Origin of the sequence: Microbacterium suaedae, assembly GCF_003254645.1 — a bacterium.
Classification (GTDB): Bacteria; Actinomycetota; Actinomycetes; order Actinomycetales; family Microbacteriaceae; genus Microbacterium; species Microbacterium suaedae.
Genome location: NZ_PNFD01000001.1, coordinates 113,797 through 171,467, shown reverse-complemented (window position 1 = coordinate 171,467; position 57,671 = coordinate 113,797). Strand labels below are relative to the sequence as shown.

At 68.6% G+C, this 57,671-nt stretch carries 49 protein-coding genes, 1 tRNA gene and 1 riboswitch (2 of these 51 only partly in view); of the genes, 32 read left to right on the top strand and 18 right to left on the bottom strand.

Translation table 11 applies throughout. The annotated features are described in order from the left end of the window. The 4 genes from thiD to gcvP all read left to right on the top strand — a co-directional run. Positions 1–384, top strand: partial view of a bifunctional hydroxymethylpyrimidine kinase/phosphomethylpyrimidine kinase gene (gene thiD, locus C0012_RS00795; RefSeq protein ID WP_232527723.1) — the final stretch only. The gene continues 1,077 nt to the left of window position 1, outside the view; 384 of the gene's 1,461 nt are visible here — the last part of the coding sequence; the start codon falls outside the window, past its left edge; its stop codon occupies positions 382–384. A gap of 77 nt (positions 385–461) precedes the next feature. Then, a riboswitch (glycine riboswitch) is annotated at positions 462–553 on the top strand. A 145-nt stretch (positions 554–698) separates the two neighbouring features. Next, positions 699–1,817, top strand: a complete 1,119-nt coding sequence (gene gcvT / locus C0012_RS00790; RefSeq protein ID WP_110588840.1) for a glycine cleavage system aminomethyltransferase GcvT — start codon at positions 699–701, stop codon at positions 1,815–1,817. Next, on the top strand, positions 1,814–2,194 hold the full coding sequence (gene gcvH / locus C0012_RS00785) for a glycine cleavage system protein GcvH (RefSeq protein WP_110588648.1): 381 nt from the start codon (positions 1,814–1,816) through the stop codon (positions 2,192–2,194). Before gcvT ends, gcvH begins: the two co-directional genes overlap by 4 nt. Beyond that, the gene (gene gcvP / locus C0012_RS00780) at positions 2,191–5,076 is read left to right on the top strand and encodes an aminomethyl-transferring glycine dehydrogenase (protein ID WP_110588649.1); all 2,886 of its coding nucleotides are present in this window, start codon (positions 2,191–2,193) and stop codon (positions 5,074–5,076) included. Before gcvH ends, gcvP begins: the two co-directional genes overlap by 4 nt. Positions 5,077–5,156: 80 nt before the next feature. Here the strand turns inward: gcvP and C0012_RS00775 are convergent, their stop codons facing one another. Both C0012_RS00775 and C0012_RS15615 read right to left on the bottom strand, forming a co-directional pair. After that, positions 5,157–5,582, bottom strand: a complete 426-nt coding sequence (locus C0012_RS00775; RefSeq protein WP_232527722.1) for a GNAT family acetyltransferase — start codon at positions 5,580–5,582, stop codon at positions 5,157–5,159. After that, entirely contained in the window at positions 5,579–6,163 is a 585-nt protein-coding gene (locus C0012_RS15615) for a GNAT family N-acetyltransferase (RefSeq protein WP_110588651.1), read from the bottom strand. The genes C0012_RS00775 and C0012_RS15615 overlap by 4 nt, the downstream gene beginning before the upstream one ends. Before the next feature lie 57 nt (positions 6,164–6,220). On the opposite strand from C0012_RS15615, the gene C0012_RS00765 reads away from it, so the two are divergent. Both C0012_RS00765 and C0012_RS00760 read left to right on the top strand, forming a co-directional pair. Next, a complete protein-coding gene (locus C0012_RS00765) occupies positions 6,221–6,694 on the top strand; it encodes an NUDIX hydrolase (protein WP_110588652.1) in 474 nt (157 codons plus the stop codon). Continuing rightward, on the top strand, positions 6,691–7,110 hold the full coding sequence (locus tag C0012_RS00760) for an NUDIX hydrolase (protein WP_162621816.1): 420 nt from the start codon (positions 6,691–6,693) through the stop codon (positions 7,108–7,110). Before C0012_RS00765 ends, C0012_RS00760 begins: the two co-directional genes overlap by 4 nt. A 97-nt stretch (positions 7,111–7,207) precedes the next feature. On the opposite strand, the gene C0012_RS00755 is transcribed toward C0012_RS00760, so the two are convergent. Together C0012_RS00755 and C0012_RS00750 are read right to left on the bottom strand one after the other, a co-directional pair. Further along, complete coding sequence (locus C0012_RS00755; RefSeq protein ID WP_110588653.1) at positions 7,208–8,173, bottom strand: hypothetical protein; 966 nt, start codon at positions 8,171–8,173, stop codon at positions 7,208–7,210. A 198-nt stretch (positions 8,174–8,371) separates the two neighbouring features. After that, positions 8,372–9,166, bottom strand: coding sequence for a CPBP family intramembrane glutamic endopeptidase (locus C0012_RS00750; protein WP_232527721.1), 795 nt, complete (start codon positions 9,164–9,166; stop codon positions 8,372–8,374). 219 nt (positions 9,167–9,385) lie between these two features. Here C0012_RS00750 and C0012_RS00745 point away from each other — a divergent pair, with 219 nt between their 5' ends. From C0012_RS00745 to C0012_RS00700, 10 genes are all read left to right on the top strand, one after another. Further along, the gene (locus C0012_RS00745; protein WP_232527720.1) at positions 9,386–11,017 is read left to right on the top strand and encodes an ABC transporter substrate-binding protein; all 1,632 of its coding nucleotides are present in this window, start codon (positions 9,386–9,388) and stop codon (positions 11,015–11,017) included. Positions 11,018–11,113: 96 nt separating this feature from the next. Next, positions 11,114–12,043 (top strand): ABC transporter permease, encoded by a 930-nt coding sequence (locus C0012_RS00740; RefSeq protein WP_110588654.1) that lies wholly within the window; start codon positions 11,114–11,116, stop codon positions 12,041–12,043. Further along, the gene (locus C0012_RS00735; protein ID WP_110588655.1) at positions 12,033–12,974 is read left to right on the top strand and encodes an ABC transporter permease; all 942 of its coding nucleotides are present in this window, start codon (positions 12,033–12,035) and stop codon (positions 12,972–12,974) included. Before C0012_RS00740 ends, C0012_RS00735 begins: the two co-directional genes overlap by 11 nt. Continuing rightward, complete coding sequence (locus tag C0012_RS00730; protein ID WP_110588656.1) at positions 12,971–14,629, top strand: ABC transporter ATP-binding protein; 1,659 nt, start codon at positions 12,971–12,973, stop codon at positions 14,627–14,629. Before C0012_RS00735 ends, C0012_RS00730 begins: the two co-directional genes overlap by 4 nt. A gap of 71 nt (positions 14,630–14,700) precedes the next feature. Then, complete coding sequence (locus tag C0012_RS00725; protein WP_110588657.1) at positions 14,701–15,252, top strand: PH domain-containing protein; 552 nt, start codon at positions 14,701–14,703, stop codon at positions 15,250–15,252. A gap of 84 nt (positions 15,253–15,336) precedes the next feature. After that, the gene (gene typA / locus C0012_RS00720) at positions 15,337–17,241 is read left to right on the top strand and encodes a translational GTPase TypA (RefSeq protein ID WP_110588658.1); all 1,905 of its coding nucleotides are present in this window, start codon (positions 15,337–15,339) and stop codon (positions 17,239–17,241) included. Between the two features lie 8 nt (positions 17,242–17,249). Next, positions 17,250–17,639, top strand: a complete 390-nt coding sequence (locus C0012_RS15325) for a histidinol dehydrogenase (protein ID WP_162621817.1) — start codon at positions 17,250–17,252, stop codon at positions 17,637–17,639. A 48-nt stretch (positions 17,640–17,687) separates the two neighbouring features. Beyond that, positions 17,688–18,008 (top strand): ferredoxin, encoded by a 321-nt coding sequence (gene fdxA / locus C0012_RS00710; RefSeq protein WP_110588660.1) that lies wholly within the window; start codon positions 17,688–17,690, stop codon positions 18,006–18,008. 4 nt (positions 18,009–18,012) lie between these two features. Next, positions 18,013–19,125 (top strand): succinyldiaminopimelate transaminase, encoded by a 1,113-nt coding sequence (gene dapC, locus C0012_RS00705; RefSeq protein WP_110588661.1) that lies wholly within the window; start codon positions 18,013–18,015, stop codon positions 19,123–19,125. Between the two features lie 148 nt (positions 19,126–19,273). After that, positions 19,274–20,569, top strand: coding sequence for a citrate synthase (locus C0012_RS00700; RefSeq protein WP_110588662.1), 1,296 nt, complete (start codon positions 19,274–19,276; stop codon positions 20,567–20,569). Positions 20,570–20,631: 62 nt separating this feature from the next. Here C0012_RS00700 and dapD read toward each other — a convergent pair whose 3' ends face one another. Continuing rightward, positions 20,632–21,585 (bottom strand): 2,3,4,5-tetrahydropyridine-2,6-dicarboxylate N-succinyltransferase, encoded by a 954-nt coding sequence (dapD, locus tag C0012_RS00695; RefSeq protein WP_110588663.1) that lies wholly within the window; start codon positions 21,583–21,585, stop codon positions 20,632–20,634. A gap of 56 nt (positions 21,586–21,641) precedes the next feature. Here dapD and dapE point away from each other — a divergent pair, with 56 nt between their 5' ends. The 3 genes from dapE to C0012_RS00680 all read left to right on the top strand — a co-directional run bounded on the left by dapE (position 21,642) and on the right by C0012_RS00680 (position 24,234). Further along, on the top strand, positions 21,642–22,712 hold the full coding sequence (gene dapE / locus C0012_RS00690; protein WP_110588664.1) for a succinyl-diaminopimelate desuccinylase: 1,071 nt from the start codon (positions 21,642–21,644) through the stop codon (positions 22,710–22,712). Next, a complete protein-coding gene (locus C0012_RS00685; protein WP_110588665.1) occupies positions 22,694–23,962 on the top strand; it encodes a hypothetical protein in 1,269 nt (422 codons plus the stop codon). The genes dapE and C0012_RS00685 overlap by 19 nt, the downstream gene beginning before the upstream one ends. A 98-nt stretch (positions 23,963–24,060) precedes the next feature. Then, entirely contained in the window at positions 24,061–24,234 is a 174-nt protein-coding gene (locus C0012_RS00680; RefSeq protein ID WP_110588666.1) for a DUF3117 domain-containing protein, read from the top strand. A gap of 34 nt (positions 24,235–24,268) precedes the next feature. On the opposite strand, the gene C0012_RS00675 is transcribed toward C0012_RS00680, so the two are convergent. Next, positions 24,269–24,916 carry an O-methyltransferase gene (locus C0012_RS00675; RefSeq protein WP_110588667.1) on the bottom strand — a complete coding sequence of 216 codons (648 nt, stop codon included), beginning with the start codon at positions 24,914–24,916 and terminating at the stop codon, positions 24,269–24,271. A 64-nt stretch (positions 24,917–24,980) separates the two neighbouring features. Here C0012_RS00675 and C0012_RS00670 point away from each other — a divergent pair, with 64 nt between their 5' ends. After that, a complete protein-coding gene (locus C0012_RS00670; protein WP_110588668.1) occupies positions 24,981–25,358 on the top strand; it encodes a twin-arginine translocase TatA/TatE family subunit in 378 nt (125 codons plus the stop codon). Between the two features lie 6 nt (positions 25,359–25,364). On the opposite strand, the gene C0012_RS00665 is transcribed toward C0012_RS00670, so the two are convergent. Genes C0012_RS00665 through C0012_RS00655 form a run of 3 tightly spaced genes read right to left on the bottom strand, consistent with a single transcriptional unit; the run spans position 25,365 to position 28,311 of the window. Beyond that, positions 25,365–26,513, bottom strand: a complete 1,149-nt coding sequence (locus C0012_RS00665; RefSeq protein WP_110588669.1) for an Mrp/NBP35 family ATP-binding protein — start codon at positions 26,511–26,513, stop codon at positions 25,365–25,367. A gap of 2 nt (positions 26,514–26,515) precedes the next feature. After that, positions 26,516–27,028 (bottom strand): DUF1003 domain-containing protein, encoded by a 513-nt coding sequence (locus tag C0012_RS00660; RefSeq protein ID WP_110588670.1) that lies wholly within the window; start codon positions 27,026–27,028, stop codon positions 26,516–26,518. Continuing rightward, the gene (locus tag C0012_RS00655; protein ID WP_110588671.1) at positions 27,028–28,311 is read right to left on the bottom strand and encodes a magnesium transporter MgtE N-terminal domain-containing protein; all 1,284 of its coding nucleotides are present in this window, start codon (positions 28,309–28,311) and stop codon (positions 27,028–27,030) included. Before C0012_RS00655 ends, C0012_RS00660 begins: the two co-directional genes overlap by 1 nt. Positions 28,312–28,429: 118 nt before the next feature. Between C0012_RS00655 and C0012_RS00650 the strand changes: the two genes are divergently transcribed. Continuing rightward, on the top strand, positions 28,430–29,113 hold the full coding sequence (locus C0012_RS00650) for a general stress protein (RefSeq protein ID WP_110588672.1): 684 nt from the start codon (positions 28,430–28,432) through the stop codon (positions 29,111–29,113). Here C0012_RS00650 and C0012_RS00645 read toward each other — a convergent pair. Further along, on the bottom strand, positions 29,098–30,522 hold the full coding sequence (locus C0012_RS00645) for an aminopeptidase P family protein (RefSeq protein WP_110588673.1): 1,425 nt from the start codon (positions 30,520–30,522) through the stop codon (positions 29,098–29,100). The two genes, C0012_RS00650 and C0012_RS00645, sit on opposite strands and share 16 nt — an antisense overlap. Before the next feature lie 40 nt (positions 30,523–30,562). Next, a complete protein-coding gene (locus C0012_RS00640) occupies positions 30,563–31,582 on the bottom strand; it encodes an endonuclease/exonuclease/phosphatase family protein (protein ID WP_110588674.1) in 1,020 nt (339 codons plus the stop codon). A gap of 102 nt (positions 31,583–31,684) precedes the next feature. On the opposite strand from C0012_RS00640, the gene C0012_RS00635 reads away from it, so the two are divergent. Next, positions 31,685–32,539 carry a PHP domain-containing protein gene (locus C0012_RS00635; protein WP_110588675.1) on the top strand — a complete coding sequence of 285 codons (855 nt, stop codon included), beginning with the start codon at positions 31,685–31,687 and terminating at the stop codon, positions 32,537–32,539. Positions 32,540–32,589: 50 nt separating this feature from the next. Here the strand turns inward: C0012_RS00635 and C0012_RS00630 are convergent, their stop codons facing one another. Then, on the bottom strand, positions 32,590–33,990 hold the full coding sequence (locus C0012_RS00630) for a DEAD/DEAH box helicase (protein ID WP_110588676.1): 1,401 nt from the start codon (positions 33,988–33,990) through the stop codon (positions 32,590–32,592). A 166-nt stretch (positions 33,991–34,156) separates the two neighbouring features. Between C0012_RS00630 and C0012_RS00625 the strand changes: the two genes are divergently transcribed. After that, positions 34,157–34,870 (top strand): ferritin-like fold-containing protein, encoded by a 714-nt coding sequence (locus C0012_RS00625; RefSeq protein ID WP_110588677.1) that lies wholly within the window; start codon positions 34,157–34,159, stop codon positions 34,868–34,870. Positions 34,871–34,897: 27 nt separating this feature from the next. Here C0012_RS00625 and C0012_RS00620 read toward each other — a convergent pair whose 3' ends face one another. Together C0012_RS00620 and C0012_RS00615 are read right to left on the bottom strand one after the other, a co-directional pair. Continuing rightward, positions 34,898–35,182, bottom strand: coding sequence for a hypothetical protein (locus tag C0012_RS00620; RefSeq protein ID WP_110588678.1), 285 nt, complete (start codon positions 35,180–35,182; stop codon positions 34,898–34,900). An 8-nt stretch (positions 35,183–35,190) separates the two neighbouring features. Next, positions 35,191–35,412: a DUF3107 domain-containing protein gene (locus tag C0012_RS00615; protein ID WP_110588679.1), complete on the bottom strand. Its 222-nt coding sequence runs from the start codon at positions 35,410–35,412 to the stop codon at positions 35,191–35,193. Positions 35,413–35,558: 146 nt separating this feature from the next. On the opposite strand from C0012_RS00615, the gene C0012_RS00610 reads away from it, so the two are divergent. Both C0012_RS00610 and C0012_RS00605 read left to right on the top strand, forming a co-directional pair. Next, positions 35,559–38,783, top strand: a complete 3,225-nt coding sequence (locus C0012_RS00610) for an ATP-dependent helicase (protein WP_110588844.1) — start codon at positions 35,559–35,561, stop codon at positions 38,781–38,783. After that, positions 38,780–42,184 (top strand): ATP-dependent DNA helicase, encoded by a 3,405-nt coding sequence (locus C0012_RS00605; RefSeq protein ID WP_110588680.1) that lies wholly within the window; start codon positions 38,780–38,782, stop codon positions 42,182–42,184. The genes C0012_RS00610 and C0012_RS00605 overlap by 4 nt, the downstream gene beginning before the upstream one ends. Here C0012_RS00605 and C0012_RS00600 read toward each other — a convergent pair whose 3' ends face one another. After that, positions 42,185–43,390, bottom strand: a complete 1,206-nt coding sequence (locus C0012_RS00600; RefSeq protein WP_110588681.1) for a phosphotransferase — start codon at positions 43,388–43,390, stop codon at positions 42,185–42,187. It lies immediately after the preceding gene. Between the two features lie 64 nt (positions 43,391–43,454). Between C0012_RS00600 and nudC the strand changes: the two genes are divergently transcribed. Then, the gene (gene nudC / locus C0012_RS00595; protein ID WP_110588682.1) at positions 43,455–44,354 is read left to right on the top strand and encodes an NAD(+) diphosphatase; all 900 of its coding nucleotides are present in this window, start codon (positions 43,455–43,457) and stop codon (positions 44,352–44,354) included. Further along, positions 44,351–46,072: an ATP-dependent helicase gene (locus C0012_RS00590; protein ID WP_110588683.1), complete on the top strand. Its 1,722-nt coding sequence runs from the start codon at positions 44,351–44,353 to the stop codon at positions 46,070–46,072. The genes nudC and C0012_RS00590 overlap by 4 nt, the downstream gene beginning before the upstream one ends. A gap of 792 nt (positions 46,073–46,864) precedes the next feature. Here C0012_RS00590 and C0012_RS00585 read toward each other — a convergent pair. Beyond that, positions 46,865–48,202 carry a zinc-dependent metalloprotease gene (locus tag C0012_RS00585; protein WP_110588845.1) on the bottom strand — a complete coding sequence of 446 codons (1,338 nt, stop codon included), beginning with the start codon at positions 48,200–48,202 and terminating at the stop codon, positions 46,865–46,867. A 202-nt stretch (positions 48,203–48,404) separates the two neighbouring features. Between C0012_RS00585 and C0012_RS00580 the strand changes: the two genes are divergently transcribed. Further along, positions 48,405–49,538, top strand: a complete 1,134-nt coding sequence (locus C0012_RS00580; protein ID WP_110588684.1) for a YlbL family protein — start codon at positions 48,405–48,407, stop codon at positions 49,536–49,538. A 48-nt stretch (positions 49,539–49,586) separates the two neighbouring features. After that, positions 49,587–52,505, top strand: coding sequence for a UPF0182 family membrane protein (locus C0012_RS00575; protein WP_110588685.1), 2,919 nt, complete (start codon positions 49,587–49,589; stop codon positions 52,503–52,505). A 1,242-nt stretch (positions 52,506–53,747) separates the two neighbouring features. Here the strand turns inward: C0012_RS00575 and C0012_RS00570 are convergent. After that, positions 53,748–53,821 (bottom strand) — tRNA-Met (locus C0012_RS00570). Positions 53,822–53,928: 107 nt separating this feature from the next. On the opposite strand from C0012_RS00570, the gene C0012_RS00565 reads away from it, so the two are divergent. Beyond that, positions 53,929–54,744: a carbon-nitrogen hydrolase family protein gene (locus tag C0012_RS00565; protein ID WP_110588686.1), complete on the top strand. Its 816-nt coding sequence runs from the start codon at positions 53,929–53,931 to the stop codon at positions 54,742–54,744. Here the strand turns inward: C0012_RS00565 and C0012_RS00560 are convergent. Continuing rightward, entirely contained in the window at positions 54,734–55,936 is a 1,203-nt protein-coding gene (locus C0012_RS00560; protein WP_110588687.1) for an aminotransferase class I/II-fold pyridoxal phosphate-dependent enzyme, read from the bottom strand. The two genes, C0012_RS00565 and C0012_RS00560, sit on opposite strands and share 11 nt — an antisense overlap. Positions 55,937–56,053: 117 nt before the next feature. Between C0012_RS00560 and C0012_RS00555 the strand changes: the two genes are divergently transcribed. Continuing rightward, the gene (locus C0012_RS00555; RefSeq protein WP_110588688.1) at positions 56,054–57,475 is read left to right on the top strand and encodes a S1C family serine protease; all 1,422 of its coding nucleotides are present in this window, start codon (positions 56,054–56,056) and stop codon (positions 57,473–57,475) included. A 48-nt stretch (positions 57,476–57,523) separates the two neighbouring features. Next, positions 57,524–57,671, top strand: partial view of a CDP-glycerol glycerophosphotransferase family protein gene (locus C0012_RS00550; RefSeq protein WP_110588689.1) — the 5' portion only. Its footprint extends 1,097 nt past the window's final position; the window shows 148 of its 1,245 coding nt (coding positions 1–148); the start codon lies at positions 57,524–57,526; its stop codon lies off the right edge, out of view.

The following is a 57,671-nucleotide window of genomic DNA, read 5'->3' as shown; positions in this document are numbered from 1 at the left end:
GAGATGGAGCTGCACAGATCTCGCGGCGCGGCGGCGACGACGGAGCGCTCGCCGGAGACGGCGGCATACCTCGACCACCTGCGAGCGGCGGCGCGTGCGGGGGAGCACTCCGTTCTCGTCGCGGCGGTTCTTCCCTGCTTCTGGATCTACGACGACGTCGGGCGTCGGCTCGCGGCTGTCGACCGGGAGGGGCATCCCTACGCGGATTGGCTCGCAACCTACGACTCGCCGGAGTTCACCGCGTCGACGGAGCAGGCGATCCGCTGGACGCAGCTCGCGGCGCGGCGCGCGTCGGACGAGGAGCTCACCCGAATGCGGGACGCGTTCCGGCGATCGGCCGAACTCGAGCGGACGTTCTTCGCACAGCGTCCCCCGCGCGGATGAACGGCGGGCGCGAGGGGTATCGTCACATCCCGCCCGACGGAGTATCGTAGGTCGCCACAACGAAATACGACGGTCCCACGAGCCGCACGGGAGAGCATCGGGCACGCCCGATCACCGAAGGAGCAAGCCTCCCCGCCAATCTCTCAGGTGCACATACCGTGCGGGTTCGGACCGCTCTGAAAAGAGCACCGCAGCAGGACGCGCGGTGCCGCCGACGGTGAAAGACGCGCTCGCGCGTCGAAACTCTCAGGCCCATGACAGAGGGGGAGTTCTCACGCCTCATGCCGAGGCATCCGCCGATCCGGGAGAACTCCATGCCATCCCCTCCACCCGTCCCCCCTCGCGAGACCCCTCTCGCGGCAGAGCACGAAGCCGCGGGAGCGGTCTTCACCGACTTCGGCGGCTGGCGCATGCCCGTGCGCTACTCGTCGCACCTCAATGAGCATCGCGCCGTTCGCGAAGCGGCGGGGCTCTTCGACATCTCACATATGGGCGAGATCCGCGTGACCGGCCCCGGCGTCGGCGCCTTCCTCGACCACGCGCTCGCGGGGCGGATCTCCTCCGTCGCGGTCGGGCGCGCGAAGTACTCGATGATCCTCGCCGACGATGGCGGGATCATCGACGACCTCGTCAGCTACCGGATCCGCGACGACGAGTTCCTCGTGGTGCCGAACGCCGCGAACCGCGACGCCGTGGTCGATGCTCTCGCCGAGCGCGCGGACGGATTCGATGTGCTCGTGAACGATGTCGGCGACGACTATGCGCTTCTCGCCCTGCAGGGCCCCGCGGCTCGGCGGATCCTCGCAGCCGCGGACGGTGTTGCGGATCTCGGTGTCCCGCTCGACGAGCTGCGCGGCTATGCGTGGAGCGATGCGAGCTTCGCCGGATCGCCCCTCCTCATCGGCCGCACGGGATACACGGGAGAAGACGGTTTCGAACTGTACGTTCCCGTTGCGCACGCGAGCGCCCTGTGGCGCGAACTGCTCGCGGCCGGCGCGCCGCACGGGTTGATCCCCGCCGGCCTCGCCGCCCGCGACACGCTGCGTCTCGAAGCAGGCATGCCGCTGTACGGCCACGAGCTCTCGCGTGACATCTCTCCCGCACAAGCCGGCCTCGGCCGCATCATTCCCGCGGACAAGACCGGGTTCGTCGGAGAGGCGGCGAAGCTCCCGCGTCCCGGAGCGCGGGTGCTCGTCGGGCTCACGAGCGAGGGGCGCCGCGCCGGGCGCGAGGGCTACCCCGTTCTCCGGGGCGAGAGCGTCGTCGGCGCCGTCACGAGCGGCGCCCTCAGCCCGACGCTCGGATACCCCGTCGCCATGGCGTACGTCGACCCCGAGGCAGCCGACGCCGACGATCTGGCGATCGATGTGCGCGGCACGCGCATCGCAGCGACCGTCACACCCCTTCCCTTCTACTCCCGGAGCGCATCATGACCGATCTGTCCACCCTCCAGTACACGTCCGAGCACGAGTGGATCGCCGTCGATGGTGACATCGCGACGATCGGCATCACCGATCACGCCGCCGAGCAGCTCGGCGATGTCGTCTACGTCGATCTTCCGGCCGTCGGATCCGCCCTGTCGGCGGGCGACGTGATGGGAGAGATCGAGTCGACGAAGTCGGTCTCCGAGCTCTACGCGCCCGTCTCTGGCGAGGTCGTCGAGATCAACGGCGACGCCGACGCGGATCCCGCCAGCGTCGGTGACGATCCGTTCGGCGCCGGCTGGCTCGTGAAGGTGCGCGTCGCGGGCGAGGTCGCCGGTCTCCTCGACCGTGACGCGTACGTCGCGCTCACGGGCGCGGGCGCATGAGCGTCGCATTCACGCGCCGCCATGTCGGACCGTCGACGGGTGCGCAGCGTGACATGGCCCAGGAACTCGGCGTCGAAAGCCTCGACGCGCTCATGGGGGAGGCGATCCCACGCGCCATCCGCTCGGACGGTCGCACCGACGGATCCGTGCCTTTCGCGGGCGTGAGCGAGGCCGAGGCGCTCGCCGAGCTGCGGGCGCTGGCGGCGCGCAACCGCGTGCTGACGCCCATGATCGGGCTCGGATACAGCGACACGATCACGCCCGCCGTGATTCAGCGGAACGTATTCGAGAACCCGTCCTGGTACACGGCCTACACGCCGTATCAGCCCGAGATCTCGCAGGGTCGCCTCGAAGCGCTGCTGAATTTCCAGACCGTCGTCGCCGACCTCGCCGGCTTGCCCGTCGCGAACGCGTCGATGCTCGACGAGGCGACGAGCGCTGTCGAGGCGATGCTGCTCGCCCGGCGCGCCGTCCGGGGGCGCGCGTCCGATGTGTTCGTCGTCGACGCCGATGCGCTGCCACAGACGAAGAGCGTCCTGGGGCTGCGCGCCGACGCCGTCGGCATCGAGCTCGTCGAGCGCGACCTCGCGGGCGGCGAGGAGCTGCCGGATGCGTGCTTCGGCGTGCTCGCCCAGTACCCGGGCGCATCGGGCCGTGTCTGGGATCCGTCGCCTGTCATCGAGGCCGCGCACGCGGCCGGTGCCCAGGCGGTCGTCGCGGCCGACGTCATGGCGCTCGTTCTGCTTGCCTCGCCCGGCTCGATGGGAGCCGATATCGTCGTCGGATCCACGCAGCGATTCGGCGTGCCCCTCGGCTTCGGCGGTCCGCACGCCGGGTACATGGTCGTGCGTGCGGGCCTCGAGCGCCAGCTGCCCGGGCGGCTCGTCGGCGTCTCGAAGGACTCGGACGGCCAGATGGCGTACCGGCTCGCGCTGCAGACGCGCGAGCAGCACATCCGCCGCGAGAAGGCGACGAGCAACATCTGCACGGCGCAGGTGCTGCTGGCCGTCATGGCGTCGATGTACGCCGTGCACCACGGGCCCGAGGGGCTGCGGCAGATCGCGGGGGAGATCGCGAGCAAGACGAACGAGCTCGCCGATCGCCTCCGCGGGATCGGCGGCGAACTCGTGCACGAGGCGTTCTTCGACACGATCCGGGTGCGCGTTCCCGGTCGCGCGGGCGCGGTCGTCGCGGCCGCCCGCGAGTCCGGCGTGCTCCTCCACGAGGTCGACGTCGACACGGTGGGTGTCTCGGTCGGGGAGGCGACGACGCGGGGCGACCTCGACGCGGTGGAGGCCGCATTCGCGAGCGCACTCGGATCCGCCGAGTCCACAAGTCTTCGCCGAGTCCGCAGCGAATCGCAGGAGACTCGCGAAAGACTCGCGGAATCGTCGGCGATCCCCGAACCGCTCCGCCGCGAGGACGAGATCCTCGCGCATCCCGTGTTCCACGAGCACCGCTCCGAGACGGCCATGATGCGGTACCTCAAGCGCCTCGCCGACAAGGACTACGCGCTCGACCGCGGCATGATCCCCCTCGGATCGTGCACGATGAAGCTCAACGCGGCGGCGGCGATGCAGGCGACGAGCTGGCCCGAGTTCAGTCGGATCCATCCGTTCGCGCCGCGCGACACGGTGGACGGGTACCTCGCGCTCATCCAGCAGCTCGAGGCGTGGCTCGCCGATCTCACGGGATACGAGGCGGTCTCCCTGCAACCGAACGCGGGATCCCAGGGTGAGCTCGCCGGGCTCCTCGCGATCCGCCGCTTCCACGCTGCGAACGGTGACGACGCGCGCGACGTCTGCCTGATCCCGTCCTCGGCTCACGGGACGAACGCGTCCTCGGCGGTCCTCGCGGGCCTGCGTGTCGTCGTGGTGGCGTGTGATGTGGCCGGCAACGTCGACCTGGCGGATCTGCGGGCGAAGATCGCCGAGCATGGATCGGCGCTCGCCGCCCTCATGATCACGTATCCGTCGACTCACGGCGTTTACGAGCACGACGTGCTCGACATCACCGCCGCCGTGCACGAGGCAGGCGGCCAGGTGTACATCGACGGCGCGAACCTCAACGCCCTCGTCGGGCACGCCCGATTCGGCGAGCTCGGAGGGGATGTGTCGCACCTCAATCTGCACAAGACGTTCTCGATCCCGCACGGCGGTGGTGGGCCGGGTGTCGGCCCCGTGGCGGCGAAGGAGCACCTCGCCCCGTATCTGCCGTCGCACGACGACGCGCAGGTGGCGCGCGAGGGGATCGGGCCCGTCTCGGCGGCGCCGTACGGATCGCCGAGCATCCTCCCGATCACCTGGGCGTACATCCGGATGCTCGGACGGGAGGGTCTCACCGAGGCGACCGACGCGGCGGTGCTGGGCGCGAACTACGTCGCGCACCGTCTCGCGGGCACGTATCCCATCCTCTACACGGGCGAGAACGGGCGGGTCGCGCACGAATGCATCGTCGATCTGCGGCCCCTGAAGGCAGAGACGGGGGTGACGGTCGACGACGTCGCCAAGCGCCTCGTCGACTACGGGTTCCACGCTCCGACGATGTCGTTCCCGGTCGCGGGCACGCTCATGGTCGAGCCGACCGAGTCGGAGGATCGGGGCGAACTCGACCGCTTCTGCGACGCGATGATCCGGATCGCCGGAGAGGCGCGGCGCGTGGCATCGGGGGAGTGGCCGGCGGACGACAACCCGCTCGCGAATGCCCCGCACACCGCCGCGTCGATCGCGGTGACCGAGTGGACGCACCCGTACACGCGCGAGGAGGCGGTCTTCCCCGCGGGCTCGGTCAGCAAGTACTGGCCGCCGGTGCGCCGCATCGACCAGGCCTACGGCGACCGCAATCTCGTCTGCGCCTGCCCGCCTCCGGAGGCATTCGAGTAGTCGCCCCCCGATTCCACAAGTCTTCGCCGAGTCCGCAGATATTCGCAGCGGACTCGGTGAAGACTTGCGGACATGGGGCGTTAGTTGTCCGCAATCAGGCGCCGCCCCATGAGCGCCGAGTCGATCTCGGCGTAGTCGCGGGCCTCGTAGAACGCGAGCACGCCCGTGTTCTCAGGGCGCACCATGAGCTGCACCTTCGGGCAGCCGAGATCCTCGAGCCGCCGCTCCGCCTCGGCGACGAGCGCGGATCCGATCCCTTCGCCCCGGCGCGCAGGATCCGTCGCGAGATAATAGAGCCAGCCGCGATGGCCGTCGTATCCGGCCATGACGGATCCGACGACGTCGTCACCACTCGCGGCGACCAGCAGAAGATCGGGCCAGACGGCACGCGCTCGCGCGATGTCGGCGCGCGGATCGTTCCACGGACGGGTGAGGCCCGCGGCCTCCCAGAGCGCGACGACCGCTTCAATGTCCGCATCCGTCAGAGGGCGGATGGTCGCCGTCATCGGATGCGCGCCTCGAGCCCGCGTCGCACCGTGGGCCACTCGTTGACGATGATGGAATACACGACCGTGTCGCGGAGGGTCCCGTCGGGCATGATCCGGTGATTGCGCAGGACGCCGTCCTGCTTGGCGCCGAGCCGCTCGATCGCCGCGCGCGACTGGCGGTTGTGCCAGTGCGTGCAGAACTGCACGGCGATGCATCCGAGGTCCTCGAACGCACGGCTCAGGAGGAGCATCTTTGCAGCAGGGTTGATGCCTGTGCCATGCGCCGCACGCCCCATCCACGTGTACCCGATCTCGACGCGTCGGTTCGGCTCGTCGAGGTTGCAGAACGTCGTGACGCCGACCGCGCGGTCCGTCGACGGGTCGACGATCGCCCAGGGAGCAAGGCCGCCGCTCCGCTGGCGCGCGAGACGGGAGTCGATCTCGGCGCGGACGTGTTCCGGGCGCGGAATGCTCGTGTACCAGGTGCGCCACAGCTCGCCATCCGCGACGGCGTCCGCGAGGTCGCCTGCGTGGGAGTATGCCAGGGGTTCGAGCCGGACTCGGTCGTTCTCGAGAACAGGTGTCGATGCGAATCTCACTCGATGATCGTAGTGGTGCTCAGCTCATCATCGAAGCGCGGGAATAGGCTCAGACACATGGCGACACCCGATTTCATCCTCCGCCTCCGCGAGAAGATCGGCCACGAGCTGCTCTGGCTCATCGGCGTCACGGCCGTCGTCGTGAAGGGCGACGAGGTGCTCCTCGTCGAACGTGCCGACAACGGCATGGTCACGCCCGTCACGGGCATCGTGGATCCGGGCGAGGATCCCGCGGTCGCCGCCGTGCGCGAGGTGGCGGAGGAATCCGGGATCGAGGCGCGCGCCGAGGCGCTCGCGTGGGTGCGGGCGCTGCCGCCGATGGTGCACGCGAACGGCGATCGCGCGCAGTATCTCGACATCGTCGTACGGTGCGTGGCCGAAGGCGGCGTCCCGCACCCGGCCGATGGCGAGAACACTCGCGCATGGTGGTGCCCCATAAACGAGCTCGACGAGGCGGGCCTCAGTGACGACATGCGCGAGCGGATCCGCGAAGCGCTCACGCACGAGGGAGCGGCGAGGTTCGAGCGATGATCGACCATGATGCGAAGCGGATCCACGTGAGTGCCGTCGTCCTGCGCCACCCCGATACGGGGCATCTGCTTGCGGTGCGCAAGCGCGGGACGAGCATGTTGATGCAGCCGGGCGGGAAGCCGGATCCGGGCGAGAGCGCCGTCGAGGCGGCGGTCCGTGAGATCCGGGAGGAGCTGAGCGTCGAGCTCGACCCGGCGCAGATGCGGCTGCTCGGGGTCTTCGAGGCGCCCGCCGCGAACGAGGGCGGCTACGCGGTGCGCGGCACGGTGTTCACCCACCCGCCCGTCGAGGTGACGGCCCCGGCTGCCGAGATCGAAGAGATCCGCTGGATCGACGATCGGGGCCCGCTCGGCGCCGACCTCGCGCCGCTCATGACGACTCAGATCGTTCCGGCGCTGCACGCAGCCGGGGTCTAAGGCACTCCACGCGCCAAGTCCACAAGTCTTCATCGAGTCCGCGGTGAATTGCACCGGACTCGGTGAAGACTTGTCGAAATGTCGAAGATCTGCTGGATCACGGAGCCAGGAGAGCACGTACTGTTCGGAGGCGCGTGTTGTCCCGGGGCCGCACGCGTCGTACTCCCTCGTCGGCGAGGATCTTCTCGAGAACCTCTGGTCGACGGCATGCCGACCAACCCCATCGCGCGAAGCCGTCTGCGAGACGCCGGAGAGCATCCTCTCGTTTCTTCTCCTGAATGAGCGCGGCCTCGGTGCCACCGGGGTGCATTCGGTACTTGGAATCGCCGTCGGCTTCGCCCATCACATTCTCGCGCGGCCAGTAAGTGTCGACCCGCGCGGTGCCGAGCTCGCCGATGTCGAATGAGGCCTGGAGCTCCGGAGATTCGAAGCCGAGCCACTCGATGACGGCGATGCTGATCGACTCGAGGACCGATTCAGGAATTCCTGTCGCGCGGCTGATGGCCCAGCGCGCGGCGCTCCGTCCGCGGGAGCTGTCCCGTGCGTCATTCGTGGCAGTGATCTCGCCGATCGTCGACGCGCGGGTGCGGATGATGTGATCGAGCACGGCGAGCCCGTATGCCGGGTGGCGCACGCGTGCGAGGTCGACGCCTGTGTCGACTGCGCTCGTATGCAGGAACCCTGACGATTGCTCCGGGGTAATCGGATCCGAAAAGTAGTGGCCCTGGATCGTGCCCGTGATCCGTGCCGCGCCCTTCGTGTCGGCGAGGACATGGACGTAGGGCTGACGGGGCAGGACCGGGTGACCGCGCAGAACGGCCGCGGATTCGAGCACGAACACCGCATCCGGTCGCTTGTGCCGGACAGCGTGCACCTTCGCCAGGTAGCGCTCCCACGGAGCGAGATCGCGCCAGGCCGTCTGATCGACATACACACCTGGCAGCAGCCGGACGATGTCGTGCGTCCGCACGTATGCGTCGAACCCCGCCCCATAGGTTCTGCGGACGAGGAGGTCGGCGGGGCAGGGGAGGACGTCGCTCTCATCGGTCAGGTTCGTGGGCATGCGGTGAGTGTGGCAAAGATGTCACGTCACGCGTCAGCCGATCTCTGCGAATGTGGAGAGATCCGGTGGTTCGGGTCATTGTGAGCACGCTGCCCTGCCCAGATCGTTGCCACGGAAGCGCGATCGACGGGTCCGCAAGTCTTCGTCGAGTCCGCGGTGAATTGCACCGGACTCGGTGAAGACTTGTGGAAATGCGGGTCAGGGGAGGTAGGGGGCCGCGAGGGGGTAGCCGACGAAGGCGACCGTGTCGAGGAGGGCGTGGGCGATGACGAGGGGCATGACACGGCGCCAGCGCAGATAGATCCAACCGAAGACGAGGCCCATGACGACGTTGCCGAGCGCCATCGCCGGGCCCTGATACAGGTGGTACAGACCGCGCAGCAGCGCGATGCCGATGAGGATCCGCGTGGGGCTCCAGCCGAGCGTGCCGAAGCGCTCGCCGAGGTATCCGTTCAGGATCACCTCCTCGAGCAGCCCGGCGCGCACAGCCGAGAGCAGGAGGAGCGGGATCGTCCACCACGCCGCGTCGAGCTCGGCCGCCTGCACCTCGAGGGTGAGCCCGGAGAGGCGGCTGATCGCGTAGAGGGCGAGTCCGGGGATCCCGATGCCGGCGAGCAGCAGCACCGCGACGCCGGTGTCGCGTCCGAAACGTGAAAGATCAAGGCCGATGCGACGCAGGGCGCTGCGGCCGGGCTCCCACAGCAGGTACACGACGAGGGCGACGAGGCACAGATCAAAGAAGACGTCGAAGACGCGGTAGATCGCGTCCCAGACGGCCTGGTCGGCGCGGGCCGGATTGAGCGAGGTCGCCTGATCGGCGAGGGCCGCATCGCGCGTCAGCGAGCGCACGAACGAGAGAACGGAGTACATGGCCGACTGTCCGATCGACAGCGCGAGCACGATCGCGACCTCCCACGCGAGGCGCGCTCGGGAGCGCGAGGTCTCGGGCGAGTCCGGCTTGGGGCGGTCGGGGCGGGTGCGCGGAACGGTCACGTCTGTCAGCGTGCCACAGCGGTGTGCGAGGCGGATCAGGGCGATCGACTCGCGCGTTGAGCAGATTGCACAGCCGGGGTGAAGATGGATAAATCCTGTGTAACGGTTTGGGCAAAGGCTTGGTGCATTCTTCGTGAACGCATAGAGTCACTGCACAGTCCGCGTCTGTCGCAGCGCGACACAGCGGACGGTTACCCATCCCTTCTTCAAGGAGCACACGTGAAGCGCAACAGGATCGCCCTCACGGGCGTTGCCGTGCTCGGTGCCGGGGCTCTTGCCCTCACCGGCTGCGGCGCGAGCGACCCCGGCGACGAGACAACCGACGACTCGAACGGCAGCTCGCTCGAGTTCGGGCTCGCCTTCAACGCGGACGGCGGCCACCAGGCCTGGGTCGACGCGGTCGCGAACTCGATCTCCGGCACCCTCGGTATCGACGCGGTCGGCGTGCCGTACCCCGACTTCGCCGGGCTGCGTGAAGAGGTCACCAACCGCACTATCGACAGCGCGTTCCGCACCGGCTGGCAGGCCGACTACCCGGGCCTGTACAACTTCCTCGGCCCGCTCTACGCCACGGGCGCCGGATCGAACGACGGCGACTACTCGTCGGAGGAGTTCGACTCGCTTCTCGAAGAGGGCATCTCGACCGCGGATCCCGCGGAGGCGAACGAGCTGTTCCAGCAGGCGCAGGAAGTCCTCCTGCAGGACCTGCCGTCGATCCCGCTGTGGTACTCGAACGTCGTCGGCGGCTGGAGCGAAGACGTCGAGAACGTGCAGTTCGACTGGCACTCGGTGCCGATCTTCGACGAGATCACGAAGGCCGATGGCGGCGCCATCAACGCCAACGGATCCGAGCCGCAGAACCCGCTCATCCCGACCAACACGAACGAGGTCGGCGGCGGCAAGATCCTCGACGCGATCTTCGCGGGCCTCATCAAGTACAACGCTGACGGATCCGTCGAGAACGACGTCGCCGAGTCGATCACGGTCGACTCGCCGACCGAGCTCACGGTGAAGATCCGCGAGGGCCTCACCTTCTCGAACGGCGAAGAGGTCACGGCCGACAACTTCATCAACGCGTGGAACTACGGCGCGGCGCTCGACAACGCGCAGCTCTCGAGCTACTTCTTCGAGGACATCGAGGGCTTCAGCTGGGACGAGAACCACGATGAGCTGTCGGGCCTCGAGCAGGTCGACGACTACACGTTCACGATCACGCTCAACAAGCCGGCCGCCGACTTCGCGCAGCGCCTCGGCTACTCGGCGTTCTACCCCCTGCCCGACGTCGCGTTCGAGGACATGGAGGCGTTCGGCAACAACCCGATCGGCAACGGTCCGTACATGCTCGACGGCGAGGGCGCGTGGGAGCACGACGTGAAGATCGACCTCGCGGTCAACCCCGACTACGACGGTCCTCGCGTGCCTCAGAACGAGGGTCTCCGGATCACGTTCTACGCGACGCAGGACACGGCATACGCTGATCTGCTCGGCAACGAGCTCGACGTGCTCGACGCAATCCCGGACTCGGCCTTCGCGACGTACGAGGACGAGCTCGGTGACCGCTGGGTCAACGACGCCGCGGCGATCTTCCAGTCGTTCACGATCCACCAGGAGCAGGAGCACTTCGCGGGCGAGGAAGGCCAGCTGCGCCGCCAGGCCATCTCGATGGCGATCAACCGTGAGGAGATCACCGACGTGATCTTCCAGGGCACGCGTACTCCGGCGAGCGACTTCACCTCGCCCGTCATCGACGGCTGGAGCGACTCGCTCGAGGGCGCCGACGTGCTCGAGTACAATCCTGAGAAGGCAGCGGAACTCTGGGAGCAGGCAAACGAGATCAACCCCTGGGAGTGATCTGACCGCTACGACCGACCGCTGACACGAGGCGGTGGCGCACTCGCCACCGCCTCGTGTTATGTCGTGAACTCTTCTCGGTAAGGAGGCCAGAGGGTGGCTATCTACATCCTCAAACGGATCCTGCAGGTCATTCCCGTGTTCCTCGGGGCGACGCTGCTGATCTACTACATGGTGTTCGCCATGCCCGGCGACCCGATCGCCGCGCTGTTCGGCGACAAACAGCCGCCGCAGGCGCTGCTCGACCAGCTGCGCGAGCGCTACATGCTCGACCAGCCGTTCCTGATCCAATACCTGAATTACCTCGGTGGCATCTTCCGCCTCGACTTCGGTGTCGGGTTCAACGGACAACCCGTGCTCGACACACTGATCCGTGCGTTCCCCGTGACGCTCCGGCTCGCGGTCGAGGCTGTCGCGCTCGCGTTCATCCTCGCGATCGTGATCGGCGCGGCGTCGGCGCTGCTGAAGAACACGATCTTCGACCACGCGATGCTCGTGATCGCGCTCGTCTTCGTCGCGGTTCCTGTATTCGTCGTCGGCTTCTTCGCCCAGTTCGTCTTCGGCGTCCAACTCGGCTGGTTCAGCCCGAGTGTCGGCGAGAACAACGGCTGGAGCGGGCTCATCCTGCCCGCGATCACGCTCGGATTCAGCATCTACGCGACGAGCATGCGGCTCATGCGCTCGTCGACGATCGAGACGCTCGGTCAGGACTGGGTGCGCACGGCCTACGGAAAGGGGCTGCCGCGCCGCCGGGTCATCCCCGTGCACGTTCTGCGCAACTCGCTGATCCCGATGGTCACCGACACGGGCACGCAGTTCGGCGTGCTCATGGTCGGGGCGACCGTGACGGAGACGATCTTCAACATCCCGGGGGTCGGCTTCACGCTCTACACCGCGATCCTGAAGCACGAGACGCCCACGATCGTGTCGTTCGTGACGATCTTCGTCATCGTCTACGTGCTCATCAATCTGCTGATCGACCTGCTCTACGGTCTTCTCGACCCGAGGATCCGCTATGTCTCGTAACACTCACTTCGTCGCGCCCGTCGCGGAGGCGGAGGTCGTCGTCGATCAGGTGCGCGTCGACGAGAAACGCAGCAATCTCTGGCTCGACGCGTGGCGCGATATGCGCAAGCGCCCGCTGTTCTGGGTCTCCGTCGTCGTCGGCCTCATCATCGTCGTCATGGCGGCGTTCCCGTCCCTCTTCACGAACATCTCGCCCTCCGGCGGTGTCTGCAGTCTGGCGAACAGCAACGGCGAGCCCGAGGCCGGCCACCCCCTCGGCTTCACCCGGCAGGGCTGCGACATCTGGACGCGCATCGCATACGGTGCGCGCACCTCGGTCGTCGTCGGCCTTCTCGCGACGCTCATTGGCACCGGCGTCGGCCTCGTCATGGGCGCCTTCGCGGGCTTCTACGGCGGGTGGCTCGACTCGCTGCTCTCGCGCGTCGGCGACATCTTCTTCACGATTCCGTACATCATCGCGGCGATCGTCGTGATGACGGTGATGCCCGCGGAGCAGCGCACGATGCTCACCCTCGCGTTCGCGATCGGTGGCTTCTCGTGGGCGTCGACGGCGCGCATCGTGCGCGCCGAGATCCTGCGCGTGAAGCAGTCGGACTATGTCATGGCGTCCATCGCGATCGGGATGAGCCGGTTCCGCACGCTCGTCGTGCACGTGCTGCCGAACGCGATGGCGCCCGTGATCGTCGTCGCGACGATCGGACTCGGCAACGCCATCGTCGCCGAGTCGGTGCTGGCCTTCCTCGGCGTTGGCCTGGGAGGCGACACGATCTCGTGGGGCGCCGACATCGGACAGGCGCAGACGACGATCCGCACCGCGCCGATGGCGCTGTTCTGGCCGTCGCTCGCGCTCACGTGCGCGGTGCTGGCATTCATCACGCTGGGCGAGATCCTTCGGGACGCCCTGGATCCGAAGGCGAGGGCCGAGCGATGAGCGATCAGCCGCTCCTGTCCGTCCGTGATCTGCGCATCGCGTTCGGCCGAGGCAAGAAGCAGAAGAACGTCGTGCACGGCATCGATCTCGATGTGTACGAGGGCGAGACGGTCGCGATCGTCGGCGAGTCCGGATCGGGCAAGTCGACGACGGCGACGGCCATCATCGACCTGCTTCCCGGCACCGGCAAGGTGACGGGCGGATCGATCACGCTCGACGGCAAGGAGCTCACCTCCGCGTCTCGGACCGAGATGGAGGCGATCCGCGGCCGCGAGATCGGATACGTCCCGCAGGACCCGATGTCGAACCTCAACCCCGTGTGGTCGATCGGCTTCCAGGTGAAGGAGACGATCCGCGCGAACGGCCTGGCGACGAGCCGCAAGGACGTGCATGCCCGCACGATCGAGGTGCTGAAGCAGGCCGGACTCGCCGATGCCGAACGCCGACTGCACCAGTTCCCGCACCAGTTCTCGGGTGGCATGCGCCAGCGTGCGCTCATCGGCATCGGCCTCGCGGCCGATCCGAAGCTGCTGATCGCCGACGAGCCCACGAGCGCACTCGACGTGACGGTGCAGAAGGTGATCCTCGATCACCTCGCCTCGCTCACGCGCGAGAAGGGCACGTCTGTGCTGTTCATCACGCACGATCTCGGTCTCGCGGCCGACCGCGCCGACCGGATCATCGTGATGAACCGGGGCGAGATCGTCGAGTCGGGCCCCAGCCGCACGATTCTCGAGGATCCGCAGCACCCGTACACGAAGCGACTCGTCGCGGCCGCACCGAGCCTCGCCTCGAAGCGGATCCAGACCTCGATCGTGGAGAACCACGCGGAGCAGTCGACGTCCGCGATCACGGGTCAGACGCCCGTCGTCGAGGTCGAGAACCTCGTGAAGGACTACCGGATCCGCACGGGCGGCATGCGCAGCGAGCCGTTCCGTGCCGTCGACGATGTGTCGTTCCAGATCCCGAAGGGGCGCACGCTCGCGCTCGTCGGCGAGTCCGGATCCGGCAAGTCGACCGTCGCGAAGATGGTGCTGCAGCTCGAGAAAGCGACGAGCGGATCCGTCCGGATCGAGGGGCGCGACACGACCGACATGACGCATCGGGACGTGTTCGAGCTGCGCGGGCGCATGCAGCCCGTGTTCCAGGATCCGTATGGATCGCTCGATCCTATGCGGTCGATCGGTGCGCTCATCTCGGAGCCGCTGAAGGTCCACGGCGTCGGCGATCAGGCATCGCGGCGAGAGCGGGTCATGGAGCTGCTCGAGCAGGTGGCGCTTCCCCGCGCGCTCGCGGAGCGGTATCCGAACGAGCTGTCGGGCGGCCAGCGCCAGCGCATCGCGATCGCGCGTGCGCTCGCGCTCAAGCCATCGATCGTCGTGCTCGACGAGGCCGTCTCGGCGCTCGACGTGCTCGTGCAGGATCAGATCCTGCAGCTTCTCGCGGAACTGCAGGACGAACTCGGTCTGACGTACTTGTTCATCACGCACGATCTGGCGGTCGTGCGCGTCGCGGCCGACCTCGTGTGCGTCATGGAGAAGGGGCGCGTCGTCGAGCAGGGCTCGGTCGACCGCGTCTTCGAGGCGCCGGAGCAGGAGTACACCCGTCGCCTGCTCGAGGCGATTCCGGGGCGTGATCTGGCGCTCGGCGCCTGAGCCGACTGGCCCGCTGGGCGTCCTCCTCGAGATGAGGAGGGCGCCCAGCGCCGTTTCGTAAGCTAGTGCGTATGCCCGAATCCGCTGAGAAGCTCGTGTTCCGCTCCGTCATGGGATGGGTGTGGCTCGGCATCGCCGCCGTCGTGTGCGGATATCTGCTCATCGACATGGCGGTGCGCGCCGGTGCGTGGGACGCATTCCTCGTTGCGCCGTGGCTGCTGGCGATTCTCTGGGTGGTGTGGGTCTTCCAGACGATCCCTCGCGTCGAGGCCGACGAGAAGGGGGCCCGCCTGTTCAACCTGCTGCGTATCGTCGAGCTGCCGTGGTCGGCCGTCTCCGGCGTGCGCCTGCGTTACAGCGCCGAGTTCGAGCTGCGCGACGGCACGCGGGTCACGGCGTGGGGTGGATCCTCGCGCCGCCTGCATCGTTCCCTCAAGCGTGCCTCGGAGGATCCGGCGGAGGTCGAGATCGAGCAGCTCCAGCGCCTGCACGCGAACGCCGCGGGCGGATCCGGCGTCGTGACGCGCACGTGGGAGTGGCGCGCCGTCGCGGTGGGCGTCGTGCTCGCGGCGTGGATCGCCTTCTCGCTCCTCCAGACGGGCGGCTTCTCGCTCGGGGTGTGACTGCCCAGCATTCGTCCGAGAGGGAGACGATAGGATGGATTGCCCTGGTTTCGGGGCGCTTCACCAACCCAGAAGGATCCCTTCATGGCGCTTGCCCACCGTTCAGATCTCCGCAACGTCGCGATCGTCGCTCACGTCGACCACGGCAAGACCACTCTGGTCGATGCCATGCTGCGGCAGACCGGTTCCTTCGGGGCACACGAGCACGTCGACGAACGCGCCATGGACTCGAATGATCTCGAGCGCGAAAAGGGGATCACGATCCTCGCCAAGAACACGGCGATCACCTACAACGGCGAGCACACCGACGAGCCCATCACGATCAACGTGATCGACACCCCGGGCCACGCCGACTTCGGCGGCGAGGTCGAGCGCGGTCTGTCGATGGTGCACGGCGTCGTGCTCCTCGTCGACGCGTCGGAGGGCCCGCTGCCGCAGACCCGTTTCGTGCTGCGCAAGGCGCTCGAGGCGAAGCTTCCGGTGATCCTGCTCGTGAACAAGACTGACCGCCCCGACGCGCGCATCGAGGAGGTCGAGGGCGAGGCCCAGGACCTGCTGCTCGGCCTCGCGGGTGACCTCGCCGACGACGTGCCCGACCTCGACGTCGACGCGCTGCTCGACGTGCCGGTCGTGTACGCCTCGGGTCGCGCGGGCGCCGCGAGCCGCACGCGGCCCGCCGACGGCTCGCTTCCCGACAACGACGACCTTGAGCCGCTGTTCGAGGCGATCCTCGAGCACGTTCCTGCCCCGACGTACGACGACGAAGCCCCCCTGCAGGCATGGGTGACGAACCTCGACTCGTCGTCGTTCCTCGGCCGTCTCGCGCTGCTGCGCGTGTTCAACGGCACGCTCAAGAAGGGTCAGACGGTCGCCTGGGTGCGCCGCGATGGCACGACCCGCAACGCGCGCATCACCGAGCTGCAGATGACGAAGGCGCTCGACCGCTACCCGGCCGAGCAGGCCGGCCCGGGGGACATCGCCGTCATCGCCGGCTTCGAGGACATCATGATCGGCGAGACGATCGCCGACCCCGAGGACATCCGCCCCCTTCCGCAGATCACGGTGGACGAGCCGAGCATCTCGATGACGATCGGCACGAACACGTCGCCGCTCGTCGGCAAGGTCAAGGGGCACAAGCTCACGGGACGCATGGTGAAGGACCGCCTCGACCGTGAGCTCATCGGTAACATGTCGATCCGCGTCAACGACATCGGCAAGCCCGACACATGGGAGGTGCAGGGCCGCGGCGAGCTGCAGCTCGCGATCCTCGTCGAGAACATGCGTCGTGAGGGCTTCGAGCTCACCGTCGGCAAGCCGCAGGTCGTCACGCGCAAGGACGAGAACGGCAAGACCACCGAGCCTTACGAGCACCTCACGATCGACGTGCCCGAAGAGCACCTCGGATCGATCACCCAGCTGCTCGCGGCGCGCAAGGGCCGCATGGAGTCGATGACGAACCACGGCACCGGATGGATCCGCATGGAGTTCATCGTCCCGTCGCGCGGTCTCATCGGCTTCCGCACGCAGTTCCTTTCGGTCACCCGTGGCACGGGCATCGCGAACGCGATCTCTCATGGCTACAGCGAGTGGGCGGGCGAGATCGTCGCGCGCCAGGCGGGATCCATCGTCGCCGACCGTGCGGGTGCCGTCACGCCGTTCGCGATGATCGCCCTGCAGGAGCGCATGTCGTTCTTCGTGAAGCCCACGGAAGAGGTGTACGAGGGCATGGTTGTCGGCGAGAACTCGCGCGCCGACGACATGGACGTGAACATCACGAAGGAGAAGAAGCTCACGAACATGCGCTCCGCGACGGCCGACTCGTTCGAGTCGCTGACGCCCCCGCGCATCCTCTCGCTCGAGGAGTCGCTCGAGTTCGCGGCCGAGGACGAGTGCGTCGAGGTCACGCCCGAAGCCGTGCGCATCCGCAAGGTTGTGCTCGACCAGACGCAGCGCGGCCGCGACGCCGCGCGCCGCAAGCGTCAGGGCTGAGCGCACCCATGCCCCCGGGTCTGCTCGCGCGCGCCGTGGCATGGATCCTCGCCTTCGCGGCGGGAGCCGTGTTCGGCGTCGCGGGCACGATCTCGCACCCGTTCACGGTGGGCTGGGCGCCCGTCGGCATGATCGTCGCGGGCCTTGGCTGCCTGGGGCTCATGCTCGCGGTGCGCCTGCTCATCGAGGACAGGGGAGCGGTCCTGGCCTGCGGCCTCGGCATGCTCGGCGCGCTCGTCGTGTTCTCGGGCCGCGGCCCGGGCGGATCCGTCGTCGTCCCGCAGGCCGCGGAGGGCGAGTTCCCGTTCGGAATCGCGTGGTCGCTTGTGCTGACGGGCGTCGTGCTCCTCGTGGCGGCATGGCCGCGCATCCGCACGGGTAACGAGGCGAAACACTAAGGCTCGCCTTCGGAGCGCTTGCCCCGCGGCCCGCGTAGAATCGTTGACGTGACTTACGTGATCGCCCTTCCCTGCGTGGACGTCAAAGACCGCGCCTGCATCGATGAGTGCCCGGTCGACTGCATCTATGAGGGTGAACGAAGCCTCTATATCCACCCCGACGAGTGCGTCGACTGCGGCGCGTGCGAGCCCGTGTGCCCCGTCGAGGCGATCTACTACGAAGATGACCTCCCCGATGAGTGGGAGGACTACTACAAGGCCAACGTCGAGTTCTTCGAGGACGTGGGCTCGCCGGGCGGCGCCGCGAAGGTGGGTGTGATCGCGAAGGATCACCCGGTCATCTCCGCGCTGCCGCCGCAGGGCGAGTAGCGCGATGGCGATCGGCGACCTCGACGACTACCCGTGGGACAAGGTCACGCCGTACCGCGAGCGCGCCGCGGAGCATCCTGACGGCATCTGCGATCTGTCGATCGGTTCGCCCGTCGATCCGACGCCGCGGATCATCCGCGATGCGCTTGTCGAAGCGACCGACGCGCACGGCTATCCGACTGCGGCGGGCACGCCGGAGGTCCGCTCGGCGATCTGCGACTGGTTCGCGCGCCGACGCGGTGTTCCGGGTCTCGAAGAGCGCAATGTTCTCCCGACGATCGGATCCAAGGAACTCGTCGCGCTCCTGCCGACCCTGCTGGGCCTCGGCGAAGGCGATGTCGTCGTCCACCCGCGAGCCGCGTATCCGACCTACGACGTCGGCGCGCGCGTCGCGGGGGCGACACCGGTTCCCTCCGACGATCCCGCCGAGTGGCCCGAGGAGACGAAGCTCGTCTGGATCAACTCCCCGGGCAATCCCGACGGGCGGGTGTGGAGTGCAGACGAGCTGCGCGCCGCCGTCGAGAGGGCGCGTGAGCTCGGCGCCGTGCTCGCGAGCGACGAGTGCTACGCCGAGCTCGGCTGGGACGGCCCGTGGGCGACGGAGCGCGTGCCGAGCGTGCTGGATCCCCGTGTCGCGGGCGATTCGCGCAAGAACCTTCTCAGCGTCTACTCGCTCAGCAAGCAGTCGAATCTCGCTGGGTACCGGGCCGCGTTCGTGGCCGGCTGCGGGCGGATCGTCGCGCAGCTGCTGAAGAACCGCAAGCACCTCGGGCTCATGCCGCCCGCGCCCGTGCAGCACGCCATGGCTGTCGCGCTGGGCGACGATGAGCACGTCGCACACCAGCGGGAGATCTATCGCGCGCGGCGTGAGCTGCTCAAGCCCGCCATCGAAGAGGCGGGTTTCCGCGTCGAGGGGAGCGAAGCGGGGCTCTACCTGTGGGCGACGGAGGATCGCGACGCGTGGGAGTCGATGGCCCGGCTCGCCGAGCTCGGGATCCTCGCGGGTCCGGGCGTCTTCTACGGAGACTTCTTTCCTCGACATGTGCGTCTGTCGCTGACAGTCTCCGACGAGCGTGCCCGCGCGGCCTCGGAGCGCTTGCGGGCCGTCGCCGACTGAGATTTCGTAGGGATCCACAGGGGGATTCCCGGCAAGATTGCCGATTTTCACAGTTGCCCCCGGGGGCCGGTAGGCTATGGCGGGATGTCCGCAGAACCCGCGGGCGAATCCAACGTTGGATCGAAGACACAACCCACGAGGAGGCGCCGTGAGCGACGCGGGAAACCTGCCCGAGAAGGCCACGCTGACCGTCGGTGAGAAGATCGCAGAGTTCCCGGTGCTGCCGGCCGTCGACGGGAAGCCCGCGATCGACGTCTCGACCCTCTCCAAGCAGACCGGATACACCGCTCTCGACTACGGATTCGTCAACACGTCGTCGACGATGTCCGACATCACGTACATCGACGGCGAAGCCGGAATCCTGCGCTACCGCGGATATCCGATCGACCAGCTCGCCGAGAACGCGAGCTTCCTCGAGGTGGCGTGGCTGCTCATCTACGGCGAGCTGCCCACGGCCGACGAGCTCGCGGAGTTCGACGACAAGATTCGTCGCCACACCCTGCTCCACGAGGACCTCAAGCGCTTCTTCTCGGCGCTGCCGTCCGGCGCGCATCCGATGGCCGTCCTGTCGTCCGCCACCTCGGCCCTCTCGACGTACTACGAGGGACAGTCCGACCCCGACAACCCCGAGCACGTCGAGACGAACATCATCCGTCTGCTCGCCAAGCTCCCGGTCATCGCGGCGTACGCGCACAAGACGTCGTCCGGTCAGGCTTTCCTGTACCCCGACAACTCCCTCGGCTATGTCGAGAACTTCCTGCGCCTCAACTTCGGAAACATGGCAGAGCCGTACGAGGTCGACCCGGTCATGGCGCGTGCCCTCGAGCGCCTTCTCATCCTCCACGAGGACCACGAGCAGAACGCCTCGACCTCGACGGTGCGCCTCGTGGGCTCGACGGGTGCCGACCAGTTCGCGTCGATCTCCGCGGGCATCCAGGCACTGTCCGGCCCGCTGCACGGTGGCGCCAACGAGGCTGTGCTGAACATGCTCGGCCAGATCCGCGACTCGGGCGAGGGCGTGAAGCGCTTCGTCGAGCGCGTGAAGAACAAGGAAGACGGCGTGAAGCTCATGGGCTTCGGGCACCGCGTCTACAAGAACTACGACCCGCGCGCGAAGATCGTCAAGCAGTCGGCCGACGAGGTTCTCGCCGCTCTCGGCGTCAACGACCCGCTTCTCGACCTGGCGAAGGAGCTCGAGGAGCTCGCGCTGAGCGATGAGTACTTCCAGGCGCGCAACCTCTACCCGAACGTCGACTTCTACACGGGCGTCATCTACAAGGCCATGGGCTTCCCCATGCGCGTGTTCACGGTGCTGTTCGCCATCGGCCGCCTGCCTGGGTGGCTCGCGCAGTGGCGCGAGGGCAACCTCGACCGCCGTGGCAAGATCGGCCGCCCGCAGCAGCTGTACACGGGCTCGCCCGAACGCCAGTACCCCGGCAAGTAAGCCCCACGAAAAAGGCGGCCGTTCTCCTCGGAAGGAGTGCGGCCGCCTTTTCGTGTGTGCTGCTAGGCGTGCAGCGTCTCGTTGAGCGTCACACCGACCCCCTGGCGCCTGCGCGCCTCGATGGATCCCGTGACCGAGTTGCGGAGGAACAGCAGTCCGTTCACACCCGACAGCTGCGCACCCTTGACGATCTGGGGCGCGCCATCGGCGGTCTTCGGCTCGTCGGCGAGGACGATCTTCGTTCCTGCCGTGACGTAGAGGCCCGCCTCGACGACGCAGTCGTCTCCGAGCGAGATGCCGAGCCCCGCGTTCGCCCCGAGCAGCGTGCGCTCGCCGATCGAGACGCGATGCGTTCCGCCGCCCGAGAGCGTGCCCATGATCGAGGCACCGCCGCCGATATCGGATCCGTCGCCGACGACGACTCCCTGCGAGATGCGCCCCTCGACCATCGAGGATCCGACCGTCCCAGCGTTGAAGTTCACGAAACCCTCGTGCATGACGACGGTTCCGGGGGCGAGGTGGGCGCCCAGGCGGATCCGCGATGCATCGCCGATGCGCACTCCCTCGGGGAGCACGTAGTCGGTCATCCGCGGGAACTTGTCCTGCGCGTACACCTGGATGCCGGCGCGTCGGAGCGTGGGGAGGTTCGCGGCGGCGAACGCGGGCGTCGCGGGGCCCGCATTCGTCCACGCATTGTTCGGAAGATGCGCGAAGATGCCTTCGAGGCTGATCTCGTTGGGCGCGACGAGCAGGTGGGAAAGCGCGTGCAGCCGGAGGTAGGCGTCGCTCGTCGAGCCGACCGGCGCGTCGAGGTCGACCTCGATCTCGACGACATCGGTCACGACATCGCGTCGATCGTCGGGACCGGTCTGCCGAGCGAGCGCGTCGCGCTCGGTGGAGACGTCGCGGGCGGAGAGGGGGGAGAGGGCGGGAGAGGGGTACCAGGTGTCGAGAACCGTGCCGTCGGACGCGATGGTCGCGATGCCGACGCCGGAAGCCCAGCGCGTGTCAGTCATGGCATCCAGGCTACCGAGACTCGGCGAGATCACCTGCGCCGAATAGGCTGGGACGCATGCTCGATCTCACCGCGTCGTCTGCCGACATCACCCGCGCCATCTGCGACATCCCGAGCGAATCGGGAGACGAGAAGGCCCTGGCCGATGCGGTTGTCGCCTCGCTCGGCGCGTGCGACCACCTGGAGGTCATCCGCGACGGCGACGCTGTCATCGCGCGGACGAGCCTGGGTCGCGCGCAGCGCGTCATCATCGCGGGGCACCTCGACACCGTCCCCATCTCCGAGAATCTCCCGACACGCGACGTCACAGAGAACGGCGAGGCCCTCATCTGGGGGCGCGGCACCGTCGACATGAAGTCGGGCGTCGCGGTGCAGCTGAAGCTCGCGGCCGAGCTCACGGAGCCCGCGTTCGACATCACCTGGGTCTGGTACGACCACGAAGAGGTCGAGGCGACGAAGAACGGGCTCGGGCGCCTCGCGCGCACGCGCCCCGATCTGCTCGTGGGCGACTTCGCGATCCTCGGCGAACCGTCGAATGGTGGCATCGAGGGCGGGTGCAACGGCACCCTGCGCGCCATCGTGCGTACATCGGGGATCCGGTCGCACAGCGCGCGCTCCTGGATGGGGGAGAACGCGATCCACTTCGCGGCTCCGATCCTGAACAAGCTCGCCGGCTACACGGCGAAGACCGTCGAAGTCGAGGGGCTGGCCTATCGCGAGGGACTGAATGCCGTGCGCATCTCGGGCGGCGTCGCAGGCAACGTGATCCCCGACGCCTGCGAGGTCGAGGTCAACTTCCGCTTCGCGCCGGACAAGTCGACGGAGGAGGCCGTCGCCTACGTGCGGCGCCTCTTCGATGAGTACGAGGTCGAGATCACCGATCTCTCGCCCGCCGCGCGCCCCGGACTCGACGCGCCGATCGCGCAGTCGTTCGCGGCGGCGGTCGGTGGTGTGCCGAAGCCGAAGTACGGCTGGACCGACGTCGCGCGATTCAGCGAACTCGGCATCCCCGCCGTGAACTACGGCCCCGGAGACGGCCAGCTCGCGCACCACGACGAGGAGCGCGTACGCATCAGCGAGATCGAGGACGTCGAGCGGGGTCTTCGGGGATGGCTGACGGGCGCCTGACGCGGGAGGCGTCGGCCGTCGCGCGGTTCACGGCGCTTCCCGCGTGGGCGCGGGTTCTTGCCGTGTACGCCGCCGCACGGCTCGTGACGACCGCCCTCGCGCTCGTGAGCACGGCGCTCGCACCCGTCGACGGGCGGCACGGCTCAGATCCGTCGCTGTTCGACTACATCGTGGCGTGGGACGGTGCGTGGTATCGCGAGATCGCCCTGAACGGTTATCCGACGGAACTGCCGACCTCGAACGGGGAGGTGCAGCAGAACGCATGGGCGTTCATGCCGATCTTCCCTGCGATCGCGCGGGTGCTCGCAGCCATCGTGCCCGGCGCGGGGTTCGGCTCAGACGACGTGTGGGCCGTCGCGAACGCGTGGGGTGCCTGCGCGGCGCTCGTCTCTCTCGTCGCGGGCGGCGCCGCGTGCCTCGCGATTCACACACTTCTCGTGGATCGGATCGGCGCGGACGCCGCCCTCTGGGCCGTCGCCTTTGCCGCCGCGGGACCGCTCGGTCTGCTCTTCCAGGTCGCGTACGCGGAGGCCCTGTTCCTCGCGCTCGCGATGTGGGCGCTCGTGTGCCTCGCGAAACGGGTGTGGTGGCCGCTCTACGCGCTCATCCCCGCGATGGGCTTCACTCGGCCGGGGGAGCTCGCCCTGCCGCTCACGATCGCCCTGCTCGGCATCTGGCGGATCCTTCATCGTCGAGACGATCCGATCCGCCGCGCAGAGATCGTGCACATCCTTGCCCTCGGCGCCCTGGGGACGGTCGTCGGCTTCGCGTGGCCGGTGATCGCGAACACTGCGACGGGCGACCCCTCGGCGTACTTCGCAACGGAGCTCGCCTGGCGCCGCGGCTGGCTCGGATCCGATGCGAGCGGCTTCGTCCCCGGCGAGGGATGGCTGCAGGGGGCCGCCGTCTGGGCGGGGATCTGGGGGATCCCCGAGTGGGCGGGATACGCTATTCTCGCGGCGCTCGTTGCCGGTGCCGTGGGCCTCTTCGCCCTCCCCAGCGTGCGCACCCTGGGGACCGAGACGCGCCTGTGGGTGGCGAGCTGCCTCGTCTACCTCGCCCTCGTGCTGTTCCCGCAGTCGAGCACGCTGCGACTGCTCTTCCCGCTCGCCCCTCTCTGGGGTGCCGTCGCGGTGGCGGTGCCGCGGACCTGGGGGCGGATCGCGGTCCTCGGCGCCTGCACGGTGGCGCAGTTCGCCTGGATCCACGCGATGTACGGACACGGGAATACGTACTTCCTTGTGCCGTGATTCCGCGCGATATCGCCCGAGATTCGAGCGATTCGCGCAGAGGTGGGAATCCGCTGGGCGATAGACTGAAGGGGACCAATCAGGAAGGGGAGCCAACTATGGCTGCTATGAAGCCGCGCACCGGAGACGGACCCATGGAGGCCGTCAAGGAGGGGCGCCTCATCATCGTCCGCGTGCCGCTCGAGGGCGGCGGACGCCTCGTCGTGTCGGTGAACGACGAGGAGGCGAAGGAGCTCCACCGCGTGCTGGGCACTGCAGTGGAAGCAGCCTGAGCTGTCTCTCGCCGATCGGAGGGCCGGATACCCGTCAGGGGGTCCGGCCCTCCGCCGTTCGTCGGGTTGCGATCTGCAGCAGGCCCTCGTCGAGGGTCGACAATGACGAGACGACCTGATCGGAGCCGAGCGTCTCGGTGATGAGGCTCCGAAGATCGGAGGTGCGGGGATCGCGCGCGACGGGGTCTGCGACGCGCCCACCCGCGAGCACGCGCGGAACGAGAACGGTGCCGCCCGGGCGCGCCAGACGCAGGCCGTGCGCGACGTAGTCGATGACGTTCTCGGGATCCGCATCGATGAGGACGATGTCGTATGCCGCCTCGTTCATGCGGGGGAGGACATCGGCGGCGCGCCCCGTGATGAAGCGCGCCCGCGAGACGGGAACGCTCGAGGAGGAGAACGCGGCTCGCGCGGCGGCGAGGTGCTCGGGCTCGCTGTCGATGGTCGTCAGGACCGCCTGGGGCGCGCCGTGCATCAGCCAGAGGCCCGACACGCCGGCACCCGTGCCGATCTCGATCATCGTGCGTGCGCCTGATGCCGCGGCGACGACGGCGCACTGTGATCCGACCGATGCACTCACGGGCGCGGCGCCCAGTTCGAGGGCGGTCTGGCGTGCACGGGCGATGTGATCGGGTTCGACGATCGCCTCGCGGACGAATCGGGCGACAGCACTCAGGGTCATGCCCCCCAGACTACGACCACCGCGCTGTCAGGGAGCTCCGCCGAACGACGCTAATCTGAGGGGTATGTTCAGCGGGTTCGCGATCGAGAAGGTCGTCCTCATCGCGGTCATCGCGGCGATCCTCATCGGTCCCGAGCGCCTCCCGCAGGCAGCGGAATGGCTCGGTCGCACGGTGCGCGGTGTGCGCGACTACGCGCGCGGCGCGCGCTCGCGCGTCGAAGAGGAGATGGGCGACGAGATGAAGGACGTCGACTGGAAGCGGCTCGATCCGCGCCAGTACGACCCCCGTCGGATCATCCGCGAGGCCCTGCTCGAAGACGATGAGCCGTCGGCGAACCGCACGACGACCGCCGCGACCGTTCAACCGCCGCGCACGACCCCGCTCGTGGCGAAGTCGTTCTCGGCCGAGGATCCGCCCCCATACGACGACGAGGCGACCTGACTCGATCTACTTCGTCCGGACAGGCAGCTTCCGACCTGCGAGCACGCCGCGCCCGGTCTCCACGACGCGGTCGGCGAGCGCTTCGATCTCCATCGCGCTCGGATCCTCCGGGTGCGCGACGACGATCGGCTCTCCGGCATCACCGTCGGAACGCAAGGCGGGGCTGAGGGGTATCGACGCGAGAACCGCGACATCCTCCTCGTCTGTGGAGAGGGCACGCGCGACCTCCGCACCGCCGCCGGAGCCGAACAGATCCATACTCGATCCGTCGGGCATCGTCATCGCGGCCATGTTCTCGACGACGCCGATGACGCGTTGCCCGACCTCGCGCGCGACGAGTCCGGATCGGATCGCGACGTCTGACGCGGCGGGCTGCGGCGTCGTCACCACGAGCACGTCGGCTCCGGGCAGCAGGTGGCCCGCCGAGATGGCGATATCGCCGGTGCCGGGCGGCATGTCGAGCAGCAGCACGTCGAGGTCGCCGAAGAACACGTCCGTGAGGAACTGCTGCAGCGTGCGGTGCAGCATGGGTCCGCGCCACATGACAGCGCCCGGCGTCGAGCCGTCGGATTGGCGAAGGAACATCCCGATCGAGATCGTCTTCACGTCGTGCGCGACCGGTGGCAGGATCAGCTCGCCCACCTGCGTCGGCGACGGAGCCACGCCGTCGGTCACGAGCCCGAGCAGCTGCGGGATCGAGAAGCCGTGCACATCCGCGTCGATGAGCCCGACCTTGAGGCCGCGGCGCGCGAGCGATACCGCGAGATTCGCGGTGACGGTGGATTTTCCGACGCCACCCTTGCCGCTCGTGACCGCGATGACGCGCGTCAGGGTTCCTTCGCCGAACGGATTGCGTTTCTGGGGACCGCGGAGTCGTTCCGTGAGCGCCTGGCGCTGCTCGGGCGTCATCACGCCGAGCTCGACCGTCGCGCGGCCCTCCCCGGCGACGCTCTCTGCCGCCACGCGCACGTCACGCTCGATGCGGTCGGAGGCGGGGCAGCCGACGATCGTGAGATCGATCGCGACGTGGACGTCCTCACCCGATGCCGTCACATCGCGCACCATGTCGAGCTCCGACAGGGGGCGGCGCAGCTCGGGGTCGGTGACGCGGCCCACGGCCTCGCGCACCCGGTCGGCCAACGGGGCGGATGTCATCTTCAGCGGTTCTCCGATGCGTCGGGGGTGTCGTCGAGCGCGCCCAGCGCCTGGGCGAGTTCCTCGCGCAGCGTCTCGCGGCTCACAGTGCTCTTCTCGAGCGACTCGAGGGTGAGGCGCAGGGCCACGATCTCACGCGCGAGGTACTCGGTGTCAGCGAGGTTGCGCTCGGCTCGTTGACGGTCGTTCTCGAGCGCCACGCGGTCGCGGTCATCCTGCCGGTTCTGCGCGAGCAGGATGAGGGGTGCCGCGTACGACGCCTGGAGCGACAGGATGAGTGTGAGAGCTGTGAAGCCGATCGCCGCCGAATCGAATCGCCACTCCTCGGGAGCGATCGTGTTCCAGGCCATCCAGGCGAGGCAGAACACCGTGAGGATCACGAGGAACCACGGTGTTCCCATGGCGCGCGCGATCCATTCGGTCGCGCGTCCGAAACGGTCGCTTGCGGCGGGGCTCTCTTCGCCGAGGCTCGGGCGGCGTCCTCGCAGGAAGCCGCGGCCCGTCGAGCGCGCCATCAGTCGCTCACCGTCCGGATCGAGCCGGTCATGGTCGGGATCGGCTCGTCCTCGTCGTGGGAGCGCCAGTCATCGGGCAGCAGCGAGTCGAGGATGTCGTCGACCGTGACCGCGCCGAGCAGGTGGTGCGCCGAGTCGACGACGGGAACCGAAACGAGGTCGTAGCTCGCGAGGCGGCGCGCGACCTCGGCGCCGGGTGCCTCGCCCCGAACGGGTTCGATGGAGTCATCGAGAATCGCGCCGATGCGCTCGTGCGGGGGATAGCGCAGCATGCGCTGGAAATGCACGGCGCCCAGATAGCGGCCGGTCGGGGTCTCATAGGGCGGCAGCGTCACGAACACGCTCGCAGCGAGGGCGGGGTGGAGTTCGTGTCGCCGAATGAGCGCGAGCGCCTCGGCGATCGTCGCGTCGGCGGGAAGGATGATCGGCTCGGTCGTCATGAGACCGCCGGCCGTGTCGGCGCCGTAGCGGAGGATGAGACGCACGTCGTCGGCTTCCGCGGGCTCCATCATCTGCAGGAGTTCCTCGCTGCGCTCGTCGCCGAGCTCGGCGAGCACGTCCGCCGCATCGTCCGGATCCATCGCATCGAGCACGTCGGCCGCACGCTCGTCGCCGATCGCCTCGAGGATTCGGACCTGCTCGTCCTCGGGCATCTCTTCCAGAGCATCGGCGAGGCGTTCGTCGCTCAGCTCGGCCACGACCTCGATCTTGCGTTCCGACGGAAGGTCGAGCAGCGTGTTGGCGAGGTCGGCGGGACGCAGCTCCGCGTACCGCTGCGCGAGGTCCTCTGCCGACTGGGCCTCGCCGGGCGCCTTCTGCTCGCGGACCTGTGACCAGCTCGCAAAGGTTGTCGGGCCCTTCGAAAACGGGGATCCGCCGGTGCGCGGGCGTCGCAGGAACAGCTGGCCGATCGCCCACTCGCCGAGGCGGTTCGGCTCGATGCCGACGTCCTCGATTGTCGCCGTGCCGGATCCGTCGCGCAGATCGACGCGGCGACCGATCACTTCGGCGATGATCCGGCGCTCGTCGGCGCGTGGCTGAAAGCGACGCACGTTGATGAGGCCCGTGGTGATGACCTGACCCTGAGCGATCGAGGTGACCCGCCCGATCGACACGAAGACCTGCCGCCGACCGGGGATCTCCAGCACGAGGCCGATCACGCGGGGCGCGCCGGAGCTCCGGTACACGATCACGACATCGCGCACCTTCCCCAGCCGATCACCCGCCGGATCGAAGACGGGGCAGCCGGACAATCGTCCAACGAAGACCCTCTGCGTACTCACGCCACCAGCGTAGTCGTCCGATCTGCGGGTTCGACTCGTTGCGATCCGATCGGGCCCTCACAGCGGGCGCATAGGTCGCACATGGAAAGAGGCGAAGCACCCGTGGGACAATCGGGTCATGAGCATGATGAACGCCGCCGCACCGGCCCCAGAGGTCGGGGAGACCGTCGCGACCTACGCGAAGTACGAGGGTGCGCAGAAGGCGGTGTCGAAGCTGATCGAGCAGAACATCCCGGCCCGCGACATCGCGATCGTGGGGAGCGCTCTACGCTCCGTCGAGAAGGTGACGGGGCGTCTGGGGTGGGCGCGCTCCGCCTGGCAGGGCGCACTCAACGGCATCATGCTGGGCTTGCTCTTCGCCGCGTTCACCGTCATCTGGATGCCGCAGCTGGACATGGCGATGATCGGCGGCATCCTGCTGATCGGCGTGGGGTTCGGCATGCTCTTCCGAATCCTCACATACTCGATCGTGCGCCGCCGCCGCGACTTCGCGAGCGTCATGACCGTCTCCGCCGACCACTACGAGGTCGCGGTCTCGCATGCGCACGTCTCCGAGGCGCGCCGCCTGCTCGGCACGACGAAGCCCCGCACCCAGGTTGTCGCGCCGCCGTCGAATGAACCGCCTCGCTACGGAATCCGTATCGCGGACGCTTCACGGCAGGCGGCGCCGTCGGATTCGCAGCATCCCTCGACGACGCCGTCCGATTCCTCGCAGGCCTCTGCACCCGAGACGAAGGCGGGCCCGACGGATCCGGAGAACGGATCCGCCGAGCCGAATGACGAGACTCAGTCGCGCGACTGAGCGATCCAGGCTTCGATCTCGTCAGCCGTCCGGGGCATGTCGCCCGAGAGATTGACGGGGCCGTCCTCGGTCATGAGGATGTCGTCCTCGATGCGCACGCCGATGCCGCGGTACTCGGCTGGAACGGTCTCGTCGTCGATCTGGAAGTACAGCCCCGGCTCGATCGTGAAGACCATGCCCGGCGTGACCTCGCCCTCGTAGTACATCTCGCGACGAGCCTGCGCGCAGTCGTGCACGTCCAGACCGAGGTGGTGGCTCGTGCCGTGCACCATGTAGCGGCGCTGGTGGCCGCCGCGGTCTGCGTCGAGGGCCTCTTCGGCCGTCACGGGGAGCAGGCCCCACTCGGCCGTCCGCTCGGCGATGACGCGCATCGCCGTGTTGTGCAGTTCGCGGAACTTCATCCCCGGTCGTGCCGCGGCGAAGGCCGCGTCGGCCGCTTCGCGCACCGTCTCGTAGATCTTGCGCTGGATCGGTGAGAAGGTTCCGTTCACGGGGAGCGTGCGCGTGATGTCGGCTGTGTAGAGGCTGTCGAGCTCGACGCCGGCGTCGATGAGGATGAGGTCGCCGGGCACGACCGCGCCGTCGTTGCGCGTCCAATGCAGGTAGCACGCGTGCGGGCCGGAGGCCGCGATCGTGTCGTATCCCTCCCAGTTTCCGTCGCTGCGCGCGCGCAGGTGGAACACGCCCTCCACGATGCGTTCTCCGCGGGGGTGCTCGATCACGCGCGGAAGTTCGCGCACGATGTCGTCGAAGCCCTTCGCCGTCGCCGCGACGGCGAGGCGCATCTGCTCGAGCTCGTACTCGTCCTTTTCGAGACGCAGCTCGGATACCGCGCTCGTGAGGCCCTCGTGCTCATCGATGACGAGGTCGTCGGAGCTCGGCCGGAAGTTCTCCAGGTGATCGGTCGCGATGCCGAGGTCGGCGGCGACCGCGGCGAGCGAGGGCCGCGGCCCGACCCAGAACTCGCCGATCGCGGCGTTGCGGTAGAACTCCTCCGACTCGCGCGTGGCGCGATCGCGCACGTACAGCGTGACGTCGTGTCCGTCGTCCGTCGGTTCGAAGACGAGCACGGAATCGGCGACCGCGTCGGCGCCCCAGCCCGTCAGATGGGAGAACGCGGAGTGCGCCCGGAACGGATAGTCAGTGTCGTTGCTGCGCTGCGTGAATCCGCCGGCAGGGACCACGAGGCGGCGCCCCGTGAACTGCTCGCTGAGACGTTCGCGCCGGCGGGCCGAGAACGGCGCGACGTCGCGCGGTGCGGGAAGGGAATCGGGGCGTTCAGCCCATCCCGTCGAGATCGTGTCGAGGAAGCCCTGAGGGAACGGCTGGCGGCGGTTCGTGTTCGAGCCGTCCGACGCCTCATCGGTCGTGTCTGCGCTCTTTTCGGTCGTCTCACCCGTGGAAGTCATGTCTCCAGTGTCTCACCACGCGCCGCGGGCGGCGCACGACTCAGGGGGCGGGCTCGAGCTGCACGACGAGGGGGCGGTGGTCGCTGCCCGCGTCGTCAAGATTCGTGAGGACGACCGATCCCGTCGGATTCCACGTCGCCGAAGTCAGCACATGATCGATGGGGGAGCCGAGGATCGTGGGCAGGGAGGTGGGCCAGGTTCCAACGGCACCGTTGCCCGTCCGCACGGCGGTGTCGCGGCACCAGCCCATGTCGCCGTCGCCCGCGCCGAACGCGGCCATGTTGTCGATCGTCGCATTGAAATCGCCGAGCATGATGACGTTGCCGTCGACGCACTGATCGGCCAGCCACCTCAGGTCGCTCCGCCAGGACTCCATATAGTTCGGCTGCGGCGCGACCGCGTGCGCGGCGACGACGATCGGCCCGTCTCCGTCGATCGGCATCGCCACTGCCGACGGGAGCATCGTGGTGCCGTCGCTCGAGGCATCGATGACCGCGTAGTCGCCCAGTTCGGGGGAGATGAGCAGCGTCGTCTGCCAGGCCTGTGGCCCGTAGTCGACCTCTTCGTTGTATGCCTCGGTGTGCACCCACATCGGATGGCCCAGCTCGCGCATCAGGACGGCGACTTCCTCGCCCACGCCCTCGGCCGTCTCTGGCAGGGCGACGATGTCGGCCTCCATCGCGACGGCCGTCTGGGCGATCGTCTGTGAACCGGTCGCGTTTCCGGCGGTGTTCCACGTCATGACGCGCACGCTCGTCTCGCCCTTGTCGGGCAGAGTGGCTGCGCCGTAGCCGCGGAGGCCGAGCAGGATCCCGCCGCAGACGGACGCGAGGATGCTGACGATGGCCATCGAGAGCGCGAATCCGCGCATTCGGCGAGATGCTGCGAGAAGCAGAAAGAGCACGGAGAGGACGGCGAAGATCGCGACCGCGGCCCCGCGCAGTGCAGCGAGATGCGCGAAGGGGAGCGTCGTCTCGAGGTGAAAGAACTGCGGCCAGGTCACGACGGCGGCGGCGCACGCGAAAAGCACGGTGATGAGGACACCCAGCGAGCGCAGCACGGGGCGAGCCTACGCAGACGTCCTGAGAGATTCCGCAGTCGTCGGGGTGTGGCGGCTGAGACCGATGGGGATCGCGGTGCGCCCGGGACGTAGGATCCTCTCGTGTCCGATTCCCTGCCTTCGCCCGCGGATCTGCACGTGCATTCGAATCGCTCCGATGGCACCGAGAGTCCTCGAGAAGTGGTTCGACAAGCGCGCGCGGCGGGTCTCGGCCTCATCGGGTTGACAGATCACGACACCGTGAGCGGATGGGAGGAAGCTGCCTCCGCCGCTCGCGAGACGGGCATGGGGCTGCTGCCGGGCGCGGAGTTCTCGTCGAAGCACCGCGGGGGCGGCGTGCATGTGCTCGGCTACCTGTTCGATCCGACGGACGCGCCGCTCGCCTCACTGATGAGCCGCGTGCGCGATGATCGGCTGGGTCGCGCGGAGCGTCTCGTGGGAAATCTCTCGCGCGACTATCCGCTGACGTGGGACGACGTGCTCGCGCAGCGGTCGGGCGATGCGACGATCGGGCGCCCTCATATCGCCGATGCGCTGGTCGCCGCCGGCCATGTCGCCGACCGCGAAGAGGCGTTTCGGGGGCCGTTGCACCCTGCCGGCCGATACTACGTCGGCCATCTCGCACCGAAGCCTGCCGATGTCGTGCGCGCGCTGGTCGGGGCGGGAGGGGTTGCGATCATCGCGCATCCGGCCGGTCGCGGAATGCTGTCCGACGAGGCCATCCGTGAGCTCCTCGACGCCGGTCTCGCGGGGTTCGAACTCGGACATCGGGAGAACTCGGCGCAGGGAGCTGCGCGCCTGCGTGAGATCGCCGACGCGCGGAACCTCATCGTGACGGGATCCAGTGACTATCACGGCGCGGGGAAGCCGAACGTCCTCGGTGAGCACACCACGGATCCGGTCATGCTCGAGCGCATCGTGCACGCCGGGACCGGCGCCGAACCAGTTTTCGGCTGACACGGAGGAGAACGTCTCGCGTCGCGGCGAGGCGATCTCCTCCGCGCCGATCAGGCGCCCTGCTGGGTCTGACCCGAGGTGCGGCGGCGACGGCGGCGACGGCGCGCGGGAGCCGGCTTGCCATCGTGGTGCTCCTTGCCCGCGCCGTCGTGGGTTCCTTCGCCGGCCTGCTTCTCGGTGGAGCCCTCCGGGGCACCGCTCGAGGGGCGGCGCCGGCGCCGCGGCCGGTCGCCGTCGGCCTTCTGCCCATCTTTCTTCGCGGGAGCCTTCGCGATGCGGCCCTTCGTCCCCTCGGGGATGTTCAGCTCGCTGTAGAGGTGGGGACTCGTCGAGTACGTCTCGACGGGCTCGGGCTGGCCGAAGTCGAGGGCGCGGTTGATGAGCGCCCATTTGTGGAGGTCGTCCCAGTCGACGAACGTCACGGCGATGCCCTCGCGGCCGGCGCGTCCCGTGCGGCCCGCACGGTGCAGGTAGGTCTTCTCATCGTCGGGGATCGTGTGATTGATGACGTGCGAGACATCGTTGACGTCGATCCCGCGGGCGGCGACGTCGGTCGCGACCATGACGTCGCGCTTCCCGGCCTTGAAGGCAGCCATGGAACGCTCGCGCTGTTCCTGTCCCATGTCGCCGTGCACGCCGCCGACGGAGAAACCGCGGTCGCCGAGCTCGTCGATCAGGCGCTGCGCGGCCCGCTTCGTGCGAGTGAAGATGACGGTCTTCCCGCGCCCCTCGGCCTGCAGGATGCGGCCGATGACCTCATCTTTGTCGAGCTGGTGCGCCCGGTAGATGATGTGACGGATGTTCGCCTGGGTGAGCCCCTCATCGGGATCGGAGGCGCGGATGTGGATCGGATTCGACATGAAGCGCCGTGCGAGAGCGACGATCGGCCCCGGCATGGTGGCGCTGAACAGCTGCGTGTGCCGCTTCTGCGACACTTTCTGGAAGATCTTCTCGATGTCGGCGAGGAAGCCGAGGTCGAGCATCTTGTCGGCCTCGTCGAGCACGACTTCGACGGCATTCGAGAGGTCGAGCAGCCCCTGACCGGCGAGGTCGATGAGGCGGCCGGGCGTCCCGACCACGATCTGGGCGCCGGCCTTCAGCTGCTCGATCTGTCCCTCGTAGGCCTTTCCGCCGTAGATCGCGACGACGCTCGTCGAGCGTCCTCGCGTGAGCAGATCCATGTCCTCGTACACCTGCGTCGCGAGCTCGCGCGTGGGGACGACGATGAGAGCCTTGACGCCCGGGGCGGGATCGAGGCCGAGCCGCTGGACGACAGGGATCCCGAAGCCGAAGGTCTTGCCCGTTCCCGTCTTGGCCTGGCCGATGACGTCCTGCCCCGGGAGGGAGATGGGGATCGTCTGCTCCTGGATCGGGAACGCGTCCTCGATGCCCTTCGCTGTGAGCTGGTCGACGATGTCCTGGTCGATCGCGAGATCGGCGAACGATGTCATGTCTGAGAACTGCCTGTCTCGGGGAAGCGGCGCCCGTCGGGCGCGGCTGCCGCCGGTTGTGACGTCCACGCCTCCACGTATCTGCCACAGGCGCGGTGCCCCGATCCGGTGCCGGGGCTGGCACCAGCGTACCCTCACGGTGCTGATCGGCCGATACGCTGGTGCCGTGGTGAACTGGTTCTGGCGGCGCCGCCGCCCCGTCCGCATGCTGCGGCTGCGGTCTCGCGGGGAGCGCGGCGACGCGATCCGAGTCGACTTCTCGGAGCTCGCGCCCGACGTCGAGGTGTTCCTCGGCCAGGCTGCGTATCTCCAGCTCGGCTATTTCGAGACGCTCACCCGACTCATCCGGCGCACGCCCGATCTCGACGAGAAGGAAGCACTGTCGTTGGCCGCTGGCGCCGCGTTGGCGAAGCACCGAGGGATCGTCGAGATCATCCGCGACCGTGGGGCGGATCCGACCGATCTCATGGAACCCTTCCGCAAGCCGCTCGACCAGTTCCGACGGAAGACGATCGGCGCGCGCCCGCGCGAGACCATGCTGACCGTGCACATCACGGCCGGAATGCTCGACGACTTCTACCTCGCCCTCGCGTCGAGCTACGGCGAAACAGGCCGTCGTGCGGCGCGGGTTCTCCGCGCGGGGCACGACCGTCAGCAGATCACCGATCTCCTCGCGGAAACGATCCGCGGTGACGAGGAGATGCGCGGCCTGCTGTCCATGTGGGCTCGTCGCCTGGTCGGCGACACGCTGCTCGTCGCCCGCGCGGCCCTGCGTCCGTCACGTCTCGATCTCGAGGACGAGGAGAAGGTCGAGCCCGTGTTCACGGCGCTCGTCACGGCGCACTCCGAGCGGATGAGCGCCCTCGGGCTCGCCGCCTGACGGCAGCCTTCTCGCGCTGGCTCTGAGCTAGATGCGCAGCCTCTCGCGTTCCGCGGCATCCGCGCGCCGACGTGCGGCGACGATCCCGAGCGTCGCGCCGACGGCGATCACGGCGGGCGCGATGAGAGAGACGACCCATGTCCACACGCTCGCCTCTCCGAGCGTCCACGTGGAGACGGCGTAGATCGCCGCCGCGGAACTGACGGCGATCGCCGCCGGGAGCGTCGATCCGCGCAGATCCCGCCCGGGCAGCGTGAAGTGCGCAGCGGTGCCGACTGCCGCGGCGACGATGAGGGCGAGGAGGATGTACATCCTGCGCCTCAGGCGACGAAGCCGACGCGGCGTGTCTCCTCCGAGCCGACCTCGACGAACGCGAGGGCGCCCGAAGGAATGATGTAACGAGTGCCCTTCTCATCCGTGAGCGACAGCGAGGTCTCCTTCGTCAGAGCCTCGTCGACCTTCGTCGCGACGGCCTCGGCGGTCTCGTCGGAGGTGAAGCTGAGCTCGCGGCCGGTGTTCATCATGCCGATGCGGATATCCACGGGTCGTGCCTTTCGTCGCGCCTGTCGCCCCGTTCGGGGACGTCTCAACTCTATGGCAGGTGCGACACCGGCGGCGCCGCCGCACGCTGACGGCGAACGCGGTCGTTGAAGCTCGTATGTCGGAGCTCCTCGGTAGCGTGGTCGGCATGGTCCAGCAGACTTCGTGGGATCCCGACCAGCGGGCGGTGCTCGCGCTCGCGCCCGATGCGAGCGGCACCGTCATCGGCGCACCGGGAAGCGGCAAGACTTCGGTCCTCGTCGAGCGCGTCGCGCGGCTGCTGTCGGGGCAGGCACCGCCGTACGAGGCCGATCAGGTCCTCCTCCTCACTCCTTCTCGGGCGTCGGCGACGCGCCTCCGCGACCGTCTCGGCGTGCGTATCGACGTAGCGACGCCCGGGCCTCTTGCGCGATCTGTCGGGTCGTTCGCATTCCAGATCGTTCGCGGCGAGGCCAGTGAGCTGGGTGAAGCGGCGCCAGAGCTTCTCACGGGAGCCGAACAGGACCGGATCCTCGCGCAGATCATCGAGGGCGACATCGCCGATGGCCGTATCGTCTGGCCCGAGCACCTGGGGCCGACCGTGCGTCGATCGCGCGACTTCCGCTCCGAACTGCGTGGCTTCCTCGACACCGCAATCGAACTCGACGCCTCTCGGGACGAGCTGCGGAGCCTTGCGGGCGGAGAGTGGGCGCCGGTCGCCGATCTGCTGGCCGAGTACGCGGCCGTCGTGCAGAGCCTCCGCACCGACGCTCGTGACGCGGCAGAGCTCACGGTCGGAGCGGTGCGCGCCCTGCGCTCGGGAGCAGAGCTTCCCGGCATCGCGCGCCTGCGCGCCGTGCTGGTCGACGACGCCCAGGAACTCACTCGAGGCGGTGTCGCACTCGTCGAGGCGTTGCGCGCGCGGGGAGTGGCGGTGCTCGCGGCGGGAGATCCCGATATCGCTTCCGGCGCATTCCGCGGTGTCACGCCCGATCTCTTCACGGGCCTCGCCGCGTCCCTCGGCCCCGTGCATGCGCTCGGGGGCCAGCATCGACAGAGTCCTCAGCTGATCTGGCTCGTGCGTCGCATGACCCAGATGATCGGGGCAAGCGGACGCGTCGAACATCGGCGGGCACCCGGACCGGATCCCGACGACATGAGCGACATCGTCGTCGTGCGGGCGGCGTCTCCCGCCGACGAGTACGACCGGATCGCGCGCGAGCTGCGCGAACTGCATCTGATGCGCGGTGTGGAGTGGGGAGAGATGGCGGTCGTCGCCCACGACACGCGTCAGCTCGTCTCCCTCGAAGCGGAGCTGGCGGCGCGCGACGTCCCGACGCGCGCCGCGGGCGTCCCCCGTCCGCTCGGCAGCGAACGCGCCGTGCGTCAGATCATGGAGATCGTGCGGCTCGGTCTCACCCCCGTGGCCGAGCGCGACGACGATGCGCTCGTCGAGGCCCTTCGCTCGCCCTTCGGCGGTTTCACTGGTGTCGCCCTGCGCCGTCTGCGCGCGGGTCTCCGTCACGCCGAGCTCGCTGCCGGTGGCACGCGTCCGGCCCGCGAGCTCCTGCGCGAAGGCTTCGCGCACCCCGTGTTCTTCGGGACTCTCGATACGCCGGAGGGCCGCGCCGCCGAGCGCTTCGCGACGACGCTGCAGGAGGTCGACAGACAGGCGGAGGGTGGCGCCACCGTGCATGAGCTGCTGTGGCTCGTGTGGGATCGGGCGCGCGGATTGGACGGCCACCGCCTATCCGAGACCTGGCGGCGCATCGCGATGTCGACGGGGCCGACGGCCGGAGAGACGGCGCGTGCGCTCGATGGTCTCGTCGCTCTTTTCGACGCGGCGAAGCGTTCGATCGAGCGCAGCCCCCAGGATGGTCCGCGGCGATTCCTGCACGAGATCCTCGACAGCGATGTGCCGGAGGACACGCTGTCGTCGCCCGACCGCGGGGCGACGGTCTCCCTGCTGACGCCGGCGAATGCGCTCTCGACCGAGTTCGACGTCGTCGTGGTCGCGGGCCTGCAGGACGGCGTCTGGCCGAACACGCGCCTTCGCGGGGGCCTGCTCAGTTCGTGGCGCCTCGCGGAAACCGTGCTGACCGAGCGTCGGGGCGGAGACGACGAGGCCGAGCACGGCCTGCTCGACCGACGCAGGCAGGCACTGCACGACGAGCTGCGCCTCTTCGTCCGCGCGCTCTCGCGCGCCCGAGAGCGGCTGGTCGTCACGGCCGTTGACGACGACGGGGCCGTTCCCAGCCCGCTCTTCGCAGCCCTTCCGCCGGCCGAACCAGCCGGCGTGGGAGCCGAACATCCGCTCACACTGCGCGGTCTCGTCGCGCGTCACCGTCGCACGCTCACAACATCCGACGATCCGGAGAAGCGGGCAGAGGCGGCGGGACAGCTGCGTGTGCTTGCCGACAACGGCGTGCCCGGAGCCGACCCAGATGAATGGTACGGCGTGCGCTCGCCGTCGACGGATGCGCCGCTGCGCGACCTCGAACGCGAGGCCGTGCGCGTCTCACCGTCGCAGATCGAAGGCTTCGAGGAATGCGGTCTCGAGTGGGCGATCGCCGCGCTCGGCGGCGACACGATCACCTCTCCGAGCGCGGGTCTCGGCACTCTTCTGCACGCCGCACTCGAGAACGTGCCCGAAGGCGGCGTCGACGAGATGCGACGGATCATCGACGCACGGTGGGGCGAGCTCGACTTCGAGACGGCGTGGATCCGCGCGCGAGAGCGGCGACGCATTGACGAGTACGTCGTCCATCTCGACGATTACCTCGCCCGCACGCGGGCCGAGGGCGGCAGAGTCGTCGCGGCCGAGGCGCCCTTCCGATACGCCGTCTCGCTCGACGACGAGCAGGAGATCGTCACGGGCGATGAGATCGACGGGCCGCATCGCGCTCTGATCTCCGGGGTGATCGACAGGGTCGAGGCCTACCCGCGCGGAGCGGGCGAGCATGCGGTCGCGCGCGGACGCGGGTTCGAAGCGATGCACGCGGCCGACGACACGGCCGGCGAACGCGTCGTCGTCGCCGACCTCAAGAGCGGGAAGGGCGAGAAGCGGGTCAGCGACGACAAGGTCGCAGACGACGCGCAGCTTGCCGCGTATCAGCTCGCCGTCGAGGGCGGGCTCATCGAAGGGGCGCCGCCCGGCGCTATCGCCGGGGCGCGCCTCGTCGTCGTTTCGAAGAGCCTGAAGACGAGCAGCTACCGCGTCGCGCATCAGCACGTGCTTGCCGGAGAGGCGCGTGCGGCCTTCCTGCGGCGCGTCGTCGAGGCGGCGCAGGGAATGTCGGCGTCGAGTTTTCAGGCCTCGGTCGAATCCCATTGCCGCGGAGGGATGTTCGCCCCGGTGTGCCGGGTTCACACGATCGGAGCAGTCAGCGCATGACGGAGAGCAGCGAACAAGGTCTGTCGGCCGACGTGATCTCTCGGGCGCTCGGGCTGTTCGCCCCGACGCCCGCCCAGCGCGATGTCATCGAGGCGCCGCCCGAGCCGTCTCTCGTCGTTGCCGGCGCCGGCAGCGGAAAGACCGAGACGATGTCGGCGCGGGTGCTCTGGCTCGTCGCCAACGGTCACGTCCGTGCCGACGAGATCCTCGGTCTGACCTTCACCCGCAAGGCCGCGGGCGAGCTCGCGGAGCGCATCGCGAGGCGCCTCGCGCAGATCGACGAGTTCGACCGCCGGGGCTTGCTGCCGTATCTGCGCGAGGTCGTCTCGAGCCGCGAGTTCGCACGCATCGGCGAGGCCTCGACGCCCGCTCAGGCGGCTGCCGTGCGACGGGAGGTCCTCGACAGTCTCGCCCGGCGCCTCGGGACCGACTCCCGCGATGACGACTCTGCGGAGGCTCTGCTGAACCGTCCGCGGGTGTCGACGTACAACGCCTTCGCCGACTCCGTCGTGCGAGAAAACGCCGCGCGGATCGGGCGCGATCCAGACGCGGGAATGCTGAGCGCGTCGTCGGCGTGGGTGGTCGCACGGCGCGTCGCGATCGCCGCCGACAACGTCGGTCTGGAGGACATCGACAGTGGGCTCGGCGAGATCGTCCAGGCGATTCAGAACCTCGCGGGCGCGCTTCTCGATAATCGCGTCGATCCCGATTCCGTGCGGCGATACGCATCAGAGCAGGCCGCCGCGTTCGCGCCCTTCGTGAACCCGGCGATCTCGTCACCTCGCCCCTGGGATCGGGCGCACGCGGCCCTCGCGTCGCTTCCGATGCTCCTCGATCTCGTGGCCGACTACGACGCCGAGAAGCAGCGTCGCGGCGTGCTGGACTTCGCCGACCAGGTCTCCGGCGCCCTCGACGTCGTCGAAGCGTCCCCGGAGGTCGCAGATGGTCTGCGCGAGCAGTATCGCGTCGTGCTCCTCGACGAGTACCAGGACACGTCGGTCCTGCAGACACGTCTGCTGTCCACGATGTTCCGCGATACGGCGGTGATGGCCGTGGGCGATCCGAATCAGGCGATCTACGGCTGGCGCGGTGCGAGCGCCGACAACATCCACGCCTTCGCCCGAGACTTCGCACGTGAGAAGTCCGCTCATCGATACGAGCTCATGACGAGCTGGCGAAACGACCGGGTCGTGCTCCGGGCAGCGAACCGCCTCGTTCGCCCCTTCGCCCGTCCCGATCGTCCCGCGGTGCACGAACTCGAGCCGCGTCCAGGAGCAGACGATGGGCGCCTCGATGTGATCTTCGCCGATACGATCGACGCCGAGGCTGAGCAGACGGCTGACTGGTTCGCGGCGCGTCACCGGGCGCACGAGCAAGAACACGGATCCGAGCGCGACCACACGGGCGCGATCCTGTTCCGATCGAAGAAGCACATGCAGCGCTTCGCCGATGCGCTCGCGTCGAAGGGGGTGCCTCACCGCATTCTCGGGCTCGGCGGACTCCTGTCTGTCCCAGAGGTCACCGATGTCGTCAGCGCTCTGCGCGTGCTGCACGACCCGTCTGAGGGATCGTCGCTCATCCGGCTTCTCGTGGGACCGCGGTTCGCGGTCGGGCTCGCCGATATGGGCGCGCTCCATGGTCTTGCCCGAGAGCTGGCGCGACGAGACGAATCTCTCTCACCGCTGTCGGACACCGTGCGGCAGCGTGTGCGCGAGTCGGCGGGCATCGATGAGCAGACCTCGATCATCGACGCCCTCGATTTCATGCGCACGGCGCGTGCCGACTACCGGCTGCTTGCGCCGTTCACGGATGAAGGGCGGGCCCGACTGAAGGAGGCGGCCGAGATGTTCGATCGGTTGCGCCGCGCCGCGGGCCAGCCGATTCCGGACCTGTTGCGCATGATCGAACAGGAGCTGCGACTCGATGTGGAGCTCGCAGCGAACGAGACGCGGGGGGCGGCTCGTACCGCTTCGGCGCAGCTCCGGGCGTTCGCCGAGGAGGTGCGGGGCTTCCTGCTCGTCGACGAACGCGGCACGATCGGGAGCGTGCTGGCCTGGCTCGATCACGCCGAGCAGGCCGACGACCTCACACCGCATACCGAGCCGCCGGAGCCGGGGGTCGTGCAACTGCTGACGATCCACGGCTCGAAGGGGCTCGAATGGGATGCCGTGGCGGTCGTGCGCCTCGTCCAGGATGAGTTGCCGGGCTCGCCCAAGAACGTCATGGGCGGATTCGCATTCGGTCAGCTGCCCTATCGGTTCCGCGGAGACGCCGCGGCGCTGCCGCGGTTCGAATGGCAGGCACCGGCCGTTGCGCTCGCCGGCGCCGAGAAGAAGGCGGCCGAGAAGGAGCTGCGCGGGGCATTCGAGGATTTCAAGGCGGCGAATCGCGAGCATCAGGGCGACGAGGAGCGACGCCTCGCGTACGTAGCCGTCACGCGCGCTCGCGGAGACCTCCTGCTGACGGGATCGCGCTGGTCCGGGCAGGTGAAGTCGCGGCGGCCGAGCACCTTCTTGGAGGAGATCCTCGACGAGCTCGGTCGCGAGTCGATCGAGCCGACGGCCGATGACGCAGAGAATCCGTATGCGGGGGAGGGCGCGACGCTCGAGTGGCCGCTCGACGCGCTCGGAGCCCGCCGCTTGCGCGTCGAGGAAGCGGCGGAACTCGTGCGTTCGACGGCGCCCGCGGATCCGACGCCTGAACTCGCACGGCTGCTCGCTGAACGCGAGGAGGCGACTCGTGGCATCCCGGCCCCGGTGCCGACGCGCGTGCCCGCTTCGAAGTTCAAGGACTACGTCGTGGGCTTCGACGAGACGCTCGATGCGCTCGTGCGGCCGATGCCCGAGCGCCCGTATCGGCAGACACGGCTCGGAACGCTGTTCCACCAGTGGGTCGAGAAGCGGTCCGGCCTCGCCGGTGCGGCAGCCTCGGCAGACGATGCGCTCTGGGATGTCGACGACGTCGATCGTGAGTGGAGCGGAACGGCCGTCGCGAACGCAGACGATGAGCGAGACCTCGCCCGGCTGCGCGAGATCTTCGAACGGAGCGAGTGGGCGGATCTCCAGCCGATCGAGGTCGAGACTGAGGTCGATTTCGCGCTCGAACTGGATGCGGGGGCTTCGCACATCATGATCTGCAAGCTCGATGCGGTCTATCGTCGCCGCGGGCGCATCGAGATCGTCGATTGGAAGACAGGCAGGGCTCCGTCAACGGAGCGCGAGCGCGAGGAGCGGATGCTGCAGCTGGCCCTGTACCGGCTCGCCTACCACCGGCGCCACGGTGTACCGCTCGACGAGATCGACGTCGCCCTGTACTACGTGCCGGACGATCTCGTGCTGCGGGATGAGAGGCCGATGGAAGAAGCCGAGCTGATCGCCCGCTGGCGCGCCGCGCGGGCGTAGCTACGGGTGGCGCAGCCGGTCGGTTTCGTCGTCCGGTGTCTCGACCGGCTGGGTCTCATCGGAGACCGCATCGACCGTCTGCGTCGTCACGTCGTCCCTCGGAGAGCGAGGCGGCGTGGCGTTCCAGTCTTCCTCTTTGTGCAGCCGCAGCTCCTCCGGACCGAACGCGTCTGTGTGCATCGACGTGTCCGCATCCGATCGAGCAGCTCGCGGCATTCGATCGAGAAGCGCGATCGCGTCGCTCACATCGGCCCGTTCGCGCACGGGCAGATCCGCGAGGAGTGCATCGTCGGCGAGGCCCGCGGAGAGCGATTCGAGCAGATCCGCGGCGTCGTCGACGACCTGCGAGCGGTGGGTCTCGATGCCGTGCACGAGCCAGCGTGCGAACTCGAGCTCGGCGTGCAGGCGAGCCCGAACGCGGAGGGCGCGATCGGGCGCCCGCACGGCTCCCTCGGCATACGCGTCGAACACGTCATCCGCCGCTTCAGGAGCGGCCGCTGTCCAGTGCAGATCGATCGCGGGATCGCCGATTCCGAGACCCTGCCAATCGAGCACGCCGGTCACGACCGGTTCGTCGGATGCGTCGTCCTGGAAAACGAAGGACGTCGCCTGAGAGCCGCCCAGGACGACGGTCGATTCGTAGGACCAGAGGCGATCGTCCTCGACGGCCTCGCGCCATCGGACCATCAGCCGCACGGGCACCCGGCCGCTGCGTCCGATCGCGTCGAGGAGCCGCTCCAGATCGCTGCGAGCATCCGCGGGGGTGCGTTCGGGAAGCCCTGCGCCGCGGACGACGGAGGGCGGCAGCGCATGGATCTTCGCGATGGCGGATCCGATCTCGCGGGCGATGCCACGGCCCGGCGGAATCTGCCCCGCCTCGACCTGGTAGCCGGGAAGATAGCTCGTCACGACCGCCCGCTTCTCGTCGATGACGGCGGAACCGCGCACCTCGGGGATAGCGAATCCGAGCACCTCGCGCGCCCCGGCGGTCAGCGCGCGCAGGGCGACGAGCTCGCTTTCGACGTCGCTCAGGGAATCATCGCTCGTCGGGATGCGCACGACAAGATCGTCGCCGTCGGCGAGGGTGATCAGGGCCGCATCGAAGCGCCCGGAGCCTCCGGTCGTGAGGAGCCGCGTCGCCCGAATCTCCGCGTCCGACAGGGCGGCCGTCGCGGCCGCGGCGAGAGTGAGAGGAGATCGAGCCATGCCGCCCAGACTAGATTGGAGGGCAGGACCACACGCCACGCCACGCCCCGCAGAGAGGGACTCGATGCCCGTTACTGTCGCCACCGCCCCGTTCGACGTCAGCGCCGAGGAGCGTACGGTGACCGGCCTCGTCGATGCTCTGCGCGGGGATCCGGGGACGCGGGTTCTGCTCGTGAGCGGCGACCGCGCGCCGGTCTCCCGTGGCCATGCCGTGCTGAGCTTCGTCGCGCCTGACGACGTCGCGGCCGACGCCGAATGGGCATTCCTGGGGCGTGACTCGGACGGTGTCGCGCTGCTCCTGGCCGCGGTCGGGGAGAGGGGGTCGGAAGAGGTCGGTTCCGACGGTGCCTCGTTCCGGGAGGTCGGCGCGTCGCTCCCTCCGCACGAGGCGGAGCTGTTCGTGACCGCCGTGGCGCTCGGGCGCTGGCTCGTCGAGGCCGCGTTCTGTCCCGGGTGCGGAGAGCGCACCCGGACGACGATGGCGGGCTGGGCCCGACACTGCGATGGGTGCGGACGCGAACACTTCCCGCGAACGGATCCTGCCGTCATCGTGGGAATCACGAGCGCAGACGATGAGCGGTTGCTCCTCGGCGCGAACGCCGCATGGGGAGGACGCATGTTCTCCTGCTTCGCGGGCTTCATCGAGGCGGGAGAGTCGGCGGAGCAGACCATCCATCGTGAGCTTGCGGAGGAAGCGGGCGTGCGCGTACGCGATCTGCGTTACATCGCTTCACAGGCGTGGCCGTACCCGCGCTCCCTCATGCTCGGCTTCCACGTCACGGCCGTCGACGAGGACGAGGCACGGCCGGATGGCGAGGAGATCATCGAGACACGGTGGTTCACGCGCGAAGAGATCGGCCGAGCTCTGCGCGGCGAAGGCGATGTCTCGCTTCCCGGCGGCGTCTCGGTCGCACACCACCTCATCCGCGCCTGGCACGATGCAGGCCCGGGAGGCGAAGGGTGAGCGCGCTCGACGCACTCGATCCGGCGCAGCGCCAGGCGGCAGAGATCGTGCGGGGCCCGGTTGCGGTGCTCGCGGGCGCCGGAACGGGGAAGACGCGCGTCATCACTCACCGCATCGCATACGGCGTCGAGGAAGGTACCTATACGCCGAATCGCGTGCTCGCGTTGACATTCACCTCGAAGGCGGCTGGGGAACTGCGGGGGCGATTGCGCGCGATGGGCGTCGTCGGTGTGCAGGCGAAGACCTTCCACGCCGCAGCCTTGGCGCAGCTGAATTTCTTCTGGCCGACAGTCGCGGGTGACACGGCGCCGAAGATCGTCGATAACAAGGTGCGACTTCTGGCGCACGCCGCCGAGACCCTGCGCCTGCGACCCGACACGAACACTCTGCGCGACATCGCGGCACAGATCGAGTGGCGAAAGGTCACGATGCGGTCGATCGATGACTACCGCACGCTTGATCGCGGTGTCGGGGCTGTTGGCGCGGATGCGCTCGTCGACCTCATGGCCGCCTACGAGAAGCTCAAAGACGAGCGGCGGCAGCTCGACTTCGAGGACGTGCTCCTCGCGTGCGCGGGCATGATCGAGTCGGAGCCGCGGGTCGCCGTCGCGATTCGCGAGCAGTACCGGCACTTCACGGTCGACGAATATCAGGACGTCTCGGCGCTGCAGAACCGACTTCTCGAACTGTGGCTGGGAAAGCGGCGTGACATCTGCGTGGTGGGCGATGCGAGCCAGACGATCTACTCCTTCACGGGAGCCGAGGCGCGTTTTCTTCTCGAGTTCGGCGCCCGGTATCCGGACGCGACCATCGTGCGCCTCGAGCGAAATTACCGCTCGGCCCCGCCGATCCTGGACGTCGCGAACGCGCTCATGCGCGATCGTCCCGGCGCATTACGCCTGCGTGCGACCCGTGGGGAGGGGGATCCTGTTCCCACCGTCACCGCATACGCGGACGACGAAGCCGAGGCGGCCGGCGTTGCCCGGCGGATCCGAGACCTTCTCGACGGAGCGCACGGCACGGTGGCGACGCCGGGTGAGATCGCCGTGCTCTATCGCTCCCACGCGCAGTCGGCGCTCGTGCAGCAGGCGCTCGCCCAGCTGGGCATTGCGGCGGGAGTGCTCGGCGGTACCCGCTTCTTCGACATGCCCGAGGTTCGCCAGGCGATCATGGCCATCCGCGCCGCCGCCGTCGCGCCGAGCGAGAGGGGCTTCGCATCGGCCGTGCGCGACGTTCTCCGGGGTCTCGGGCACACCGACGATGCGCCCGAGGCGGGAGGCGCGCTGCGCGGTGCGTGGGAGGCGCGGCAGACCATCCTTCGTCTCGCCGAGGACGAGGGCGAGAACGCTACACTGCGCGGGTTCGCCGATCGGCTGTTGGCGCGCGCCAAGGATCAGCATGAGCCCGCCGTGCGCACAGTGACGCTCGCCACACTGCACGCGGCGAAGGGGCTCGAATGGCCGCACGTGTTCCTCATCGGCGCGTCGGAAGGGCTGTTGCCGATCTCGTATGCATCGTCCTTGGAAGGAATCGACGAGGAGCGGCGTCTCGCATACGTGGGCATCACTCGCGCCGAGACGTCCCTGTCGCTGTCGTGGTCGGCGGGCTCCGGACGATCGACGCGACAGGCGTCTCGCTTTCTCGCGGAGATCGGCACAGACACGCTGCGTGCGGGCGATGGGACCGCCAGCGACGGCGGCCGTCGCTCGCCACGGTGACGGAGCGCGAGCGACCCGAAGAACCGTCGACGCTCGCGATCACGCGCGGGATCAGGGCGGTCGCCAGGGTGGCGAGCGAGCGGCTCGGCGGATCAGGGTGGGGGCGGGCGACGAGCTGAGTGGCGATCGTCGGCCAGGCTGGGTCGCGGTCGCTCTCGTGAGCCCAGAGACAGGCGAGGCAGGCAGTCTCGCCGGGAAGCACGAACGGACCGACGAGCGCGCGGCGCGGTTCGAGGGCGAGCGGCACGTGCGGGATATCCGCGCCCATGAGCTCGCGCGCGAGATGCGGAGGGACGACCTCGGTGCTGACCAGAACAGCTGTCCGCGCCGCTCCCACCGCGGCGCGCGAGGTGGCGCGGACGGGCGCGAAGCCCGCATCGCGGAGGGCGCCGAAGACGCCGAGGACAGCCTCGTGGGGCACGCGATCGGATGTGACGAGCGAGATCTCGTGCGGCACCTCGACCTCGCGCAGGATCGGAGCGAGACGGGCGACGAAGTCGGATGCCGCGCGCGGCTCGGCGCCGAGCGCGGCCGCCACGCCGGCGATCCGTCCCGCGGGGATCCCCGCAGCGAGCGACTCGAGGAGCTCGAGCTGCCAGGCGGGCGGGTCGTCCAGCACGCAGAACGCGGGCCGTGCTCCGATCTGCACCGAGCGGGCGTCTCGCCACAGCACCGGGTACGCAGGGTCGAGCTCGATCATCGCCATGCGGCGATTCTGTCGCGGTCATCGGCACGACGGACGGTTATCCACAGGCGGATGCGCGAGTTCCGCCTGTGGACATCGTCGTCGAGTCAGACTGGGCGCGGTCCGCCCGGCTCGTCGTCGGTGCCGTCGCTCTCCTCGGCGAGAAGACGGGCGAGGGCGTCGTCCATCTCATCGCGTGGCGCTGCATCTCCGCGCGCGGCGGCCTCGAGCCGCGCGATCAGCGCGGACGGGTCGTCGATGTCCTCCGCCGTCGGCACGAGATCCGGGTAGTCCCACAGGGCATCGCGGTCTCCCTGCCCGACGGCGTCGCCGACGGCGCGCCACATCGCGGCTGCCTCGCGCAGGCGGCGCGGGCGCAGCTGCAGACCGACGAGAGCACCGAGCGCGTCCTGCGCCGGCCCGCCGACCGCGCGGCGGCGACGCGTGGCCTCGGCGATCCGGTCGAGGCTCGGCACGCGTCCCGTCGCCTCGGCGGCGACGACATCGACCCACCCCTCAATGAGGGCGAGCATGTTCTCCAGGCGAGCGAGCGCGGCCTGCTGCGCCTCGGTCTGCTGGGGGAGCAGTGCGCCCGACTGCAGCGCCTCCTGGAGCTCTTCCGGATTGCTCGGATCGAAGCGACCTGCGAGTTCCTCGAGCGCTTCGGTGTCGACGTGGATGCCCCGCGCGTAGTCCGTGACCTGGCTCATGACGTGCAGGCGCAGCCACTTCGCGTGCTTGAACAGGCGGGCGTGGGCGAGCTCGCGTGCCGCGAAGTAGAGCGCGAGCTGGTCGTCAGGAATCTCGAGTCCGTGGCCGAGATCGGCGAAGTTCTGGGGGAGGATCGCCGCCACGCCTGCGGGCATCACGGGGATCCCGACATCACCGCCGGAGACGACCTCCTTCGAGAGCCGTCCGACGACCTGGCCGAGCTGCGTCGCGAACAGGGTGCCGCCGACCTGACGGAGCATGCGGCTGGCGCTCTGCACCATCTGCTGCATCTCTTCGGGGGCCTGCGTCCGCAGCGCCTCCGTGAGGGCGTCTGCGATGCTCTCGGCGACGGGCTCCGCCATCTCCTGCCAGACGGGGAGCGTGCGCTCCACCCAGTCACCGCGTGTGAGCACCAGGGGCGCCTCGCCCGTCGGTGCGATGGATGTCGCCTCGCTCAGCCACAGATCGGCGAGGTGGAACGCCTGGTCGAGGTCTGTGCGCTGTCCGGAGGTGACGCCGCGGCTCTCCTGATTGGCGACGTGCAGGGCCCCGACGCGCGCGGAATCCCACGAGATCCCGTCGCCCTGGCCAGACATCGCGCTCTGGAAGGCCATCATCATCTGCTGCATCATCGCTGGATCCATGTCGATCCCCATGTTCTTCAGCTGCTCGGGGTCGAGGCCGCCCGCACCGAATGGCGAGCCCTCGCCGCCGCCGAGCATGCGGCGCAGCATCTCCTGGAAGTCGTCCTCGGGATTGTTGTCGTCGGTCACGTCAGCCGCCTTTCCGCCGCGATCCTCAGCGTGTTCCGTGGGATCAGGTTCTACGCTAATCGGACGCGCCGACTCTCACGCGGCTTCTCGCCGTGTGAGCCGTACGCCCCCCGCGAACGCCGATGGCCGCGGAGCAGAGTCCGGCGCGCGAAGGGAGCCTTTCGTGACGCTGTTCGACGATGCCACCGCTCGGCCGAGCGACGATCCTCCGCACGAGAGCCGCGGGTGGCCACGGCGGACTGTCTTCGGCGTGGGGGCGCTCGGCGTGGCGCTCGTCGCGCTGCTCGTCATGAGCCTCCTGCCGACGTCGTACGTGCTCGAACAACCCGGCCCTGTCTACAACACGATCGGCGACGTCGTGCTCGATGACGGTGAGGAGGTGCCCCTCATCGAGGTCGACGGTGTCGACACGTATGACACATCGGGGGCGCTATTCCTCACGACGGTGCAGGTCGTCGGGAACCGCGAGCATCCGCTGTCGTGGAGCGAGCTCGCGCTGGCATGGCTCGACCCATCCCGCGCGATCGTCCCCCTCGACGCGCTCTTCCCCGAAGGCGTGACGACCGAGGAACGCGAGCAGCAGAATGCGGCGCTGATGACCGACTCACAGGGGCAGGCCGCCGCGGCGGCTCTCGTGCAGCTCGGCTACGACGTCCCGACCGACATCCGCGTGGTCTCGCTGACGGATGACTCACCGTCCGCGGGCGTCGTCGAGGAGGGCGATCGGATCCTGGCGGCGGAAGGCGAGACGCTCGACGATGTGAACGGATTGCGGGAGATCGTGAACGCTGCCGAAGGCTCAGCCGTCGAACTGACCCTCGAACGAGACGGCGAGGAGCACACCGTGCGTGTGACGCCGGAGTTCGCCGAGACCGAGGATGAGGGGAGCTGGCTCCTCGGTATCGGCCTCAGCACGTCATTCGAGCTTCCCATCGACGTGTCGATCCAGCTCGACGATGTCGGCGGCCCCAGCGCCGGGACGATGTTCGCGCTCGGAATCATCGACGTGCTGACACCGGGGGAGCTCACGGGCGATGAGCAGATCGCGGGGACGGGGACGATCACGGCCGACGGGCAGGTCGGCGCGATCGGCGGGATCCGTCAGAAGATGCACGGCGCGCGCGACGCGGGAGCCGAGTACTTCCTCGCTCCCGCAGGGAACTGCGGCGAGGTCGTCGGGAACGTCCCGGATGGGCTGCGGGTCGTCGAGATCGACACCCTCTCCTCCGCAGTTGAGGCCGTCGAAGCCATCGGCTCGGGCGACGATGCCGAGCTGCCCAGCTGTTCGGCCAGCTGAGGATCCGACCTGGCCCGGGAAGGTCCTCGTCACACGTAGGATGGATGCGTGACCACGAACTCGACGCAGAACTCGGCCACATCGCCATCTCCGACTCGGCGCATCGTCATCGCGACGATCGCGGTCATCGCCGTGCTCCTCACGGTGTTCTTCGGGTTGGCGAGCCTCTACACGGAACTGCTGTGGTTCCGTCAGCTCGGCTTCGGCTCGGTGCTGACGACGCAGTGGATCGCCCGGGTGGTGATGTTCGTCGTCGGATTCGTGGGCATGGCGGTGCCCGTCTGGCTGTCGATCGCGCTCGCGTACCGTCTTCGCCCCGTCTACGCTCGCCTGAGCTCACAGCTCGACCGCTACCAGGAGGTCGTCGAGCCCCTGCGCCGTCTCGCGATGTGGGGGATCCCGGTCCTGTTCGGCTTCTTCGCCGGTTTCGCGGCGTCGACGCAGTGGGAGACCACGTGGATGTTCCTCCACGGCGTGGCATCGGGCGAGACCGAGACTCAGTTCGGGCTCGATTCGTCGTTCTACATGTTCGATCTGCCGTTCTGGCAGGGTCTCGTCGGCTTCGCGTCGGCGGTTGTGCTCCTCTCGCTCCTGCTGACCGCACTCGTGTCGTATCTGTACGGATCCGTGCGGGTCGGCCAGGGTGAGCTCACGATCTCGCGCCCTGCGCGGATCCAGATCGCGATCATCGCCGGCGTCTACCTCCTGCTGCAGGCCGGGAGCATCTGGCTCGATCGCTTCGCGTCGCTGGTCCAGCCGCAGGACCGTATCACCGGCCCCGACTACGTCACCGCGAACGCTCTCATCCCCGGACAGACGATCCTCGCGATCGTCGCGGCTCTCGTCGCGGTCCTCTTCCTCATCACCGCGTGGATCGGCCGCTGGCGCTACCCGCTCGTCGCGACCGGGCTCCTCATCGTCACGTCGCTCGTCGTCACGATCGCGCTCCCGTGGGGCGTGCAGACGTTCCAGGTCACGCCCAACGAGCGCGAGCTGCAGCTCGACTACTACCAGAAGAACGTCGACGCGACGCGCGCGGCGTACGGGCTCGACGAGATCGAGACGACCGAATACGAGGCCGAGACGACGGTCGAGCAGGGACAGCTGCGCGACGACGCGGCGACGACCGCGTCGCTGCGCCTCATGGACCCGAGCATCATCAGCCCGACGGTGCAGCAGTTGCAGCAGTACCGTCCGTACTACCAGTTCGAGGACACTCTCGACGTCGACCGCTACACGATCGACGGTGAGACGCAGGACATGGTCGTCTCGCTCCGCGAGCTCTCCCTGGAGGGCCTCGGATCGGAGGCGCAGAGCTGGGTCAACACGACGATGACCTACACGCACGGCTACGGCATGGTCGCCGCCCGCGGAAACGAGCGGACGAACGAGGGCGAGCCCGTGTTCATCGAGGGCGACATCCCCGCCTCCGGCTTCCTCACCGACATGGAGTACGAGCCGCGCATCTACTTCGGCGAGAGGTCGCCTGCCTACTCGATCGTCGGCGCTCCCGAGGGTGCCGAGCCCGTCGAACTCGACTACGCGACGGGATCCGGCGAGGCGAACCAGACGAAGACGACGTTCGAGGGCGATGGTGGGCCGAGCATCGGCAGCTACTTCAATCGCCTGCTGTTCGCGCTGAGGTTCCAGTCGGAGCAGATCCTGTTCTCCGACCAGATCAATTCGGAGTCGCAGATCCTCTTCGACCGCAATCCGCGTGAGCGGGTGCAGAAGGTCGCGCCGTATCTCACGCTCGACAGCGATCCGTACCCGAGCGTCGTGGACGGTCAGATCGTCTGGATCCTCGATGGATACACGACGAGCGCTTCGTACCCGTACTCGACGCAGACGAGCCTGTCGCAGGCGATCAGCGACTCGTCGAACCCGCAGCCCAATCTGCTGGTCGATGACGTCAACTACATCCGCAACTCGGTGAAGGCGACCGTCAACGCCTACGACGGATCCGTCACGCTCTATGCGTGGGACGAAGAGGACCCGGTCCTTCAGACGTGGCAGAGCATCTACCCGTCGACGATCGAGCCGATCAGCGAGATGTCGGGCGATCTGATGAGCCACGTGCGTTATCCGACCGACCTGTTCAAGGTGCAGCGGTCGATGCTCGGCACCTACCACGTCGACACGGCGAACGCGTTCTACCAGCGTGACAACGCCTGGGAGACGCCGGCCGACCCGACGAACGTCGCCGAGCTGCAGCCGCCGTACTACCTGACGATGCAGATGCCGGGGCAGGACGATCCGACCTTCTCGATGTTCACCTCCTTCATCCCTGAAGGCGGCGAGCGACAGGTGCTCATGGGGTATCTGTCGGTCGATGCGAACGCGGGAGCGGAAGCAGGGACGGTCCGCGAGGATTATGGAACTCTGCGCATGCTCGAGATCTCCTCGGCAAGCACGGTGCCGGCGCCCGGACAGGTGCAGAACAACTTCGACTCGAACCAGGCGATCGCGCAGGAGCTGAACGTCCTGCAGATCGGTGACTCGAACGTGAGTCTCGGAAACCTGCTGACTCTGCCTGTCGGTGACGGTCTGCTCTACATGCAGCCGGTCTATGTGCAGTCGTCGCGCGATACCTCGTACCCGCTGCTGCGGAAGGTGCTCGTGGCCTTCGGTGACGAGCTCGCATTTGAGGACACGCTGGCGGAAGCGCTCGACGAGCTGTTCGGAGGCGATTCCGGAGCCGAGACGGGCGATGAGGACATCACTCCCGTCGAGCCGGAAGAGGGCGAGCAGCCGAGCGAGGGTGACGTAGACGAGGGATCGACCGACGGCGAGACGCAGCAGCCGACGCCGCCGTCGACCGACACCTACGATCAGGCTCTTGCTGATGCGCAGGAGGCGATGGCCGCGAAGACGCAGGCTCTCGAGAGCGGCGACATGGTCGCCTACGCCGAGGCTGACGCCGACCTCACCGACGCGATCGAGCGGCTGCTCGAGCTGTCGGAGTAAGCCACTCCGCGCGACGGCGGCCCCGGGGATCCGATCCCCGGGGCCGCCGTCGCGTTACCCCACGTTGGAGGGGATTTGCGTTCGGGAGGGCCTTTGGGGCCTCCCAGGCCCTCCGGATCGCGGATCCCCTCCAGGGTGTGCCGGGGGTTCCTTCGTTGTGGTGGGTTTCGGTGGAATGTGAGCGCGTGGTGGGGTTCGCCGAAACCGAGTGCGGGGTGGGATGCCTACGGCGGAGAGTGCCCGCGGTCCGTCGCCGTCGCGCGTTGCCCATGATGGAGGGGATCTGCGTTCGGGAGGGTCTTTGGGGCCTCCTGGGTCCTCCGGAGTGCGGATCCCCTCCGGAGTGCGCCTGGAGATCCATTGTTGGGGTCGTCCCGGGTGGTGACGCCCGGTGCGGTGAGGCCAAGCGCGGCGGGCCTCGCCGAAGCCGCGCAGCGGGTGGGGGGGGGCTTGCCGCGGCGCTGCTGAACAGCGCGGGCGAGCCCCGTGGGCGGCGGAGGTCGGGCAGCACAGCGGAGGGGATCTGCGTTCGGGAGGGCTCGGAGGCGCAGAGGGCCCTCCGAAGTGCGGATCCCCTCCGGGGTGTGCCGGGGATTCCTTCGTTGCGGTCGTCCCGGGTGGTGACGCCCAGTGCGGTGAGGCCAAGTGCGGCGGGCCTCGCCGAAGCCGTGCAGCGGGTGGGAGCTTGCCGCGGCGCTGCTGAACAGAGTGGGTGAGCCCCGTGGGCGGCGGAGGTCGGGCAGCACAGCGGAGGGGATCTGCGTCCGGGAGGGCTCGGAGGCGCAGAGGGCCCTCCGGAGTGCGGATCCCCTCCGGGGTGCGTCGGACGGTCCTCCGTTTCCGTAGCCCCGGGTGGAGGGGTGGGGTGACTTGCCGAGGCCGCACAGACGTAGCGAGGCCTCGGGTCGGAGGACGTGGCGGGGGAGCCATGGCAGGGCCCCGCCCGTGCCGGTCGGCGCCGCGGAGGTGAGGGCCGAGCATAAGACGGGGCGGCACTGACAAGGATCCCGCGACAGTAGGCCATACGGGAGGGGGATGGCCGGGGCGCAGGGGACACGCCGAACCCCATCCACTCTTGGTAGCCGATAGCCTGCGGGCGAAAGGCTCTAGCCCCGAGCGGGATGGGTGGGACGCGGGTGGCCCGCCAGACCCCATCCACTCTTTCTGGCCGGTAACTCAGCCCCGGAACCACCAGCGAACGACGAAGGCCCGGTCTCGATGAGACCGGGCCTTCGTTCTTTGTTGCGGGGGCAGGATTTGAACCTACGACCTCTGGGTTATGAGCCCAGCGAGCTACCGAACTGCTCCACCCCGCGGCACATGTATTACTTTACCAGCCGTTCAGACGCAGGCAAATCGGGCGCCTCAGGCGGGGTGCTCGGGCGTGTCTGTGCGGAGCCTGAAAGCGTGGCATCATGGCGCCATGACCGCATCTCACGAGCCCGTCGCTGTCGCCGTCGCTCAGTTCGCTCCGACCGCCGATACCGCCGCGAACCTCACGCGGATCGCCGAGTTCTCCGCCACGGCCGCGGGCCGGGGTGCCCGAGTCGTGGTCGCGCCCGAGTACTCGAGCTACTTCGTCGCCCCATTCGACGACTCCCTCGCCGCGCACGCCCAGCCACTCGACGGGCCGTTCACGCGTGAGCTCGCGACGATCGCCGCGCAGAACGACCTGACGATCATCGCGGGGCTCGTGGAGGAGGGCGCGGGGGAGAGGGTGCGCAACACGGCCGTCGCCGTGGACGCCACAGGCGTCGTTGCCGCGTACCGGAAGCAGCACCTGTACGACGCCTTCGGCCAGACCGAGAGCGACTGGATCGAGGCTGGCGAAGCAGGAGACGCCGAGACCTTCGTTGTCGATGGTCTTCGCTTCGGCCTGATGACCTGCTACGACCTGCGTTTCCCGGAGCTCGCGCGGATGCTCGTCGACGCGGGTGCCGACGTGATCCTCGTGCCCTCGGAGTGGGTGCGTGGCCCCCTCAAGGAACACCACTGGGAGACCCTGCTTGCTGCGCGCGCGATCGAGAACACCGTCTACGTCGTGGCGGCTGATCATGCGCCGCCCATTGGCATCGGCCGGTCGATGATCGTCGATCCCCAGGGGGTGCAGGTGGCGGGCCTCGGTGCCGAGACCGACGTCGCGGTCGGGTGGGTCTCGCACGACGCCATCACGGAGGTGCGGCGGCGCAATCCTGCTCTCGAACTGCGTCGCTACCGCGTGGCTCCTTCTACCGATTGAGCTCAGCGAGGCGAGAGACGGCCTCGTCGAGGATCTCCGGTCGCTTGCAGGCTGCGAATCGGACAAGCGACCGATACTCGTCGGAATGCTCCGCCGTCACGAAAGCCGACAGCGGCACGGCGACGACGCCGACGCGCTCCGGAAGCGTGCGGCAGAGCTCCGCGGCGTCGTCGGCGCCGAGCGGGGCCGCGTCGGCGACGGTGAAGTAGGAGCCGGACGGGCGAGACACCGTGAAGCCTGCGGCGGCGAGACCGGATCCGAGAAGGTCGCGTTTGGCGCGCATCTCGTCCGCGATCCCTGCGAAGAACGTATCCGGAAGCCGGAGGCCGCGCGCGATCGCAGGTTGGAACGGTGCGCCGTTCGAGTAGGTGAGGTACTGCTTGACCGTGAGCACGGCCGTCACGAGATCGGCCGGGGCCGTCAACCATCCGATCTTCCAACCGGTCGTGCGGAAGGTCTTGCCGCCCGACGAGATCGAGACTGTGCGCTCCGCAGCGCCTGGCATCGTCGCGATCGGAACGTGCGGCCCATCGAGGCTGAGGTGCTCGTAGACCTCGTCGGTGACGACGATCGCGTCGTGGCGGTGCGCGAGCTCGACGATCTTCTCGCGCACATCCAGGGAGAACACAGCGCCCGTGGGATTGTGCGGATCGTTGACGAGGATGACGCGCGTACGATCGGTCACCGCGCGTTCCAGGGCATCGAGATCGGGCTGGAACCCGGGCCAGGGCAACCGCACCGGCACGAGCCGCGCTCCCGCGAGGCCGACGGCGGCCGCGTAGGCGTCGTAGAACGGCTCGAAGACGACGACCTCATCGCCGGGGCCGTCGAGGAGTGCGAGCAGCGTCGCCGTGAGCGCTTCTGTCGCGCCTGCCGTGACGATCACCTCGGTGCTCGGATCGACGTCGATCCCGTAGAAGCGCTTCTGATGCTCGGAGATCGCCTCGAGCAGCTCGGGCTCGCCGCGCCCTGGCGGGTACTGGTTGCGACCGTCGCTGATCGCCGCACGGGCCGCCTCGAGGACTTCCGCCGGACCGTCCTCGTCCGGGAAACCCTGGCCGAGATTGAGGGCGCCGGTCGACGCGGCGAGCGCCGACATCTCGGCGAAGATCGTCGGTGCGACTTCGCCATCCGCTCCGAGCAGTCGTGCGGCGGCGGCCGTGCGCCGCCAGGATCCGGGAAGCTGGGTCATGACGCCAGGCTACTCACGCGCGCACCGGCGCCCGACTCACACATTCGACCTACGCTGGACATAGGTGAGACATAGGTCTCGAACGCATGCTGAGGGGACCAGGCAGAAGGAGCAGCAATGAGCAACGACACCGGATCTCCGATTCCCCCGCTTCCTGAGCGATCGGCGGCCGAGGCCGCCGCGCAGGGAGGGCATGCGCCCACCCCGCACTCATCGCAGTACGCCACGCCCGGGCAGACGACGCAACCCGTTCAGGGGCCACAGCCGGAGCACACCATCACGCAACCGCAGCGATACGAGTGGGCGCCGCAGGCCCCGCCTCGGAAGAAGGAGAAAGCGGGGGCCGGCTCGAAGGTCACCGCGCTGTTCCTCGCGGCGGCGCTGATCGGCGGAGGTGCCGGTATCGGCGGCGCCTGGTTCGGCAATTCCGTCTTCGGTGGATCGGACAGCGAGCAGTCGAATGTCGCGACGAGCGGCGGCGGCCAGAACATCACGATCAACAATCCCGACGATGTGAACGAGACCGCGGCGGTCGCCGCAGCGGCTCTGCCGAGCGTCGTGACGATCGAGGCGGCCAGTTCGAGCGCGGGCGGCAGCGGATCCGGTGTGGTCCTCAGCGAGGACGGCTACGTGCTCACGAACACTCACGTCGTCACCCTCGGCGGCGCGGTCGGCGACGCGCAGCTTCGCGTCACGGGCTCGGATGGCACGCTCTACGACGCGACGATCGTCGGGACTGATCCGACCTACGACCTCGCGGTCATCAAGCTCGAGGGGGCGTCGGGCCTGACGCCCATCGAGTTCGCTGACTCGTCTCAGCTGAACGTCGGTGATACGACGGTGGCGATCGGCGCGCCGATGGGGCTCGCCAACACGGTGACAACGGGTGTCATCAGCAATCTCAATCGTTCGATCGAGATCGCTTCGGCGGCGGCGCCCGAGGGAGACTCGACGGAGACGCCTGACGGAGAGGGACAGGAGTCGCCCTGGTTCTTCGACCTGCCGGGTCAGGAGCAGCAGCAACAGCAGGGATCCGAGTCGATCAAGATCGCCGTGCTGCAGACCGACGCCGCGATCAACCCGGGCAATTCCGGCGGCGCCCTCGTCGATCGCGAGGGCAAGTTGGTCGGCATCAACGTCGCGATCGCGACGGCGAACTCGTCGAGCACCGAGGGCGGATCCATCGGCCTCGGGTTCGCGATTCCGTCGAACATCGCCGAGCGCATCGCGAATGAGATCATCGAGACTGGCGAAGCCACGCACGGTCTGCTCGGCGCCAGCGTCGCGCCCGCGTCGAGCGTTGAGGGCACCACCACGACGGGTGCTTATGTCGCCGAGGTCGTTGACGGCGGCGCTGCGCAGGAGGCGGGCCTGAGAGAAGGTGACGTCATCACGAGCTTCAACGGAGTCCGCGTCAACGATGCCGTCGACCTCACGGCGCAGGTGCGCGCCGCGGCTGCCGACAGTGCCGCGACCGTGACGTATGTTCGCGACGGTGAGGAAAGCGAAGTCGAGGTCACCCTCGGCGCGCTCGGGTGACGCGCGCCGCGTGAGGGGACGCCGCCCGTCGGCCAGTAGGCTCGTCGGGTGGCGTCCTTTTCGTTTGGCGCGGGCAATGCGAAAAAGCTCGCCCGCCTTCCCCTTTACGGGCTCGGGCGACTCGTGACGCTTTTGACGCCGCGCGAGTCACGTTGGGTCTATGGGTGCGGGGCGGGAATTGCCGACGGCGCGCTCG

Coding starts and splice junctions, on each gene's coding strand:
- C0012_RS00645 (WP_110588673.1), bottom strand. CDS start 30,522: ATGACTTCCACGGGTGAGACGACCGAAAAGAGCGCAGACACGACCGAT.
- C0012_RS00600 (WP_110588681.1), bottom strand. CDS start 43,390: ATGGCTCGATCTCCTCTCACTCTCGCCGCGGCCGCGACGGCCGCCCTG.
- gcvP (WP_110588649.1), top strand. CDS start 2,191: ATGAGCGTCGCATTCACGCGCCGCCATGTCGGACCGTCGACGGGTGCG.
- C0012_RS00760 (WP_162621816.1), top strand. CDS start 6,691: ATGATCGACCATGATGCGAAGCGGATCCACGTGAGTGCCGTCGTCCTG.
- C0012_RS00775 (WP_232527722.1), bottom strand. CDS start 5,582: ATGACGGCGACCATCCGCCCTCTGACGGATGCGGACATTGAAGCGGTC.
- C0012_RS00725 (WP_110588657.1), top strand. CDS start 14,701: ATGCCCGAATCCGCTGAGAAGCTCGTGTTCCGCTCCGTCATGGGATGG.
- C0012_RS00660 (WP_110588670.1), bottom strand. CDS start 27,028: ATGGCGCGCTCGACGGGCCGCGGCTTCCTGCGAGGACGCCGCCCGAGC.
- C0012_RS00765 (WP_110588652.1), top strand. CDS start 6,221: ATGGCGACACCCGATTTCATCCTCCGCCTCCGCGAGAAGATCGGCCAC.
- C0012_RS00630 (WP_110588676.1), bottom strand. CDS start 33,990: ATGACATCGTTCGCCGATCTCGCGATCGACCAGGACATCGTCGACCAG.
- C0012_RS00555 (WP_110588688.1), top strand. CDS start 56,054: ATGAGCAACGACACCGGATCTCCGATTCCCCCGCTTCCTGAGCGATCG.
- C0012_RS00680 (WP_110588666.1), top strand. CDS start 24,061: ATGGCTGCTATGAAGCCGCGCACCGGAGACGGACCCATGGAGGCCGTC.
- dapD (WP_110588663.1), bottom strand. CDS start 21,585: ATGACTGACACGCGCTGGGCTTCCGGCGTCGGCATCGCGACCATCGCG.
- C0012_RS00730 (WP_110588656.1), top strand. CDS start 12,971: ATGAGCGATCAGCCGCTCCTGTCCGTCCGTGATCTGCGCATCGCGTTC.
- C0012_RS00685 (WP_110588665.1), top strand. CDS start 22,694: ATGGCTGACGGGCGCCTGACGCGGGAGGCGTCGGCCGTCGCGCGGTTC.
- C0012_RS00605 (WP_110588680.1), top strand. CDS start 38,780: ATGACGGAGAGCAGCGAACAAGGTCTGTCGGCCGACGTGATCTCTCGG.
- C0012_RS00650 (WP_110588672.1), top strand. CDS start 28,430: ATGAGCATGATGAACGCCGCCGCACCGGCCCCAGAGGTCGGGGAGACC.
- C0012_RS00675 (WP_110588667.1), bottom strand. CDS start 24,916: ATGACCCTGAGTGCTGTCGCCCGATTCGTCCGCGAGGCGATCGTCGAA.
- nudC (WP_110588682.1), top strand. CDS start 43,455: ATGCCCGTTACTGTCGCCACCGCCCCGTTCGACGTCAGCGCCGAGGAG.
- typA (WP_110588658.1), top strand. CDS start 15,337: ATGGCGCTTGCCCACCGTTCAGATCTCCGCAACGTCGCGATCGTCGCT.
- C0012_RS00620 (WP_110588678.1), bottom strand. CDS start 35,182: ATGTACATCCTCCTCGCCCTCATCGTCGCCGCGGCAGTCGGCACCGCT.
- C0012_RS00560 (WP_110588687.1), bottom strand. CDS start 55,936: ATGACCCAGCTTCCCGGATCCTGGCGGCGCACGGCCGCCGCCGCACGA.
- gcvH (WP_110588648.1), top strand. CDS start 1,814: ATGACCGATCTGTCCACCCTCCAGTACACGTCCGAGCACGAGTGGATC.
- C0012_RS00610 (WP_110588844.1), top strand. CDS start 35,559: ATGGTCCAGCAGACTTCGTGGGATCCCGACCAGCGGGCGGTGCTCGCG.
- C0012_RS00670 (WP_110588668.1), top strand. CDS start 24,981: ATGTTCAGCGGGTTCGCGATCGAGAAGGTCGTCCTCATCGCGGTCATC.
- dapC (WP_110588661.1), top strand. CDS start 18,013: ATGGCGATCGGCGACCTCGACGACTACCCGTGGGACAAGGTCACGCCG.
- C0012_RS00755 (WP_110588653.1), bottom strand. CDS start 8,173: ATGCCCACGAACCTGACCGATGAGAGCGACGTCCTCCCCTGCCCCGCC.
- C0012_RS00585 (WP_110588845.1), bottom strand. CDS start 48,202: ATGCTGCGCCGCATGCTCGGCGGCGGCGAGGGCTCGCCATTCGGTGCG.
- C0012_RS15325 (WP_162621817.1), top strand. CDS start 17,250: ATGCCCCCGGGTCTGCTCGCGCGCGCCGTGGCATGGATCCTCGCCTTC.
- gcvT (WP_110588840.1), top strand. CDS start 699: ATGCCATCCCCTCCACCCGTCCCCCCTCGCGAGACCCCTCTCGCGGCA.
- C0012_RS00735 (WP_110588655.1), top strand. CDS start 12,033: ATGTCTCGTAACACTCACTTCGTCGCGCCCGTCGCGGAGGCGGAGGTC.
- C0012_RS00665 (WP_110588669.1), bottom strand. CDS start 26,513: ATGACATCCGCCCCGTTGGCCGACCGGGTGCGCGAGGCCGTGGGCCGC.
- dapE (WP_110588664.1), top strand. CDS start 21,642: ATGCTCGATCTCACCGCGTCGTCTGCCGACATCACCCGCGCCATCTGC.
- C0012_RS00565 (WP_110588686.1), top strand. CDS start 53,929: ATGACCGCATCTCACGAGCCCGTCGCTGTCGCCGTCGCTCAGTTCGCT.